We start from the raw sequence: 46,127 nt of genomic DNA on the forward strand, positions 1-46,127 counted from the left end.
CTCACGCTGGGCGCCGGGTTCGTGGTGTATTCCGTCCGCCGGGAACGGCTCGGTTTCTGACCGCAGTTGACGAGGGGCCCCGCCGGTCGGTGAGGCCCCTCCTGTCCTGCGCGCTGAGCCCTAGTGGAGCGGCCCGGTGACGCTCTCCACCGCGGCCAGCAGCCGTCCCTCGCGCACGAACGCGTCCGCCGCGGCCAGGTCGGGCGCCAGGAACCGGTCGGGCCCGGGACCCTGGACCCCCGCGGCGCGCAGGGCGTCGATGACCGCCCGCGACGCGGGCGCCGGGGTCAGCCCGTCGCGCAGTTCGATGGCGCGCGTGGCGGCGTACAGCTCGACGGCCAGGACCCGGGCGAGGTTGTCGACGGCCGTGCGCAGCTTGCGCGCCGCCGACCAGCCCATCGAGACGTGGTCCTCCTGCATGGCGGAGGACGGGATCGAGTCGGCGGACGCCGGTACGGCGAGCCGCTTCAGCTCGCTCACCAGCGCGGCCTGCGTGTACTGAGCGATCATCAGGCCCGAGTCCACACCGGCGTCGTCGGCGAGGAACGGCGGCAGGCCGTGGCTGCGGTTCTTGTCGAGCAGCCGGTCGGTGCGCCGCTCGGCGATGGAGCCGAGGTCGGCGGCGGCGATGGCGAGGAAGTCCAGGACGTAGGCGACGGGCGCCCCGTGGAAGTTGCCGTTGGACTCCACGCGCCCGTCGGGCAGCACGACCGGGTTGTCCACGGCGGAGGCCAGCTCGCGCTCGGCGACCAGCCGGGCGTGCGCCATGGTGTCGCGGCCGGCCCCGGCGACCTGCGGCGCGCAGCGCACCGAGTAGGCGTCCTGGACGCGCGGCGCGTCGTCCTGGTGATGCCCGGTCAGGCCCGAGCCCTTCAGCACGGCCAGCATGTTGGCGGCGCTGGCGGCCTGCCCCGGGTGCGGCCGGATGGCGTGCAGCTCGGGGGCGAGGACCTTGTCGGTGCCGAGCAGGGCCTCCAGGGACAGGGCGGCCGTGACGTCGGCGGAGCGGTAGAGCGTCTCCAGGTCGGCCAGGGCCATGACCAGCATGCCGAGCATGCCGTCGGTGCCGTTGAGGAGGGCGAGGCCCTCCTTCTCGCGCAGTTCGACCGGCTGGATGCCGTGCGCGGCGAGCAGTTCGGCGGCCGGGCGTACGGTGCCGTCGGGGCCCTCGGCGTCCCCCTCGCCCATGAGCGTGAGCGCGCAGTGGGACAGCGGCGCGAGGTCGCCGGAGCAGCCGAGGCTGCCGTACTCGTGCACGACCGGGGTGATGCCGGCGTTGAGGAGGTCCGCCATGGTCTGCGCGACCTCGGGCCGTACGCCGGTGTGCCCGGAGCAGACGGTCTTCAGCCGCAGGAACATCAGGGCGCGGACGACCTCCCGCTCGACCCGCGGGCCCATCCCGGCGGCGTGCGAGCGGACGATGTTGCGCTGCAGTTGCGCGCGCAGCTCCGGGCTGATGTGCCGGGTCGCCAGGGCGCCGAAGCCGGTGCTCACTCCGTACACGGGGTCCGGCTTGGCCGCCAGCGCGTCCACGATCTCGCGGGCCGCGGCGAGGGCGGCCAGCGCCTCCTCGGAGAGCTGGACGCGGGCGCCGCCGCGCGCCACGGCGAGCACGTCGGACGCGGTCACCCCGGACGTCCCCACCACCACAGTGTGCATATCCATATTCAGGAGCGTACGCAGTGAATTCGATGATGTCACCACTGGGGGCGGGGTTCACCCCTTACTGATACGTCACACCGCCCGGGCGGCCTCAGGGCGCGTGCCGGCCGCGGAACCGCCGCCGCTCGCCGTTGGCCTCCTGGGACGGCTCGTCCGCGAGCCGCACCACGGGATCGTCGGGCCCGGCCCGGCCGGCGACCACCGGCCGGTCCGCCCGCTCGGCCTTGGCCCGGTACTGGGCGGCATCGGCGAGCCGGAACAGCCGGCGGGCGGAGCGCACGGGCCCGATCGGATCCTCGGTGGACGCGACACCGCAGGCCACGCCGTCCCCGAGCTCCAACTCGGCGGCCCGGCGGCACAGTTCGCCTGCCGCCTTCACGACCTGGTCGGCGGGCGGCCCGACGGCGAGCAGACAGAACTCGTCCCCGCCGAGCCGGGCGGCCAGGGCCCCCGGCAGCATGGCCCCGCACAGCGACAGCACCGAGCCGAAACGCTCCAGGAGCCGGTCGCCGACGGCGTGCCCGTGGGTGTCGTTGACCCGCTTGAGCCCGTTGAGATCGCAGACGACCAGGCTGACGACGGCTCCGTCCCGGCGGTGCCGCTCGATCGCCTGCTCCAGGCGTACGTCCACAGCACGGCGGTTGGCGAGCCCGGTGAGCGCGTCGGTGTACGCGAGGCGGCGGGCCTCCTCCAGCCGCTCGGTCTGGGCGATGCCGGCGGCCACGACGGAGGCGAGGACGGTGGCGAAGTCGGCGTCGGCCCGCTCGAAGACGGGCTCACCGGCCGGCCTCGCCACGTACAGCTCGCCCCAGGCCCTGCCGTGCAGCACGATCGGCGCGACCACGCAGCAGCCCCGGCCCCGGCGGCGCAGGGCGGCGACGCGCTGGTGGCAGTAGCCGGGCTGCCCGGCGGCGGGCCCCTCGGCGGTCTCCACCCACGCGTCCGGCTCCCCGCCACCGGCCCACTGCTCGTGCAGGAACTCGGTGATCTCCGCGAACTGGTGCACCGGATAGGCCTCGTCCTCGGGGAACTCCTCCTCCCCCTCGGCCAGCTCGCCGACGTTCACGAGGACCTTCAGCCGCCCGAGCTCCCGCTCCCACACCGACAGCGCGGCGAAACTCCCGCCCAGCGCCCGGCACGCCCCGGCAGCCGCGGCCCGCCACGCCTCACGCGACCCGTGCGCCGCCGCCATCCCCTGAGCCAACGCGACGACGGCCGCGAGCCGTCTGTCCTCACCCATCACTCCAGGCTAGGGAGTTTCCAGCCAGACTGACCTGTTTACGACGCGAACGAGGACGACCAGATCCCACCCCGCTGCGGGCAATCGTGCCTCCCCCAAGCTCTTCGAGCAGGGGGGACCCCCAGGCGGCACGGGTGGGCGCAGCTGCACCCCGCTCCGCCGGGCTGCGGCCCCACCCGGCCCCAGCACCGACGCCGAGCACCTGACAACGAGCCCTCAGCTCACTCCCCCGGCCACTCCGGCCTCCGCTTCTCGTTGAACGCCGCAACCCCCTCCGCCCGGTCCCCCGAGAACGCCACCGCCCGCCACGCCGCGTCCTCCACCTCCAGCCCGGCCCGCAGATCCAACCCCTGCCCGAGCCGCAACGCCCGCTTCGCCGCCCGCAACCCCACCGGCGAGTTCCCGGCGATCCGCGCCGCCAGCGCCAACGCCTCCTCCCGGTCCCGCCCGGCCTCCACCACCTGGTCGACCAGCCCCAACTCGCCCGCCTCCACGGCCTCCACCCGCCGCGCCGAGAAGATCAGCTCAGCCGCCCGGGCCGCCCCGACGCGCCGCGGCAGCAACTGCGTACCGCCACCCCCGGGAATCACCCCCACCGACACCTCCGGCAGGCCCACCACCGCCGTACGGTCCGCCACGATCACGTCACAGGCCAGCGCCAGCTCGAACCCGCCGCCCAGCGCGAACCCGTGCACCGCCGCCACCGTCGGCACCGGCAGCTCCAGCACCCCGGTGTACGCCCCCCGCGTCACCGGCCGCTGCCTCAGCAGCTCCGCGTCGCTGAACGAGTTGCGCTCCTTCAGATCGGCCCCGACGCAGAACGCCCGCTCATGCGTCGAGGTCAGCACCACCACCCGTACGTCCCGGTCCTCCCCCAGCGCCGCGCACGCCCCGGCCACACACCGCGCCATCTCCGTCGACACGGCGTTCATGGCCTTGGGCCGGTCGAGGACGAGCTCCGCGACATGCCCCTGCTCATGCCGCCGCACCAGCACGAACTCCCCGAACCGTTCCTCACTCATGACACCCTCCGGTTAACGCGGGTTAACAACATCGCCGTTCCGATCATCGCAGCCGCGCCCCACCCGCGAAAGAGCGGACGCGTCCGGTTCCCGCACCCACCGCCCGCCCACCCGTTCGAGTGACATCCCCCCAACTCGGGCCCGACCGCCCATCGGAGCGCATACCGTGCGTCAGCCACGGCGCACTGGGGGCGCGTGCGCATCGGGAGGGACCGTGATGACGACGAACACGCCGGCGACGCCGCGACGGAACACCGGGGCCGCCACGGCACCCCGCCGACCGGAGCCGGCCAGGCCCGGCGAACCGGCCCCGGCGGAACCCGATTCCTTCGCCCCCCGCGTCCGCGGCCGCCACCGCAAGCCCCGTCCCCGCAAGGTCCTGCTCGCCGCCGGCGGCCTCGCCCTGGCCGCGGGCGCCCTGAGCCTCGTACGCCTGGTCTCCGGGCCGGGCACCGACAGCGTCGGCACCGTCGAGGCCGAGCCGCGCCCGGACCCGGTCCCCACCGGCACGGACGAGACCGCCGACACCGCGGCGAGCTTCCCCGCCGCCCCCGAGGCCGGCCCGTCGTCACCCGCCGCCCTGGGCGGCCTGACCCCGTCACCGGCCACCCGCGGACCGGCCGCCTCCCGCACCCCGGCCACCACGACCGACGCCCGCCGGACGGACGGGACACCCAGGGCCGCCGCGCCCAGCGCCACGCCCCTCCCCGACACCCCGAACGCCCCGGCGCCGGCCCCCACGGCGGACACCCCGCGCCCGACCCCGACCCCGGCGCCCAGCCGGACCGCACCCGCCCCGGCCCCCGAGCCCGACGGCCCGAAGCAGCCGCAGGACCCGGGCCTGTGCGTACCGGTCATCGGCCTGTGCGTGGACACACCGGGCGACCGCGACTGAGCGGGGCCCTACGACCGCACGTCCCGCCGCGTGAGCAGCCACGGCTCCACGACGCCGAGCCCACGCACGGGCCGCTGCCACATCGGCTGCAGCGCGAACCGGTACACCGGCGGCTCCTCGCCCTCCTTCTCCGCCGCCGCGGCCTCCTCGGCCGCCTCCGCCTCCGAGGCCGGAGCGTCCTGCGTGCGGATCAGCTCCTCGGCGAAGGCGGTGTCGACGAGGACGGCGTCCTTCGGAGCTATCGAGGTGAGCCGGGAGGCCAGGTTCACGGTCGTACCGAAGACATCACCCATACGGGTGGTCACCGTGCCGAACGCCATGCCGACGCGCAGCTCCGGCATCGTCTCGTCGTGCGCCATGGTCTCGATCAGCCGCAGGGCGATCTCGGCGGCCGTGCCGGCGTCGTCGGCCGCGTACAGCACCTCGTCGCCGAGGGTCTTGATCAGCCGTCCGCCGTTCGCGGCCACCAGGTCGGCGGCCGTGGTCTCGAAGGCCTCGACCAGCTCGCCGAGCTCCTCCTCCTCCATCCGCCGGGTCAGCCGCGTGAACCCGACCAGGTCGGCGAAGCCGACGGCCAGCCGCCGGTCGACCATCTCCTCGTCGTCGGCGGCCTGCACGACCCGTCCGGCCGAGGCGGCGAGCTGGCGGCGCCAGACGTAGACCAGGAACTCCTCCAGCTCGGGCAGGAGCAGCTCGACGATCGGGTACGTCACCTCGGTGCGTGTCATGCCCGGCTCGGGCGGCTCGGTCAGCCCCTCCAGGAAGGAGTCGATCTGCCACTCGGCGAGCCGCGCGGTGGTCTGCCCGGTGGACCGGGCCACCTGCACGGCCATCGCCTCGCTCAGCAGCCCGGCCTCGACGAGACCGGCCAGGCGCCGCAGGGCGAGGACGTCCGCCTCCGTGAGGGCCTTGGCCTGCCCGATGTCGGCGAAGCCCATCGCCCGCCAGAAGCGGGAGGCGAGTTCCATGGAGACGCCGGCGCTGCGGGCCGCCTGGAACGGGGTGTAGCGGCGCTCGGCGCCCAGGATGAGCTGTTCCAGCCGCAGGGCGAGCGGATCCTCGCCGGGGTCGGCGCCCTGCGCGTCCGTGCCGGAGCCCGAGTCGTCGACGGTCACGCGTGCTGCCCTTCCGATCTGTCACGGTCATGTATCGACCGGCCTCAACTCTACGGCAGGTGTGCGCCAGCTCACTCCGTTGGTTCTGCCGACGGGTGAGACACCCGGCCCGGGCTCACGCAGGCCGCAAGTGAACAATGTCCCCCGCCCCGACCGGCTCCTGCACGCCCTCCCCCGTGGCCAGCACCAACCGCCCGTCCCCGTCCACCGCGACGGCCTCCCCCACGACCGCCCGATCCCCCGGCAGCTCCGCCCGCACCACCCTCCCGAGCGTCGCGCACCCCGCCGCATACGCCTCCTGCAACCCGCTCACCCCCGGGTCACCCCCCGCCGCACGCCACTTCCCGTACCACTCCTCCAGAGAACGCAGCACACCCCGCAGCAACGGATCCCGGTCCGTGCTCACGGCCCCGGCCAGCCCCAGCGACCCGGCCGTCGGCACGGGCAGCTCGTCCGCCTTGAGCGAGACGTTGATGCCGACCCCGATCACGACCCCGTCGTCACCGGCCCGCTCGGCGAGGATCCCCCCGGCCTTGCGTTCCTCTCCCCCCACGGTGACCAGCAGGTCGTTCGGCCACTTCAGCGCCGTGTCGACACCCGCCGCACGCGCCAGCCCCGTCGCCACCGCGACGCCCGTGAGCAGCGGCAGCCACCCCCATCGCGCCACCGGCACCTCGCCCGGCGTGAGCAGTACGGAGAAGAAGAGGCCGGAGCGCGGCGGCGCGGTCCACTGCCGGTCGAGGCGTCCGCGCCCGGCCGTCTGCTCCTCGGCGACGAGCACCGCTCCCTCGACGGCCTTGCCCCCGGCCGCCCGGGCCACCAGATCGGAGTTGGTGGAGCCGGTGCGCTGGACCACCTCCACCTCCGACCACAGCCCTCCCTCCCGCACCAGTCCCCGGCGCAGGGCGGTGACGTTGAGGGGCGGCCGGTCCAGGTCGGACCAGCGGCTTCCGTTCGGCTCTGATGCATCTCGCGGCGTCATGCAAGACACCCTAGGTGTGGTAAACGCCGCACTGCCGATGTGGAGGGCCCCCACTACTCTACGGATGAGTAACCGTCCCCCCTTTTGAGCAGGCAGGGAGCCGCATCCCGATGTCCGAGCCGGAAGAGCAGCAGCAGCCTGACATTCACACGACCGCGGGCAAACTCGCGGATCTCAAGCGCCGCATCGATGAGGCGACGCACGCCGGCTCCGCACGCGCCGTCGAGAAGCAGCACGCCAAGGGCAAGCTGACGGCCCGTGAGCGGATCGAGCTCCTGCTCGACGAGGGCTCGTTCGTCGAGCTCGACGAGTTCGCCCGGCACCGCTCCACCAACTTCGGCCTCGACAAGAACCGGCCCTACGGCGACGGTGTCGTCACCGGGTACGGCACCGTCGACGGCCGCCCGGTCGCCGTGTTCTCGCAGGACTTCACCGTCTTCGGCGGCGCCCTCGGCGAGGTCTACGGGCAGAAGATCGTCAAGGTCATGGACTTCGCCCTGAAGACCGGCTGCCCGGTCATCGGCATCAACGACTCCGGCGGCGCCCGCATCCAGGAGGGCGTGGCCTCCCTCGGCGCCTACGGCGAGATCTTCCGCCGCAACACCCACGCCTCCGGCGTCATCCCGCAGATCAGCCTGGTCGTCGGCCCGTGCGCGGGCGGGGCCGTCTACTCCCCGGCCATCACCGACTTCACGGTCATGGTCGACCAGACCTCGCACATGTTCATCACCGGCCCGGACGTCATCAAGACCGTCACCGGCGAGGACGTCGGCTTCGAGGAGCTGGGCGGCGCCCGGACCCACAACGCGACCTCCGGCGTCGCCCACCACATGGCGGGTGACGAGAAGGACGCGATCGAGTACATCAAGCAGCTGCTGTCGTACCTGCCGTCCAACAACCTCTCCGAGCCGCCCGCCTTCCCCGAGGAGGCCGACCTGGAGATCACGGACGAGGACCGCGAGCTGGACACGATCGTCCCGGACAGCGCGAACCAGCCGTACGACATGCACGCGGTGATCGAGCACGTCCTGGACGACGCCGAGTTCTTCGAGACGCAGCCGCTGTACGCGCCGAACATCGTCACCGGCTTCGGCCGGGTCGAGGGCCGCCCCGTCGGCATCGTCGCCAACCAGCCGACGCAGCTCGCCGGCTGCCTGGACATCAAGGCCAGCGAGAAGGCGGCCCGCTTCGTACGGACCTGCGACGCCTTCAACGTCCCGGTCCTCACCTTCGTCGACGTCCCCGGCTTCCTGCCCGGCGTCGGCCAGGAGCACGACGGCATCATCCGCCGCGGCGCCAAGCTGATCTACGCCTACGCCGAGGCGACCGTCCCGCTCATCACGATCATCACCCGCAAGGCCTTCGGCGGCGCCTACGACGTCATGGGCTCCAAGCACCTGGGTGCCGATCTCAACCTCGCCTGGCCCACCGCCCAGATCGCCGTCATGGGCGCCCAGGGCGCGGTCAACATCCTGCACCGCCGCACCCTGGCCGAGGCGGAGGCCGCCGGGGAGGACCTGGAGGCGGTCCGGGCCCGGCTGATCCAGGAGTACGAGGACACCCTGCTCAACCCCTACGTCGCGGCCGAGCGCGGCTACGTCGACGCGGTGATCCTGCCGTCCGACACCCGCCGGCACGTCGTACGGGGCCTGCGTCAACTGCGCACGAAGCGGGAATCCCTGCCTCCGAAGAAGCACGGCAACATCCCCCTCTAGCCACCAGGAGCCCACATGACGATCAAGGTCGTACGGGGCAACCCGACCCCGGAGGAGCTGGCCGCCGCCCTGGCGGTGGTCAGGGCGCGCGCCGCGGCGGCAGCGGCGACGCCGCCCGGCGCGCCGACCCCTCGCGACTCCTGGTCCGACCCGTCCCGCATCGCAACCCACCGCCTGCCCCAGCCGGGCCCGACGGCCTGGGGCCGCACCTACTGGCCGGCCTAGAGTTCTCGTCCCGGGGGCGCGGGGAACCGCGCACTGCGGAACAACGCGGGGCGCCGATTTGAGTACCTCTACTCAGGCGCCCCGCCCTGCCAGGCCGCACGCTGGTGGCATGCTGTGGTCCGACCCCGAGAACGAACCGCCCGAAGAACTGCGTGACATGCAGGACATGCTGCGGCGGCTGAGCGTTCTCCTGGCCCTGGCCATGGTGCTGGCGATGCTCGTGATCGGCGTGAGGTGAGCCCGCGGCGGCTCCGCCGATACGCTGAACGCATGACAGATCAGCCGCGCCGCCGACTCGTCCTCGCCTCCCAGTCCCCCGCCCGGCTCGGCCTGCTCCGCCAGGCCGGTCTCGACCCCGAGGTGATCGTGAGCGGCGTCGACGAGGACGCCGTCACCGCCCCCACCCCCGCCGAGCTGGCGCTCGCCCTCGCCGAGGCGAAGGCCTCCGTCGTGGCGGCCCGGCCGGAGGTCAAGGGCGCGATCGTGATCGGCTGCGACTCGGTGCTCGACCTGGACGGCCAGGCCCTCGGCAAGCCCGCGGACGCCGAGGAGGCCACCGCCCGCTGGAAGGCGATGCGCGGCCGGGCCGGCACCCTCCAGACGGGCCACTGCGTCTACGACACGCTGCGGGGCCGCTACGTCTCCGCCACCGCGTCCACGATCGTCCACTTCGGTGAACCCACCGACGAGGAGATCGCCGCCTACGTCGCCTCCGGCGAACCCCTCTACGTCGCCGGTGCGTTCACCCTGGACGGCCGCTCGGCCCCGTTCATCGACGGCATCGACGGCGACCACGGCAACGTCATCGGCATCAGCCTGCCCCTCGTCCGCCGGCTCCTCGGCCAACTGGGCATCGGCATCACGGAGTTGTGGGCGCCGGCGGAGAAGTGACCGGGGGCCCGTCGCCGCCCCGCCCGCCCTCGGGCGCGGCGTCGGCGGGCTCGGCCGGACGGTCGTACGTCATCAGCAGCAGCACGATCAGGGCGAGCACCAGCACCATGAACAGGAACGCGGGCCAGCCGACGAGCCCCCAGGTGAAGGCGCCCAGGATGCCGTGCACGACCGCCGCGCTGATCAGCAGCACGCGCCCGAAGCCGGCCGGGGGCCGGTCCCGCAGCGCCACGAGCAGGGCGACCAGGCCGCACAGCGCGAAGTAGAGGCCGAAGGCGATCCCGCCGATCTTCGACGACACCGCCATCATGTGCGGGTCGAGCCCGGCCAGGGACATGTCCTGCCGGTCGACGACGACCCCCAGGAACCAGTTGAGCCCCGCGATGCCGAACGCCTCGGCGAACAGCACCACCGCCACGACCCACGCCACCGGCCTGCGCATCACCGCGCCCACCCTCTTCCCTCCGAAGACATCGCGAACGCTACTAACCGGTAAACCCGGGGACAAGGGTCCGGTGGCGGGCAAAGAATCATTGGGCCATTCGTAGGGACTCCACAAAGAAACAGAGTGGCCCGCAGCACGTGATGACAGAGACCTTCCCCACAGGGGAGGGCTAGGGTTTCCCGGAGGAGCACTGCGTATCGCGGTGCGACAAGGGATTTTGCGGGTCGAGCGAGCCTCGCATCACGCTCCGTGTGGGCAAGCTCACCACTGGGGACGGGTCGAAGTGCCGTGTCGGCAGTCCCTAAACTCGGCTTGTTTCAAGGAGGGAGCCTCAATCGTGCGCAAGGTGCTCATCGCCAACCGTGGCGAAATCGCTGTCCGCGTGGCCCGGGCCTGCCGGGACGCCGGGATCGCGAGCGTGGCCGTCTACGCCGACCCGGACCGGGACGCTCTGCATGTCCGCGCCGCGGATGAGGCGTTCGCCCTGGGCGGTGACACCCCGGGCACCAGCTACCTCGACATCGAGAAGGTGCTGAAGGCCGCGCGGGAGTCGGGCGCGGACGCGATCCACCCCGGCTACGGCTTCCTCTCCGAGAACGCCGACTTCGCCCAGGCGGTCCTGGACGCGGGCCTGATCTGGATCGGCCCGCCCCCGCAGGCGATCCGCGACCTCGGTGACAAGGTCGCCGCCCGGCACATCGCGCAGCGCGCGGGCGCCCCGCTGGTGGCGGGCACGCCCGACCCGGTCTCGGGTGCGGAGGAGGTCGTCGCCTTCGCCGAGGAGCACGGGCTGCCGATCGCCATCAAGGCCGCCTTCGGCGGCGGCGGCCGGGGTCTGAAGGTCGCGCGCACGCTGGAAGAGGTGCCGGAGCTGTACGACTCGGCGGTCCGTGAGGCCGTCGCCGCGTTCGGCCGGGGCGAGTGCTTCGTCGAGCGCTACCTGGACAAGCCGCGCCACGTGGAGACGCAGTGCCTGGCCGACACCCACGGCAACGTGGTCGTCGTCTCCACCCGTGACTGCTCGCTGCAGCGCCGCCACCAGAAGCTGGTCGAGGAGGCGCCCGCGCCGTTCCTGTCCGAGCAGCAGGTCGCCGAGCTGTACCGCGCGTCGAAGGCCATCCTGAAGGAGGCCGGCTACGTCGGCGCCGGCACGGTCGAGTTCCTCGTCGGCCTCGACGGCACGATCTCCTTCCTGGAGGTCAACACCCGTCTGCAGGTGGAGCACCCGGTCACCGAGGAAGTCGCCGGCATCGACCTGGTGCGCGAGATGTTCCGCATCGCCGACGGCGAGGAGCTGGGCTACGACGACCCGGTGCTGCGCGGCCACTCCTTCGAGTTCCGCATCAACGGCGAGGACCCGGGCCGCAACTTCCTCCCGGCGCCCGGCACGGTCACGACCTTCGACCCGCCCTCGGGCCCGGGCGTCCGCCTGGACGCGGGCGTGGAGTCCGGCTCGGTCATCGGCCCGGCGTGGGACTCGCTGCTGGCCAAGCTGATCGTCACCGGCCGCACGCGCAAGGAGGCCCTGGAGCGGGCCGCGCGTGCGCTGGAGGAGTTCCAGGTCGAGGGCATGGCGACGGCGATCCCGTTCCACCGCGCGGTGGTGAAGGACCCCGCCTTCGCGCCGGAACTCACCGGTTCGTCCGACCCGTTCACGGTCCACACCCGGTGGATCGAGACGGAGTTCGTCAACGAGATCAAGCCGTTCGCCGCGCCGGCCGACGCCGAGGCGGACGAGGAGCCGGGCCGCGAGACGGTCGTCGTCGAGGTCGGCGGCAAGCGGCTGGAGGTCTCCCTGCCGTCCTCGCTGGGCATGTCCCTGGCCCGTACGGGCCTCGCGGCGGGCGCCAAGCCGAAGCGCCGCGCGGCGAAGAAGTCGGGCCCCGTCGCCTCCGGCGACACCCTCGCCTCGCCGATGCAGGGCACGATCGTCAAGGTCGCGGTCGAGGAGGGCCAGGAGGTCAAGGAGGGCGACCTGGTCGTCGTCCTGGAGGCCATGAAGATGGAACAGCCCCTCAACGCCCACAAGTCCGGCACGATCAAGGCCCTGTCGGCGGAGATCGGCGCGTCGGTGACGTCGGGCGCGGTGATCTGCGAGATCAAGGACTGAGGCCAGCGGCCCGCAACGCCTACGGCGCGGCCCCGGGTCGGGGCCGCGCCGGGGGGTGTCCGTCCTCGGAACGGCGCGGTCGACTTGCGCACCGACTGACTGTCCGTTGACGCGCCAACCGCTGCGGGCGGACACCCCCCGACACGTCCCCTCGCGTCGTACGGCGGCTGCCGGTCCGCTTAGCTGCGGGCAATCGTGCCGCTAAGGGCGGCACGGGTGGGCGCAGCGGCACCCCGCGGCGCCGGGTTGCGCAACGCCCCGGCCGGGCGACAACGCCGAGCATCTGGCGACCCGCAGCGGCTCAACACCCCCCGCCGTCAACGCCGCCGCAGATCCGCCACCCGAGCCCGCTCCGCCCCCGGCCCCTGCTCCCCGAGCATCGAGGTGGACCGCAACCCGCCGCCCCCACCCCCCGGCACCTGCCGCCGAGGCCCGGGCAACGGCACATCCCGACGCTGCTGGCGCGCCGGGACGGCATCACCCCCGGGGCCCGAAGACCCCGCGGAACCCCCCTGCCCCCCGGCCACGGCGATCTGCACGCCCTGGTCGGCGAGTGCCTGGAGCTCCGTGGCCGCACGGTCGTCGTGCGCGGGCGGCTCGTCCGTCACGAGGCGCGTGATGAGGTCCGTCGGCACGGTCTGGAACATCGTGTCCGTCCCGAGCTTGGTGTGGTCCGCGAGGACCACCACCTCCGCGGCGGCCTGCACCAACGCCCGGTCGACGGACGCCGACAGCATGTTGGACGTGGACAGCCCCCGCTCGGCGGTCAGCCCGCTCCCGGACAGGAACGCCCGCGACACCCGCAGCCCGTGCAGGGACTGCTCGGCACCGCTGCCGACGAGGGCGTAGTTCGAACCGCGGAGCGTACCGCCGGTCATCACGACCTCGACCCGGTTGGCGTGGGCCAGCGCCTGCGCCACCAGCAGCGAGTTGGTGACGACGGTCAGGCCGGGCACCCGGGCGAGCCGGCGGGCCAGCTCCTGGGTCGTCGTACCCGCCCCGACCACGATCGCCTCTCCCTCTTCCACGAGATTCGCGGCGAGGTCGGCGATGGCGGTCTTCTCGGCGGTCGCGAGATGAGACTTCTGCGGAAAGCCGGACTCCCGCGTGAAACCGCCCGGCAGTACCGCACCGCCGTGCCGGCGGTCGAGGAGTCCTTCTGCCTCCAGTGCGCGCACGTCCCGCCGTACGGTCACTTCGGAGGTCTGGACGACGCGGGCGAGCTCACGGAGCGACACGGCCCCGTTCGCTCGCACCATTTCGAGGATCAATTGGCGACGTTCTGCAGCGAACACGAAACTGACAGTAACGCCAGCGACCGTCTGCTTTCAGCAGTTTGCGCTGAATAGCAGAAGATGTTCGCACCGAGCAGCGGGAAGTGGTATAGGGCCTAGTCCCGCCGCCTATGCCGTACGAATGGTCGAACACTCCCCGTGACCAGCGAGGAGACGGTTTCGGCCTCAGCCCTCGCCGTTCATCTTCCGCGTGTGCAACTGCCGTGCCACCTCCGCGATCGAGCCCGACAGGGAGGGGTAGACGGTGAAGGCGTTCGCGATCTGTTCGACTGTCAGATTGTTGTCGACCGCGATCGAGATGGGGTGGATCAGTTCCGAGGCGCGCGGCGCCACGACGACACCACCGACCACGATGCCCGTGCCCGGACGGCAGAAGATCTTGACGAAGCCGTCGCGGATGCCCTGCATCTTGGCGCGCGGGTTGCGCAGCAGCGGCAGCTTCACCACCCGGGCGTCGATCTTCCCGGCGTCGACGTCGGCCTGTGTGTAGCCGACGGTGGCGATCTCCGGGTCGGTGAAGACGTTCGACGAGACGGTCTTCAGGTTCAGCGGGGCCACGGCGTCGCCCAGGAAGTGGTACATGGCGATACGTCCCTGCATGGCGGCCACGGACGCGAGGGCGAACACCCCGGTCACGTCACCGGCCGCGTACACGCCCGGAGCGGTCGTGCGCGAGACCTTGTCGGTCCAGATGTGACCGGACTCGCGCAGCCGGACACCGGCCTCCTCCAGCCCCATGCCCGCGCTGTTGGGCACGGCGCCGACGGCCATGAGGCAGTGCGAGCCGGTGATGACCCGCCCGTCGGCCAGCGTGACCTCGACCCGGTCGCCGGCCCGCTTGGCGGACTGGGCCCGGGAACGCCCCATGACGTTCATGCCGCGCCGCCGGAAGACGTCCTCCAGTACGGCCGCCGCATCCGGGTCCTCACCGGGCAGCACGCGGTCGCGCGAGGACACCAGCGTCACCTTCGAGCCGAGTGCCTGGTAGGCACCGGCGAACTCGGCACCGGTCACACCGGACCCCACCACGATCAGCTCTTCCGGCAGCTCGTCGAGGTCGTAGACCTGCGTCCAGTTCAGGATCCGCTCGCCGTCCGGCTTGGCGTCCGGCAGCTCACGGGGGTGCCCGCCGGTGGCGATCAGCACCGCGTCCGCCGTGAGGGTCTCCTCGCTCCCGTCGGCGGCGCGCACCACGACCTTGCGCGACCCGTCGAGCGCCTGCATGCCCTCCAGCCGCCCGCGCCCGCGCAGGACACGCGCCCCGGCACGGGTCACGGAGGCGGTGATGTCATGCGACTGGGCCAGCGCGAGCCGCTTGACACGCCGGTTGACCTTGCCCAGGTCGACGCCCACCACCCGGGCGCTCTGCTCCATGGGCGGGGTGTCGTCGGCGACGATGATGCCCAGTTCCTCGTACGAGGAGTCGAAGGTGGTCATCACCTCGGCCGTGGCGATCAGGGTCTTCGACGGCACGCAGTCGGTGAGCACCGACGCCCCGCCCAGACCGTCGCAGTCGACGACGGTCACCTCCGCACCGAGTTGCGCGGCGACCAGCGCCGCTTCGTATCCGCCGGGTCCGCCACCGATGATCACGATCCGAGTCACGTCCTCCATTGTCCCGCACCCCTCGGGGCGGCACCGCCCCGGGGCGGCTCTGTTGCGGGAGTGACGCCGTTCGGCCTGCCGTACCCTCTCCCCATGTCGCTCTACGCCGCGTACGCCGGCAACCTCGACGCGCGGCTGATGTCCCGCCGCGCCCCGCACTCGCCGCTGCGCGCCACCGGCTGGCTGAACGGGTGGCGACTGACCTTCGGCGGCGAGCACATGGGCTGGGAGGGCGCCCTGCCGACGATCGTCGAGGACCCCCTCTCCCAGGTCTTCGTCGCGCTGTACGACATCGCCCCCATGGACGAGGAGTCGCTCGACCGCTGGGAGGGCGTGAGCCTCGACATCTACCGCCGCACGCGGGTACGGGTCCACACCCTGGAGGGTGACGAGCAGGCGTGGGCCTTCACCCTCAACGCCTACGAGGGCGGCCTGCCCTCCGCCCGCCACCTGGGCGAGATCGCCGACGCGGCCGAGTCGGCCGGCGCCCCCCACGACTACGTCATGGAACTCCGCAAGCGCCCCTGCTGACGACCGCCCGGGGCACCGCCTCGGCACCGCCGCTCGGGCACTCCTTCGTCGGAAACGACAAGACAACGATCGCCGCCCCGTGAGCTCTGCCATCTACGCGCGTAGGCATTCACCGGCTACCCTCATCGGCGTGAACGCATCTCTTCTTCCGGACGACATCCAGGGCGACCCCCACGCCGCCGCCGACGCCGCCGCGGCCCGCCTGCGCGAACTCACGGGCGCCGAGACCCACGACGTCGCCCTCGTGATGGGCTCCGGCTGGGCCCCGGCCGTCGACGCCCTGGGTGCCCCCGAGGCCGAGCTCCAGGTCACCGAGCTGCCCGGTTTCCCGCCGCCGGCGGTGGAGGGCCACGGAGGCAAGATCCGCTCGTACCGGATCGGCAACAAGCGCGCCCTGGTCTTCCTGGGCCGGACGCACTACTACGAGGGCCGCGGCGTGGCCGCCGTCGCCCACGGCGTCCGCACGGCCGTCTCGGCCGGCTGCAAGACGGTCGTCCTCACCAACGGCTGCGGCGGCCTGCGCGAGGGCATGCGCCCCGGCCAGCCGGTCCTGATCAGCGACCACATCAACCTCACCGCCACCTCCCCCATCATCGGCGCCAACTTCGTCGACCTCACCGACCTCTACTCCCCGCGCCTGCGGGCCCTGTGCAAGGAGGTCGACCCCACGCTGGAGGAGGGCGTCTACGCCCAGTTCCCCGGCCCGCACTACGAGACTCCGGCCGAGATCCGCATGGCCCGGGTCATCGGCGCGGACCTGGTGGGCATGTCGACGGTCCTGGAGGCGATCGCCGCGCGGGAGGCGGGCGCCGAGGTTCTGGGCATCTCCCTCGTCACGAACCTCGCCGCGGGCATGACGGGCGAACCCCTGAACCACGAAGAGGTTCTCCAGGCCGGGCGTGACTCCGCCACACGGATGGGTTCGCTGCTGGCCCAGGTCCTGGGACGCCTGTAAGCACCCCCGCGCCGGTGCCGGGGCCGGGTGGGTCCGCAACCCGGCGGAGCGGGGTGCCTCCCCTAGCGGCACGCCTGCCCGCAGCCAGGGCAGCTGGGCGGGAGCCACGACGCACCCGCACCCGCGCACGGCGGCGAGGGGACGTGTCGGGGGGTGTCCGCCCGCAGCGGTTGGCGCGTCAACGAACGGTTAGCCGGTACGCAACCCCATCGCGCCGTTCCGAGGACGGACACCCCCCGACACGTCCCCGACCCACCCCCCGGCGAGAAGGCGAAGACGCGCACCCCCACCGAAGCAGCCACAGGCGCCGCATGCACCTCCACCTGCACCACGACAAACGGAGAGGCTGACACCACACCGTGCACGACGAACTCATCGCACAGGCCCAGGCCTGGCTCACCGAGGACCCCGACCCGGACACCCGCACCGAGCTCGCCCGCCTCATCGACGCCGAGGACCACGCCGAACTCGCCGCCCGCTTCTCCGGCACCCTCCAGTTCGGCACCGCCGGCCTCCGCGGCGAACTCGGCGCCGGCCCCATGCGCATGAACCGCTCGGTCGTCATCCGCGCCGCCGCGGGCCTCGCCGCGTACCTCAGGAAGCAGGGCCACGACAACGGCCTCGTCGTCATCGGCTACGACGCCCGCCACAAGTCACGCGACTTCGCCCTCGACACGGCCGCCGTCATGACCGGCGCCGGCCTGCGCGCGGCGGTCCTCCCCCGCCCCCTCCCCACCCCCGTCCTCGCCTTCGCGATAAGGCACCTCGGCGCGGTCGCCGGCGTGGAGGTCACCGCCAGCCACAACCCGCCCCGTGACAACGGCTACAAGGTGTACCTCGGCGACGGCTCCCAGATCGTCCCCCCGGCGGACGCCGACATCGCCGCGGAGATCGCCGCCGTCCCGTCCCTCACCACCGTCCGCCGCCCCACCGAAGGCTGGGACACCCTCGACGACAGCGTCCTCGACGCGTACCTCGCCCGCACCGACGCCGTCCTGGCCAAGGACACCCCGCGCACGGCCCGCACGGTGTACACGGCGATGCACGGCGTCGGCAAGGACGTCCTCCTCGCCGCCTTCGCCCGCGCCGGCTTCCCGGAACCGGCCCTCGTCACGGAGCAGGCCGACCCCGACCCGGAGTTCCCGACCGTCGCGTTCCCCAACCCGGAGGAACCCGGCGCGATGGACCTGGCGTTCGCCAAGGCCCGCGAGACCGCCCCGGACCTGATCATCGCCAACGACCCGGACGCGGACCGCTGCGCCGTCGCCGTACAGGACGGCGCGGACTGGCGCATGCTCCGCGGCGACGAGGTCGGCGCGCTCCTCGCCGCCCACCTGGTCCGCCGCGGCGCGACGGGCACGTTCGCCGAGTCGATCGTCTCCTCCTCCCTCCTCGGGCGCATCGCCGAGAAGGCGGGCCTGCGCCACGTCGAGACGCTCACCGGCTTCAAGTGGATCGCCCGCGCGGAGGGCCTGCGCTACGGCTACGAGGAGGCCCTCGGCTACTGCGTGGACCCCGACGGCGTCCGCGACAAGGACGGCATCACGGCGGCGCTCCTGGTCACGGAACTGGCGTCGCAGCTGAAGGAGGAGGGCCGCACCCTCCTCGACCTCCTCGACGACCTGGCGGTGGAGCACGGCCTGCACGCGACGGACCAGCTGTCGGTCCGCGTGCAGGACCTCTCCCTCATCGCGGCGGCGATGACCCGCCTGCGCGAGCAGCCCCCGACCGAACTGGCCGGACTGCCCATCACCCGCACCGACGACCTCACCCAGGGCACGGCCGACCTCCCGCCCACGGACGGCCTGCGCTACACGCTCGACGGCGCCCGGGTCATCGTCCGCCCGAGCGGCACGGAGCCGAAGCTGAAGTGCTACCTGGAAGTGGTGATCCCGGTCGCGTCACACACCGACCTCCCCGAGGCCCGCGCGCAGGCGACGGCCCTCCTGGAGTCGATCAAGCGCGACCTGTCGACGGCAGCGGGAATCTGACCCAAGGGGCGCCCGGCCAACCACCGAGCGCCCCACCACCAGACGCCCCTGAACGCCCGACCGCCCACCGGCACGAACCCCACCCAGCCGCGTCACCAACGTCCCCGGACAGCACAACTAGGTCCTGTCGCCCCGCCCGCTCCACGGCCTTTACGGCCGCCCGGTCCCCCGGACCGCCCGGTCCCCGGCCCGTCAGGACCGTCAGCCCACCGCCACCAGGATCAGTACCAGCACCGCCCCGGCGAGAGCCGGGCCCATGATCTCGTAGGCCCACCGCACGGTCACCTCACCCTGCGCGGACTCCGCCTGGCGCCGGTCCTCGTGCAGGGCGCGCAGATCGTCCATGATCCGGTCGGTCTCGGCCCGCACGGGCCCGTCGGACACGGGGCTCGCGCCCGAGCCACCTCCGAGCCCCGCACGCATGCCGAGCGCGCTGCCGCGCTCCTCGCCCCGCCCCATCGCCCGCCGCGCCTGCGCGGACGCCCGCATCTCACGCCGCGCCGCCTTCTTCCGGGCCCGCAGCGAAACCGGCACGGCCCACAGCTGGTACTTCGTGCCGGACTCGGTGAGGACCTCGTTCGAGTAGGCGGACCGCAGGGACGCGACCTGTCCCCACGGCACCACGATCACCCGGAACGGGTTGCGGATCCGCAGCCGGTCATCCCCGGCGTACACGGCGGGCCGCAGCGTGAAGGCGACCACCAGCGGTACGACGAGCAGCAGCACGGCGAGCGCCAGCCACGGCGTGCGGCCCTCCCCGGCGACCACCGCGTCGACGCCGATCCACCCGGCGATGCCGAGCAGCATCGCGCCACCGGCGATGGCCGGAGCCGACCGGTACACCCGGTCCTTGGACTCGGGCTCCGAAGGCTGCGGCGCTGGCGACTGGGGTTCGGGGCTCGTCATGTCTCGATTCTGCCGGACCGGTTCCGCGCCCTGTCATCCGCGTCCTGTCATCCGCACCGTGCCATCCGCGCCCTGCCATCAGCCCGAGGACAGTCGGAGGGCTGTACAGCCGCTACGCGCGTAGATATGCTCGTCTGGTGACCATGCCCAGTTCTGCACTCACCGCAGCTCACCCCCTCAAGGACGTCACCGCGTCCGACAGCGCGCTGCGCCGCTTCCTCCACGGGCTTCCGGGCGTCGACGCGGTCGGGCTCGAGGGGCGTGCGGCCTCCCTCGGCACCCGTTCGATCAAGACGACCGCGAAGGCGTACGCCATCGACCTCGCCATCTCGATGGTCGACCTGACGACGCTGGAAGGCGCGGACACCCCGGGCAAGGTCCGGGCGCTCGGCGCGAAGGCGGTCAAGCCCGACCCGACCGACCGTACGACGCCCAGCACGGCCGCGGTCTGCGTCTACCCCGACATGGTGGCCGTGGCCAAGGAGGCCGTCGCCGGCTCCGGCGTGAAGGTCGCCTCGGTGGCCACGGCGTTCCCGGCCGGCCGTGCCTCGCTCAACGTCAAGCTGACCGACGTGCGCGAGGCCGTCGCCGCGGGCGCCGACGAGATCGACATGGTCATCGACCGCGGGGCGTTCCTCGCGGGCCGATACTTGAAGGTGTACGACGAGATCACCGCCGTGAAGGAGGCCTGCGGCACGTCCGCGCGCCTGAAGGTCATCTTCGAGACGGGCGAGCTCTCGACGTACGACAACATCCGCCGCGCGAGCTGGCTCGGCATGCTGGCGGGGGCGGACTTCATCAAGACGTCCACCGGAAAGGTCGCGGTCAACGCGACCCCGGCGAACACGCTGCTGATGCTGGAGGCGGTGCGTGACTTCAAGGCGCAGACCGGCATCCAGGTGGGCGTGAAGCCGGCCGGCGGCATCCGCACCTCCAAGGACGCCGTCAAGTTCCTCGTGCTGGTCAACGAGACGGCGGGCGAGGACTGGCTGGACAACCACTGGTTCCGCTTCGGCGCCTCCTCGCTGCTGAACGACCTGCTGATGCAGCGCCAGAGGCTGGCCACCGGCCGCTACTCCGGTCCCGACTACGTGACGGTGGACTGATCACCATGGCACCCGTATTCGCATACGCCCCGGCCCCCGAGTCCCGCGCGATCGTCGACATCGCGCCCTCGTACGGCCTGTTCATCGACGGCGAGTTCGTCGAGGCGGCGGACGGCAAGGTCTTCAAGACCGTCTCCCCGTCCACCGAGGAGGTCCTGTCGGAGATCGCGCAGGCCGGTTCCGAGGACGTCGACCGCGCGGTGAAGGCCGCGCGCAGGGCGTTCGAGAAGTGGTCGGCGCTGCCGGGCCCGGAGCGCGCCAAGTACCTGTTCCGCATCGCGCGGATCATCCAGGAGCGCTCCCGCGAGCTGGCCGTCCTCGAAACCCTCGACAACGGCAAGCCGATCAAGGAGACGCGCGACGCGGACCTCCCCCTGGTCGCCGCGCACTTCTTCTACTACGCGGGCTGGGCCGACAAGCTCGACCACGCCGGTTTCGGCGCGAACCCCCGGCCCCTCGGTGTCGCCGGCCAGGTCATCCCCTGGAACTTCCCCCTGCTGATGCTGGCGTGGAAGATCGCCCCGGCCCTGGCGACGGGCAACACGGTCGTCCTGAAGCCCGCCGAGACGACTCCCCTCTCCGCCCTGTTCTTCGCGGACATCTGCCGCCAGGCGGGCCTGCCCAAGGGCGTCGTCAACATCCTCCCGGGCTACGGCGACACGGGCGCGGCGCTGGTGGCCCACCCGGACGTGAACAAGGTGGCCTTCACCGGCTCCACGGCCGTCGGCAAGGAGATCGCCCGCACGGTCGCCGGCACCCGCAAGAAGCTCACCCTCGAACTGGGCGGCAAGGGCGCCAACATCGTCTTCGACGACGCCCCGATCGACCAGGCCGTCGAGGGCATCGTCAACGGCATCTTCTTCAACCAGGGCCAGGTCTGCTGCGCGGGCAGCCGTCTGCTGGTCCAGGAGTCGATCCAGGACGAGCTGCTGGACTCCCTGAAGCGCAGGCTCTCCACGCTCCGCCTCGGCGACCCGCTGGACAAGAACACGGACATCGGCGCGATCAACTCCGAGGAGCAGCTCACGCGCATCACCTCGCTCGTCGAGCAGGGCGAGGCGGAGGGCGCCGAGCGCTGGTCCCCGGCCTGCGATCTGCCGGAGAGCGGCTACTGGTTCGCGCCGACGCTGTTCACGAACGTCACCCAGGCGCACCGGATCGCCCGGGACGAGATCTTCGGCCCGGTGCTGTCGGTGCTGACGTTCCGCACGCCGGACGAGGCGGTCGCCAAGGCCAACAACACGCCGTACGGCCTGTCCGCCGGCATCTGGACGGAGAAGGGCTCGCGCATCCTGGCGGTCGCGAACAAGCTCCGCGCGGGCGTCGTCTGGTCCAACACGTTCAACAAGTTCGACCCGACCTCGCCGTTCGGCGGCTACAAGGAGTCGGGCTTCGGCCGCGAGGGCGGTCGCCACGGCCTGGAGGCGTACCTCGATGTCTGACACGCGACTCAGTGTCCTCAAGACCTACAAGCTGTACGTGGGCGGCAAGTTCCCGCGTTCCGAGAGCGGCCGGGTGTACGAGGTGACCGACGCAAAGGGCAACTGGCTGGCCAACGCGCCCCTCTCCTCCCGCAAGGACGCCCGGGACGCGGTCGTCGCGGCCCGCAAGGCGTTCGGCGGCTGGTCCGGGGCGACGGCGTACAACCGGGGCCAGGTGCTCTACCGCGTGGCCGAGATGCTGGAGGGCCGCCGGGACCAGTTCGTGCGCGAGGTGGCCGACGCGGAGAGCCTGTCGAAGTCCAAGGCGGCGGCGGTCGTGGACGCGACGATCGACCGCTGGGTCTGGTACGCGGGCTGGACCGACAAGATCGCCCAGGTGGTCGGCGGCGGCAACCCGGTCGCGGGCCCGTTCTTCAACCTGTCCTCCCCCGAGCCGACGGGCGTGGTCGCCGTCCTGGCGCCCCAGGAGTCGTCCTTCCTGGGCCTGGTGTCGGTGCTCGCCCCGGTGATCGCCACGGGCAACACGGCGGTCGTGGTGGCCAGCGAGAAGGCCCCGCTGCCCGCGCTGTCCCTGGCCGAGGTGCTGGCCACCTCGGACGTCCCCGGCGGCGTGGTCAACGTCCTGTCGGGCCGCACGGCGGAGATCGCCGCTCCGCTCGCCGCGCACCAGGACGTCAACGCGATCGACCTCGCGGGCGCCGACGAGGCGCTGGCGAAGGAGCTGGAGATCGCCGCGGCCGACAACCTCAAGCGCGTGCTCCGTCCACAGCCTGTGGATTACGCGGAGACCCCGGGCATCGACCGCATGACGGCGTTCCTGGAGACCAAGACGGTCTGGCACCCCACGGGTTCGCTGGGCGCGTCGGGTTCGTCGTACTAGGCGCCCCACAGCCGAAGCCCCGGCTCTCCTCCGTCCGGGAGGGCCGGGGCTTCTTTCGCGTGCGTGCCTACTGCTGCGACAGCAGCCCGGCCGCCTGCCCCACCACCGGGATGCTCGCGATCGACTGGGCCTGCGCCACCGGCCCCGTCAGTGCCTGGGACGTCATCGGCTTGAAGTCGGCGAGCTTGGTGCCGACGCCGTTGTCGAGCGGGTCGACTCCCGTGCCGGCGAGGGGGTTGGGCTTGAGGCCGGCCACGGGGCCGGTGACGTAGCCGAGGGTGCCGGTGGTGGCCTGGAGGCCGGACTGGGGGTCGATCCTGCCGAGGGAGGTGGGCCGGGTGTTGACCACGCCCAGGACCGACTCGGCGTCCGCCGCGGCCGTCGCCGTACCCGACCCCAGCGCCGCTCCCGCGGTCGCGAGGACGGCCAGGGCGCGCCGGGCGGCCGGCTTCTTGGGTGAGTCGTGTCGGGCCATCGCTGCCACCTTCTGATGCACTCGGTAACCGTAACGACACAAAGGGTAGTTGAGGTGTGACGCGCGCATCAAAGGCGACCCGCGGGGTCGTACGGCCCCCGATGGATGCCTCACACTGGTGTCCCGTGAGTTCCCCTCTGCCCATACCGACGCGAGTCGTGCTGCTCTGCGGCCCTTCAGGCTCCGGCAAGTCCCTCCTCGCGGCCCGCTCCGGCCTCCCGGTGCTCCGGCTCGACGACTTCTACAAGGAGGGCGACGACCCGACGCTGCCCCTGGTGGCGGGGAGTGCCGACATCGACTGGGACCATCCGGACTCGTGGGACGCGGAGGCGGCCGTCGCCGCGATCACCGACCTGTGCCGCACGGGCCGGGCGCGCGTCCCCCTCTACGACATCGCCCTCAGCGCCCGTACCGGCGAGGAGACGATCGAGATCGGGCGGACCCCGCTGTTCGTCGCGGAGGGCGTCTTCGCCGCCGACATCGTCCGGCGCTGCCAGGAACTGGGTGTGCTCGCCGACGCGCTGTGCCTGAGCCGTGGCCCGGTGAAGACCTTCCGCCGCCGTTTCCTGCGGGATCTGCGGGAGGGCCGCAAGTCGGTGCCGTTCCTGCTGCGCCGCGGCTGGCGCCTGATGCGGCAGGAACGCTCGATCGTCGCCCGCCAGACCGCGCTGGGCGCGCACGCCTGCGACCGCGACGAGGCGATGGGCCGGCTGGCGGCGGCCGCCGCGGGCCGCTGCGCGAGCCTGCGCACGGCGGCCTGAGCGGACGGTACGCACACGAAAGCGGGACTGGACGGACCCCCCGGCCCTCCAGTCCCGCTCTGGTGCTCCCCCGTGTCCCCCACTTCCCGCGGCGACGCCCCCCAGCGTCCCCGCAGGTCCCCCGTGGGCCCCCGTGTGGTGCTTCCCCCCCCGTACCTTCAGGCGACGAGCTCGCCGAAGGCGTCCTCCTCGTCACGGCCGAAGCTGAGGACCTCGTCCTCGCGCAGCCGGCGGAGCGACCGCCAGATGCTGGACTTCACCGTGCCGACACTGATGTCGAGGATCTCCGCGATCTCCGGGTCCGTGCGGCCCTCGTAGTAGCGCAGGACCAGCATGGTGCGCTGGAGCTCGGGCAGCCGGGCCAGCGCCTGCCACAGGACCGCGCGCAGTTCGGTGCCGCGCATCGCGTCCGTGTCGCCGGGCGTCTCCGGCAGTTCCTCGGTCGGGTACTCGTTGAGCTTGCGGCGCCGCCAGGCGCTGATGTGCAGGTTGGTCATGGTGCGGCGGAGGTATCCGCCGACCGCGGCCTTGTCACTGATCCGGTCCCACGCCCGGTAGGTCGAGAACAGCGCGCTCTGCAGCAGGTCCTCGGCCTCGAAGCGGTCGCCGGTGAGGTGGTAGGCGGTGGCGTACAGGGAGGCGCGGCGCTCCTGGACGTAGGCGGTGAACTCCGCCTCCGTCAGCGAACGACGCTCCCCCGAGTCCTCCCTGTACGCGGTTCCCCCGTGAACCGCCCCCGTCCCCTTGCTCTCCCCCGTGTGCGCGTCAACCACCGTCATGAACGCGGTGTGCTGACGCCCGGTGCCGCGAGCGCACCCCCGCCCGCTCACGGCACCGGACTTCTCGGAACCCCGGTGCACGTCGTGCAGACGCGTGATCACTGCGCTGGTGGTGGTGCCGTGCAGCGTGTTCATCTCGCGCCCCCCGTCGTGGACTTACCGGTGTGCGGCCCGCCGGTCGGGCGGGCTTCCTTGCCTGTGCCGAAAAGCTTGCCGCGGCACTTTCATCGCCGTGTCCGCCGACTGTCACAGACCTGTCACAGGGGTCGGCCACAGGCCTGCCACACGTCGCGCACAGGCGTCGGCGGTAGGCGCGGGCCCCATCTCGGCCCACAGGTCGAACCCCGCGCCCTCCATGGGCCAGAATGAGCCCGTGCCTTCCCTGTTGCTGATCGAGGACGACGACGCCATCCGGACGGCCCTGGAGCTCTCTCTGACGCGCCAGGGTCACCGCGTGGCGACCGCTGCCAGTGGTGAGGACGGTCTGAAGCTGCTGCGCGAGCAGCGGCCGGATCTGATCGTGCTGGACGTGATGCTGCCCGGCATCGACGGGTTCGAGGTGTGCCGGCGCATCCGGCGCACCGACCAGTTGCCGATCATCCTGCTGACCGCGCGCAGCGACGACATCGACGTCGTCGTCGGACTGGAGTCCGGCGCCGACGACTACGTCGTCAAACCGGTGCAGGGGCGGGTGCTGGACGCCCGGATCCGGGCCGTGCTGCGGCGCGGCGAGCGGGAGTCCAACGACGCGGCGACGTTCGGCAGCCTCGTCATCGACCGCTCGGCGATGACCGTGACGAAGAACGGCGAGGACCTCCAGCTCACGCCGACCGAGCTGCGGCTGCTGCTGGAGCTGAGCCGCCGGCCGGGGCAGGCGCTGTCCCGGCAGCAGCTGCTGCGGCTGGTGTGGGAGCACGACTACCTGGGCGACTCGCGGCTGGTGGACGCCTGTGTCCAGCGGCTGCGCGCCAAGGTCGAGGACGTGCCGTCGTCCCCGACGCTGATCCGTACCGTGCGGGGTGTCGGCTACCGGCTGGATCCGCCTCAGTGACACAGCGGCACCAAGGGGGGGACCGCGGCTGGACCGCGGCGCGCAAGGGAGTTTCGTCGCGGCTGCGCTTCACGAGCCTGCGGCTGAGGTTGGTCCTCGTCTTCGGCCTGGTGGCCCTGACGGCGGCCGTGTCCGCGTCCGGCATCGCGTACTGGCTCAACCGGGAGGCCGTGCTCACCCGCACCCAGGACGCCGTGCTGCGCGACTTCGAGCAGGAGATGCAGAACCGGGCGAGCGCGCTGCCCGAGCATCCGACGCAGGACGAGCTGCAGCACACCGCGGGCCAGATGGCGGGCAGCGACCAGCGCTTCAGCGTGCTGCTGGTCGCCACCAACGCCGACGGCAGGACCGTCTACGGCAGCTCCGGCGGGCTGAGCGGCTTCTCGCTGCGGGACGTGCCGGTCTCGCTGCGCACGGCGGTGAACAAGAAGCAGAAGATCGACGGGGCCAACAAGCACCCGTACCACCTGTACTGGCAGCGGGTCGTCGACGACGACACCCCGTACCTGGTGGCCGGCACGCGCGTGATCGGCGGCGGCCCGACCGGGTACATGCTCAAGTCGCTGGAGCCGGAGGCGAAGGACCTCAACTCGCTGGCCTGGTCGCTGGGGATCGCCACAGGTCTCGCGCTGATCGGCTCGGCGCTGCTCGCGCAGGCCGCCGCGACGACCGTGCTGAAGCCGGTGCAGCGCCTCGGCGCGGCCGCGCGGCGGCTCGGCGAGGGCAAGCTGGACACCCGGCTCAGGGTGTCCGGGACGGACGAACTGGCCGATCTGTCGCGGACGTTCAACAACGCGGCCGAGGCGCTGGAGAAACGGGTCGCCGACATGGCCGCGCGGGACGAGGCGTCCCGGCGGTTCGTGGCGGACATGAGCCATGAGCTGCGCACGCCGCTGACCGCCATCACCGCCGTCACGGAGGTGCTGGAGGAGGAGCTGGAGGCGGAGACCGGCAGCATGGACCCGATGATCGAGCCGGCCGTCCGGCTGGTGGTCAGCGAGACGCGGCGGCTGAACGACCTGGTCGAGAACCTGATGGAGGTCACCCGCTTCGACGCGGGCACCGCCCGGCTCGTCCTGGACGACGTCGACATCGCCGACCAGATCACCGCCTGCATCGACGCCCGCGCCTGGCTGGACGCGGTCGAGCTGGACGCCGAGCGCGGCATCCACGCCCGCATCGATCCGCGCCGCCTGGACGTCATCCTGGCCAACCTCATCGGCAACGCGCTCAAGCACGGAGGCTCCCCGGTGCGGGTGTCCGTACGGGAGGCGGACGACTCGATCGTCATCGAGGTGCAGGACCACGGGCCCGGCATCCCCGAGGACGTCCTGCCGCACGTCTTCGACCGCTTCTACAAGGCCAGCGCCTCCCGGCCGCGCTCCGAGGGCAGCGGCCTGGGCCTGTCCATCGCCCTGGAGAACGCCCACATCCACGGCGGCGAGATCACCGCGGCCAACTCGCCCGACTCCGGCGCGGTGTTCACGCTGCGGCTCCCGAGGGACGCGTCGGCGACGGCGGACCCGCCCGCCGAGGACGGGCAGGAGCCGGACCAGGACGCCGGCCGGCCCCAGGGCGAGGACTCGAAGGGGGACGCCTGATGCCCGTACGACGACGTCCGCGGGCCGCGGCCGACACACCCTTCGCGCCGGACACGCCTGTCGCGACAGACACGCCTGTCGCGCCAGACACGCGAGTCACGCCGGACACACCCGTCGCGGCGGGCACAGCGGTCGCGGCCGGCTCACCCGTCGGCCGGGACGGCCGGGCACCCCGCGCGCGGGCCGTGTCCCGTCTGGTCGCCCTTCCCGTGCTCGCCGTGCTGCTCGCCGGCTGCGGGATCCGGGCCACTGAGGTGCCGACGAACTTCGGGCCCGCGCCCTCGCGGGTGCGGTGCTCGCTGGCCGAGCCGGACGTGTCGACGCAGGCCGCGCGGGGGCTGCCGGTGCAGGTGTTCCTGCTGTGCGGGTCGTCGCTGGTGACCGTCGACCGGACCGTGCGGGTCCCGGACGGCGCGGCCGACTCCGAGCGGCGCATGCTGGTGGCGCAGGGCCTGCTGGACCAGCTCGCGCAGTCGCCGTCGCCCGCCGAGAAGGAGGCCGGCTACAGCACGGACGTACGCGGCGGCATCACCGTGGGCCGGCCCCGGCCCGGCGACCCGGAGGACACGCTGCGGCTGAGCATGGCGCCGGACGCCCTCACGTCGTACGCGCTCGCCCAGATCGTCTGCACCTTCTCCGACTCGGCCGCCGCCCAGGGCGACGGCTCCGTGGTCCTGGGCGGCCCCGGGGCCGAGTCCCCGCGCCGCTACCAGTGCACCGACGAGGTGCGGGCCCGCCCGGGCGGCACGGAACCGCCGTCGAAGGACGTGGCCGGGGAGTGAGCCGGGCGGGCTGTGGCGCATGCCTCACCGCCGGATCGGGGGGCATCCCGGAACCGATCCTGCCGGAGGCCGCGTCTAGGGGGGCGTGCAGCGTCAAGGCTCCATCGGCGGCAGCGCCGCGTTCCGCATCCGTGTGACAGGAGGTGTCCTCCTCGTCGCACACCTCGCGTTCGTCGCCTGGTTCACGCTGCGGCCGCTGGACGTTCCCTGGGTGATGCCCCCCAACCTGCGGCCGTTCGCCGGGGTCAGAGCCGATCTCGCCCTGGGCTGGCCGGAGGCGGCCCGCCACATCGGCGAGAAGCTGGCCCTGCTCGCCCCGCTGGGCGTGCTGCTGCCGATGGCCAGCGGCAGGCTGTTCGTCTCACCGCTGGCGTCCCTGCTGCGCACCGTCGCGGCCGGCGCCCTGCTGTCGCTGGGCATCGAACTGCTGCAGACCGGTGTCCCCGGCCAGGTCGTCGACGTCGACTCGCTGTTCCTGAACACCGCGGGCGTGGCCCTCGCACACCTCGCGCTGGTTCCCGCCGGCCGCTCCTGGCTGCGCCGCCGCACCACCGCGCGCCCGCCCCGCACACCCCTGGTCCCGGAGGAGCCGGCTCAGGGTCGGACCCCGACGATTCCCAGGGTCGGGATCGCCCCGTGGAGCGACGCTTTGCCCCCTTCGTCTCCGTAGCGTGGAGTGCAGATGGGGTACTCGGACGAGAGGCCTCACGCACCGACGTTGAAGGAGTCGCACATGTCCCGCCTCGCCCGCCCCACTCACGGCCGCATGATCGGCGGAGTGTGCGCCGCGCTGGCCCAGCGCTTCGGCACCTCCGCGACGACGATGCGGGTGATCTTCCTGGTCTCCTGCCTGCTGCCCGGACCGCAGTTCCTGCTGTACATCGCGCTGTGGATCCTGTTCCCCTCCGAGGACAAGGTGCGCAACAAGGCGCAGACGGCCTGGTAACGCCCGTACGCGAGCACGCCGATGGGGCGCACCCTGTGCCCAGGGATGCGCCCCATCGGCGTGTGTGTCCGCCTCGGCGGGAGGGTCAGCCGACCGGAACGCCGTTCACCGGCAGGCCGTGCGTGGGCAGGCCCTGCACCGGCAGCCCGCCGAGCAGCTTGGCGGCCGGGCCGGTCGGGCCCTCGGCGAGCAGCTGCTCGGCGACCGGCTGGGCGGCGGCGAGACCGGCGCTGGTCGCCGTCTGCCCCTGGCCCAGCGCCTCGCCCGAGCCCGGCAGCGTCTGGGAGAGCTGCTCCGCCGGGAGCGCCGCGGTGACGGTCTCCAGCGTCCGGGCGGTGTCCGGCAGGGCCGGGGCGGCGGCGTTGGCGGCGCCCGCACCGGCGGCGGCGAAGGCGGCACCGAGAGCGGCGACACCGAGGGACTTGGCAGCAGACTGCTTCATGAAATGCGTCCTCGTAATGGGATGACGGGGTGTGTGAGCGGTCCAGCGACCGTAGTCACGCGGCGCCGTCCGCCGCAAACATCGAAATGCGGACGGATTGTGAACGCCGCCCGCATTCCCTGTGCTCAGATACCCCTCGGATCAGCCCTCCGAATTCGCAGAACCGCTGGTAGAGGCCGTCTGCCGGAACAGCCATTCGGATTTCAGCTCGGCATAACCGGGCTTGATCACGTCATTGATCATGGCGAGTCGTTCATCGAAAGGAATGAACGCTGATTTCATCGCATTGACGGAGAACCACTGCATGTCGTCGAGCGTGTAACCGAACGCCTCGACAAGGTGCTCGAATTCCCGGCTCATACTGGTGTGGGACATCAGGCGGTTGTCCGTGTTGACCGTGGCGCGAAAATGCAGCCGGCGCAGCAGCCCGATGGGGTGCTCGGCGTAGGAGGAGGCGGCGCCGGTCTGGAGGTTGGAGCTCGGGCACAGCTCCAGCGGGATGCGCTTGTCCCGGACGTAGGAGGCGAGCCGTCCGAGTTCGACCCGGCCGTCCTCGTGGACCTGGATGTCGTCGATGATCCGCACGCCGTGTCCGAGCCGGTCGGCGCCGCACCACTGGAGGGCCTGCCAGATGGACGGCAGCCCGAACGCCTCGCCGGCGTGGATGGTGAAGTGGTTGTTCTCGCGCTTGAGGTACTCGAAGGCGTCCAGGTGCCGGGTGGGCGGGTAGCCGGCCTCGGCACCCGCGATGTCGAAGCCGACGACGCCCAGGTCCCGGTGGCGGTTGGCGAGTTCGGCGATCTCCAGGGCCCGGGCGGCGTGCCGCATGGCGGTGAGCAGGGCGCCCACGCGGATGCGCCGGCCGCTCTCCCGGGCGCGCCGCTCCCCTTCCCGGAAGCCCTCGTTGACGGCCTCGACGACCTCTTCGAGGCTCAGGCCGCCCTCCAGGTGCTGCTCGGGGGCGTAGCGCACCTCGGCGTAGACGACACCGTCCGCGGCGAGGTCCTCGGCGCACTCGGCGGCGACCCGGACCAGGGCGTCACGGGTCTGCATGACGCCGACGGTGTGCGAGAACGTCTCCAGGTACCGCTCCAGGGAACCGGAGTCGGCGGCCTCGCGGAACCAGACGCCGAGCTTCTCCGGGTCGGTGTCGGGGAGCTGGGAGTAGCCGCTGTCGCGGGCGAGTTCGACGATGGTGGCGGGGCGCAGTCCGCCGTCGAGATGATCGTGCAGCAGGACCTTGGGCGCCCGGTGGATCTGGTCCGGTGTCGGGGTGTTCGCGATGGTCTGGCTCGTCATTTCCGCACTCTAACTCCTACGCGCGTAGATCGCGCGTGCTCGGAAGGTTGACGTTTCCGTCGATACGTAACGGTGACCCCGAGGACGGGTGGAGTACACCCACGCTTCTGACACTGTTCTGTCATGGCACACCAAGCGACGCCGGTTCGCAGGGCCCGGCTGGGCAGGTCACTCGGTCCGGAGCCGACGGCGGTGAGCGGCGTGGTGCTGCTGCTGCCCGGCGGCGTCGAGGTCTCCGGCCGCAGACCGTCGCCCATGCTCGCGACCGCCTCCGTACGGGCCCTGGGACGCCGCCTGGCCCGGGCCGGCCGGGACGAGGGACTCGCCGTGCACGTGGTGCACTACCGCTGCCGCGGCTGGAACGGCAGCGAGGCGAATCTCGCGCGGGACGCGGCATGGGCGGCCGACGAGGTCGTACGGCGTTACGGAGACGTCCCCGTCTGCCTCTCCGGGCTCGGCATGGGCGGTCGCGCGGCGCTGCGCGCGGCCGGGCACGAGGCGGTCAACTCCGTGCTGGCGCTCGCCCCTTGGCTGCCGGAGGAGGACGTGGCGGCGCCGCCCGAGCCGGTGAAGCAGCTGGCCGGGCGGCAGGTGCTGATCGTGCACGGCACGAACGACGAACGGACGGATCCCGAGTTGTCGTTCCGGCTGGCGGCGCGGGCGAAGAAGGCGAACCGGGATGTGTGCCGGTTCGAAGTGCACGCCGACGGGCACGGGTTGAGTCAGTACCGGGACGAAGTGCTGGCGCTGGCCGAGGACTTCGTGATGGGGGCGGTGTTCGGGCGGGCCGTGTCGCGGCCGGTGCGGGACGCGCTGGCCGCGCCGCCGCCGTTGGGGTTGCGGATGCCGTTGGCTGCGGGGTTCTGTCCTTCGAGGCGGTAGCGCCATGGGGGGCCTGTTCGCCGGCCTGTGCGGGTTCGTTGTGGCTTGTCGCGCAGTTCCCCGCGCCCCTTCAGGCTGGCAGCAAACTGCCTCTTCTTGAGAGCAGGAACCTTTTGAACGCCGCCACCGGGGGTGTGTCCGGTCTGCCTTCCAGCCAGGCCACGCCGATTTCGCGGGCCGCTCGGGGGGACGTGACCGTCAGTTCCACCACCCCGGGGCGCGGGACTGCCGGTGGGGGCAGGAGGGCTACTCCGAGGCCCGCCGCCACCAGGCCGCGCAGGGTCTCCGCCTCCTCGCCCTCGAAGGCGATGCGGGGCTTGAAGCCGGCCTCCTTGCAGAGGTCGTCGGTGATGCGGCGGAGGCCGTAGCCGGGTTCCAGGGTGACGAAGGTTTCGTCGGCCGCCTCGGCGAGGCGGATGCGGCGGCGGCCGGCGAGGGAGTGGTCGGCGGGCACGACCAGGCGGAGTTTCTGCTCGTCCAGGCGGCGGGCGACCAGGTCGGGGGCGTCCGGGACCGGGGAGGTCAGGCAGAGGTCGAGTTCGCCCGCGCGGAGGCGTTCGAGCATGGCCTCGCCGTAGTTCTGGACGAGGCTGAAGCGCACGCGCGGGTGGTCGGCGCGGAAGGCCTGGAGGAGGCCGGGGACCGTCTCGGCGCCCATGGTGTGCAGGAAGCCGAAGGCCACCTTGCCGGTGGTGGGGTCGGCGTCGGCGCGCACCTCCTCGGCGGCGCGCTCGATCTCGGCCAGGGCGCGTTCGACGGAGGTGAGGAAGGTGCGGCCGGCCGGGGTGAGGGAGACCGTGCGGCCGTGGCGGGCGAAGAGGTCGACCCCCAGGTCCTGCTCCAGGCGGGCCATGGACCGGGAGAGGGTCGACTGGGGGACGTTCATCTCCTGCGCGGCGCGGGTGACGTGCTCGGTGCGGGCGACGCCGGCGAAGTACGCGAGGCGGGGCGCAAGCAACATCGTCATGTCTTCTGTGTCACTGCTTGGTGACAGGCGACGCCGTGAACTCTGCTGATGCTGCATGGGAACGATTATGACCGTTCCATGCATTGGACGGATCAGTGGCGGCGTACGTACTTTCGAGACATGTCTCCCGCCAGTACCGGGGCGTCCACCACCGTGGGCGCCGATGCCTCTGTCCCTGCCGTCGACTCACGTATGTCCCCGGGCGGGCCCGGCTACCGCCGGATGAGCCTCGCCCTGTTCCTCGCGGGTGTCGCGACCTTCGCGCTGCTGTACTCCACGCAGGCGCTGCTCCCGCTGATCTCCGGCGAGTTCGGGGTGGCGGCGAGCGACGCGAGCTGGACGGTGGCCGCCGCGACGGGCGGGCTTGCGCTGTTCGTCCTGCCGATGAGCGCCCTGTCGGAGCGCTTCGGCCGGCGGACGGTCATGACGGCCTCGCTGGCGGTGGCGGTGACCGTCGGACTGCTGGTGCCCTTCGCCCCCTCGCTGGGTGTCCTGGTCGTGCTGCGGGCGCTCCAGGGCGCGGCCCTGGCCGGACTGCCGGCGTCGGCGACCGCGTATCTCGCCGAGGAGGTCAGCCCCAAGGCGCTGGTCACCGCGATCGGGCTGTTCGTCGCGGGCAACAGCGTCGGCGGGATGAGCGGCCGGGTCATCACCGGCTGGGTCGCGCAGGAGTGGGGCTGGCGGGTCGCCGTCGGAGTGATCGGCGCGATCGCCGTCGCCTGCGCGGTGGCCTTCCGGGTGCTGCTTCCGGCGCCGCGGAACTTCAGGGCGGGCTCCCTGCGGCCGCGTGTGCTGGCCCGGACGGTCCGCGCCCACCTGTCCAACCCGCTGCTGTGCCGGCTGTACGCGATCGGCGCGCTGTTCATGACGGTGTTCGGCGGCGTGTACACGGTCATCGGCTACCGGTTGACCGAGGCCCCGTTCTCGCTGCCGCAGGGCATCATCGGCTCGATCTTCCTCGTGTACCTCGTCGGTACGGTGTCGGCGTCGACGGCCGGCCGCCTGGTGGGCCGGCTGGGCCGCCGGGGCGCGCTGTACGCGGCCGGCGGTACGACCGCCGCGGGCCTGCTGCTGTCCCTCGCGGGCTCCCTCCCGCTGGTCCTGCTGGGGCTGGTCCTCATCACCGGCGGCTTCTTCGCGGGCCACGCGGTGGCGTCCTCGGCGGTCAGCAAGACGGCCTCCCACGGCCGCGCCCAGGCCTCGGCGCTGTACCAGTCCGCGTACTACGTCGGCTCCAGCGCCGGCAGCACGGTCGGCGCCCTCGCCTTCCACGCGGGCGGCTGGCCGGGGACCGTCGGGGTCGGGCTGCTCGCCGTGCTCGGCGTCGTGACGATCACCGTGTTCGGGACGCGGGCGGCGCGGCTGCAGCGCAGGCTCGCCACGGCCGCCTGAGCCTCGACGCCGGACTGTTCCCCCTGGTCGGGGCCGGTTGTCAGTGGGTGCGGATAACGTCCGCCTCCGCTGACCACCGGATCCGACCAGGGGGATTTTTCATGGAGTTCCGCATCGACCGTGCGGCGTTCGCCGAGGCCGTGGGCCGGGCGGTACGGGCGCTGCCCGCCCGGACGCCGGTTCCGGTGCTGGGCGGGCTGCTGCTGGAGGCGGACGCGGGGCGGCTGGCCGTGACGGGGTTCGACTTCGAGGCGGCGGTACGGGTGGAGGCCGACGCGGAGGTCGCCGCGCCCGGGCGGGTGCTCGTGCCGGGACGGCGGCTGCTGGAGGTCTGCCGGGTGCTGCCCGAGGGGCCGGTGAGCTGTGCGCGGGAGGTGTCGCGGTTCACGGTGGAGGCGGACGGAACGCGCTTCGGGCTGTCGACGCTGCCGCTCGCCGAGTACCCGGCCCTGCCCGCGGCGCCCGCGCCGTGCGGCACGGTGGACGCCGGCGCGTTCGCGACCGCCGTCGCGCAGGTCGCGGTCGCGGCCGGGCGCGACGAGACGCTGCCGCTGCTGACGGGCGTCCAACTGCGCCTGGATGGCGGGGAGATGACACTGGCGGCCTCGGACCGCTACCGGTACGCCGTGCGGCGGCTGGAGTGGCGGCCGGGGGCGGCGGCCGACGGGGTGGTGGACGCGCTGCTGCCCGCGCGGCGGCTGCTGGACGTCGCACGGTCGCTCGGCCGCGGCGGGGACCTGCTGATCGGATGGGACCCGGCCGGCGGGGGCGGGCTGATCGGCTTCGAGGGCGGGCGGACGCGGACGGCGCTGCGGCTCCTGGACGGGCGGCTGCCGGCGTACCGGTCGCTGTTCGACATGGCGGGGGCCGCGGTCGCCGAGGTGGCGCGCGAGGGGCTCGCGGAGGCCGTGCGGCGGGTCGCGGTGGTGGCGGAGGCGAACAGTCCGGTACGGCTGGACTTCTCGGCCGACGGCGTCATGCTGCGCGCCGGCTACGGCGACGACGTGGCGGCCCAGCGCCTGCCGGCCACGCTGACCGGCGCCGACGAGATGCCCGTGGCCTTCAACCCGGCCTACCTGCTGGACGCGCTGACGTCCTTCGAGAGCCCGCGGGTCCGGCTGGAGCTGCTGGGGGCGGGGCAGCGGGCGCTGCTGCACGCCGTCGACGAGCAGGGGGCGGCCGCCGGGGCGCACCGGCATCTGCTGATGTCGGTGAAGCAGCTGGTGTGAAGAGCCGCTCCTGCCTGCGCTTTCGTGCGCTCGGGGGGCCGTTGTCAGTGGGCTGCGGTAGCTTCCGAAGTGCTGGGGCGCGAAGGCGCGTGAACAGAACTTCCACAGGGGTGGGTGGGATGGCGAACGGCACGGCGACACCGACGGATCTGGACACCAGGCTGGAGGCACACCGGACCGAGCTGACGGGGTACTGCTACCGGATGCTCGGCTCCTCCTTCGAGGCCGAGGACGCGGTGCAGGACACGATGGTCCGCGCCTGGCGCAGCTACGACAAGTTCGAGGGCCGCTCCAGCCTGCGCTCCTGGCTCTACCGCATCGCGACCAACGTGTGCCTGGACATGCTGACCGCGGGCAACAAGCGCGCCCGGCCCATGGACCTCACCGATTCCACCCCGCTCGCCCAGGCGGCCCTCTCCCCCCGACCGGACAACACCTGGCTGGAGCCCATGCCGGACGCCCGTGTGCTGCCCACGACCGAGGACCCGGCGGAGGCGGCGGTCGCCAAGGAGTCCGTCCGGCTCGCCTTCATGGCCGCGCTCCAGCAGCTGCCGGCCAAGCAGCGGGCCGTGCTGATCCTGCGCGAGGTCCTGGCCTGGAAGGCGAGCGAGGTCGCCGAGCTGCTGGACACGTCCGTGGCGTCGGTCAACAGCGCCCTCCAGCGGGCCCGGGCCACCCTCGCCGAGCGGCAGGAGCCGGGCGCCGACGCGGCCGTCTCCGACCCGCTGGACGAGGACCAGCAGAAGCTGCTGGACCGCTATGTCGCGGCCTTCGAGGGCTACGACATGACGGCGCTGACGGCCCTGCTGCACGAGGACGCGGTCATGACGATGCCGCCGTTCGACCTGTGGCTGACCGGCGTGCGGGACATCACCGGCTTCATGACCACCCTCGGCGCGCCCTGCGCGGGCTCCCGGCTGGTGCCGGTGCAGGTCAACGGCCTGCCCGGGTTCGCGCAGTACAAGCCGGACCCGGAGAAGGGCGGCTTCACGCCGTGGGCGGTCCAGGTGCTGGAGATCTCAGACGGCCGGATCACCGGGTTCCACTGCTTCCTCGACACCCAGCGCTGGTTCCCGCTCTTCGATCTGCCCCTCCACCTCGAAGCGGAGGCCGACCAGGTCGAGGAGCGCGCGTAGGGCCGGGTCGGGGTCGCGCAGCCTGATCCGGCCGCCGGCCCTGCGGGCGGCCAGCTGCAGTCGCGCCAGCAGGTCCACGGTGGCGAGGCCCGGCGGCCCCACGCCTCCGACATCGCACACCACGACCCGGGCGCCACTGCCGTGCAGCAGGGCCCGCACGTCGTCGCTCAGCCCTCTCACCTCGTCCCGGGTGACGGAGCCGGGCAGTACGAGCACGGGCGGTGTCATGGCGTCCACGATCGGTAGACCGGGCGGGCGGTGGTAACTCATCGCGGCTGTCCGTCCTCTCGGCGCCGAGGATCACATTGACCCGGGTACGGCCTTCCCCGGAGGGTTGGCTGTATGCCCCACGCATCCGCTCCTCCCCCGCTGTCCGCTGCCCTCTTCGCCGGGGAGGAGCCGGTGTGCAGGGGGTGCTGAGCGGGTTCGCGGTCATCGCCGTCGTCATCGGGGTCGGCTATCTGATCGGCCGCCGGGGGTATCTGGGGGACGGCGGGCGCGAGGTCCTGACGAAGCTGGCGTTCCACGTGGCGTCCCCGGCCCTGCTCTTCACGACGCTGGCGCGGGCCGACCTGTCGGTGATCTTCTCCGACCGGCTGCTGGTGACGGCGATGAGCACGGCGGTGGCGGCGGGGGTCTTCGTGGCGGTCGGTGCCGTACGCGGGTGGGGCGTGGGCCGGACTACGATCGGCGCGCTGTGCTCCAGCTACGTCAACTCCGGGAACCTCGGCATCCCGATCGCCGTGTACGTGCTCGGTGACGCGTCGCTGGTGGCGCCGGTGCTGCTGTTCCAGCTGGTCGGTGTCACGCCGGTGGCGCTCACGATCCTGGACCTGGCGCGGGGCGGTGAGAAGCGGCCCGTTTGGCAACGCCTGCTCACCCCGCTGCGCAACCCGATAGCCCTGGGCTCCCTGGCCGGTGTGGCGGCCTCCGCGTCGGGCGTCGAGCTGCCCGGCCCGCTGATGGACCCCCTGACCCTCATCGGCAACATGTCGGTCCCGGCCGTGCTCCTCGCCTTCGGCATCTCGCTGCGGGGCAGCACGCTGCCGCTGCGCGGGGCGGAACGGGCTCCCGTCCTGCTCGCCGTCGCCCTCAAGTCCTTCCTCCAGCCCCTGGCCGCCTGGGCCCTGGCCGCGGGCGCCTTCGGCCTCCACGGAGCGCCCCTGCTCGACGTGGTGGTGACGTCCGCCCTGCCGGCCGCGCAGAACCTGTTCACGTACGCGAGCAGCTACCGGGTGGGCGAGGTCCTGGCGAGGGAGGCGATCTTGTTGTCGACGGTGGTGGCGGTGCCGGTGTTGGTGGTGGTGGCGGCGGTGCTGGGGTGACGGTCGGTCAGTCGACCGGGAACTCACCGGTGTCGATCGTCACGTCGAACGGGTCCGGCAGCTTGATGGGGTCACCGAACTTCACCGCACTCAGGACACGGTAGACATCGCCCTTCGGCTCCCCGTAGAGCGTCGCGGTGGGGCCTCCGGGGGCCCAGCGGTCGACGAGCAGGTAGAGCGGGATACCGGCGGTGGCGTAGGCAGCGGGCTTGCTGACGCGGTCGTGGCGGGCGTTGGACTTGGAGGTCACCTCGACGACCAGTTCGGCGAGAGCCGCCGGAATGTGGGAGTCCGCCTCTGCACATTCCTGCACGGGCGCCACGAGCAGGTCCGGGATGAGCATGCCCAGACGCGACGGTACGGCGATGGCCTGAGTCTGGAAGATCCCCAAGTCCTCGGGGATCACGGAGTAGAGGCGGCGCTGAATGCGTTCCGCGATCACGTTGTGGCGGGACGCGGGAGCAGGTGACACGGTGATGATCCCCTCGATGATCTCCACCTTGCTGCCCTCAGGCCATTCCATGTCCTCCCAGAACCGGACGAGGTCGTCCCAGTTCTGGTCGGGGTCCTGGCTCACGGTGAGTGCGCTCATGGCGGTCTCCTATCGGTGCGTCACCGATCCCAGCATGCCGAACGGGACCGGCGGGGGTCCACCGGTCCCGTTCACCCGGAAGGGGAAAGCGCAGCTCAGGCGATACGTTCCAGCACCACCGGCGTCGCCGTGAAGGCCGTGCCCGGGGCTGAGACGTCGTAGGAGCCGTCCAGCGCCTGGAGTGCGTAGTCGAAGCGTTCCGGCGTGTCCGTGTGCAGGGTCAGCAGGGGCTGGCCCTCGGTGATCCGGTCGCCGGGCTTGGCGTGCAGTTCGACGCCCGCGCCCGCCTGGACCGGGTCCTCCTTGCGGGCCCGGCCCGCGCCCAGGCGCCAGGCCGCGACGCCGATGTCGTAGGCGTCGAGGCGGGTCAGGACGCCGGAGGCCGGGGCCTTGATCACGTGCTGTTCGCGGGCCACCGGCAGCTCCGCGTCCGGGGCGCCGCCCTGGGCCGCGATCATGCGGCGCCAGACGTCCATCGCCGAGCCGTCGGCCAGGGCCTTCGCCGGGTCGGCGTCCTTGATGCCCGCCGCCTCGAGCATCTCGCGGGCCAGCGCGATCGTCAGCTCGACCACGTCGGCCGGGCCGCCGCCCGCCAGGACCTCCACCGACTCGCGGACCTCCAGGGCGTTGCCCGCCGTCAGGCCGAGCGGGGTGGACATGTCCGTCAGGAGCGCGACCGTCTTCACGCCGTGGTCCGTGCCCAGGCCGACCATCGTGGAGGCCAGTTCCCGGGCGTCCTCGATCGTCTTCATGAAGGCGCCCGTGCCCACCTTCACGTCCAGGACCAGCGAGCCCGTGCCCTCGGCGATCTTCTTCGACATGATCGAGGAGGCGATCAGCGGGATCGCCTCGACCGTGCCCGTGACGTCGCGGAGCGCGTAGAGCTTCTTGTCGGCGGGGGCCAGGCCGTCGCCCGCCGCGCAGATCACCGCGCCGGTGGTGTCCAGGACGTGCAGCATCTCCTCGTTGGAGAGCAGGGCCCGCCAGCCGGGGATCGACTCCAGCTTGTCCAGCGTGCCGCCGGTGTGGCCGAGGCCGCGGCCCGAGAGCTGCGGGACGGCCGCGCCGCAGGCGGCCACCAGGGGCGCCAGCGGCAGGGTGATCTTGTCGCCGACGCCGCCCGTGGAGTGCTTGTCCGCCGTCGGGCGGGACAGGGACGAGAAGTCCATGCGCTCGCCGGAGGCGATCATCGCGGCGGTCCAGCGGGCGATCTCACGGCGGTTCATGCCGTTGAGGAGGATGGCCATCGCGAGGGCCGACATCTGCTCGTCGGCCACCTCCCCGCGGGTGTACGCGTCGATGACCCAGTCGATCTGCTCGTCGCCGAGTTCGCCGCGGTCCCGCTTGGTGCGGATGACGGAGATGGCGTCCATGGCCATTGCTTGGGCTTCCTTCCGAAGGATCCAGAAGCCGTACGGCCCCTCCGATCCGGTCGCTGAGCGACTCGGAGGGGCCGTACGGGGGTTACGTGCTGAGGTGGCCCGGCCCGAAGGCCTGGGGCAGCATCTCCGACAGCGGCAGGATGCCCGCCGGGGTCTCCAGCAGGAGGTCCGGGCCGCCGAACTCGTACAGCAGCTGGCGGCAGCGGCCGCACGGCACGAGCGTGTCGCCGTTGCGGTCGACGCAGGTGAAGTGCGTCAGGCGGCCACCGCCGGTGTTGTGCAGCTCCGACACCAGGCCGCACTCGGCGCACAGGCCGAGCCCGTACGAGGCGTTCTCGACGTTGCAGCCGGAGATGATCCGGCCGTCGTCCACCTGGGCCGCCACGCCGACCGGGTACCGGGAGTAGGGGGCGTACGCCCGGGACATGGCGTCCCGGGCCACCGCACGCAGCTTCTCCCAGTCGACGGACCGGTCGGCAGCCCGGTCGGCGGCCCCGCCGGCGTCGGTCACTTGCCCTGTCCCTTCCGGTACGGCAGCCCGTCCGCCTTCGGCATCCGCAGCCGCTGGGCGGACAGCGCGAGGACCACCAGGGTGATGACGTACGGCGTGGCGGAGACGACCTGGTTCGGGACCTCGTCGGTGGTCGCGTACCAGGCGAACACCAGGGCACCACAGACCAGGGTGATCACGGCCGGGACGTACTTCTTGCGGACCACCAGCCAGATCGCGCCGATGACCAGCAGCAGCGCGCCGAGCAGCAGCAGGGCGTGGACGTTGGCGGAGCCGCCGCGCAGGTTGAGGCTGTCGGTGTAGCCGAACAGGCCCGCGCCGAGGGCGAGGCCGCCCGGCATCCAGTTGCCGAAGATCATGGCCGCGAGGCCGATGAAGCCGCGGCCGCTGACCTGGCCCTCCAGGTAGAAGGGGTTGGCCACGATGGACAGGAAGACACCGCCGAGACCGGCCAGACCGCCGGAGATGACGACGGCGATGTACTTGTACTTGTAGACGTTGACGCCGAGGGACTCGGCGGCCACCGGGTTCTCTCCGCAGGAGCGCAGCCGCAGGCCGAACGCCGTGCGCCACAGGATCCACCAGGTGGCGGGGATCAGCGCGACGGCGACCAGGGTCAGCCAGGAGACGTTGGTGACCAGGCCGCCGAGCAGGCCCGCGATGTCGGAGATCAGGAACCAGCCCTTGTCGTTGAGGTCCCGGAGCGCGTCGGAGAGTCCCGGCACGGTGAAGTTGCCGAGGGACTCGACCGCCGGGGACTGCTTGGCGGAGCCGCCCGCGTGGCCCTCGAAGGCCAGCGGCGCGAGGTAGCGGGTGGCACCGAGGGCGAGGATGTTGATCGCCACACCGGAGACGATGTGGTTGACGTTGAAGGTGACGGTGACCAAGGCATGCAGCAGGCCGCCGAGGCAGCCGCCGATGATGCCCACCAGGACACCGGTCCACGGGCCCCACTGGAAGCCGGCCCAGGCGCCGAACCAGGTGCCGAGGATCATCATGCCCTCGAGGCCGATGTTGACCACGCCCGCGCGCTCGGCCCACAGGCCGCCGAGGCCGGCGAGGCCGATCGGCACGGCGAGCTGGAGCGCGGTGGACATCTGGCTGACGTTGGTGATGCCGTCGGCGCCGGTGATGATGCGGACGATCGAGGTGAGCGCCAGTCCGCCGGCGATGATCAGCAGCAGGACGGGCAGCGTCAGGCGGCGGCCGGTCGGCGCCGCGGGCTGCAGCGTGGGCTGGTTGAGGTCGGTCGCGGTGGTCATCGGCCAGCCACCTCCTTCGTGGTGTTGTTGGTGCCGAGGACGTGACCGGCGGCCAGTTCGGCGCCGACCCGGCGCTGCTGGCGGCGCAGGCCCCACTCGCGGACGGCCTCGTAGGAGACGACGACCGAGAGCACGATCAGGCCCTGCATGATGACGGCGATCTCCTTGTCGTAGCCGTGGAAGTCCAACTCGGGCGAGGCCTTGTCGAGCCAGGCCCACAGCAGGGCGGCGAAGGCGATGCCGACGGGGCTGTTGCGGCCGAGCAGGGCGATGCCGATGCCGAGGAAGCCGATGCCGGTGGGGAAGTTCAGGCTGTAGGTGTGGGTGTCGCCGAGCAGGATCGGCAGACCGGCGAGGCCCGCGATGCCGCCGGAGAGCAGCATGGCGGTGAGCACCATGCGCCTCGGGTCGACGCCGCTGGCCGCGGCGGCGGTCTCGGAGGCGCCGGAGGCGCGCAGGTCGAAGCCGAAGCGGGTGCGGTTGAGGACGACCCAGTAGCCGATGCCGAGCAGGACGGCGAGCAGCACCAGGCCGTAGATCTCGCCGGCCGCGCCCATGTCGATGCCGGGGATCCAGCCGGACTCGTGCATCTCGCCGGTGGTGTTGTTGTTGCCGACCTTGACGCCGAAGACGTTCGGCAGCCACAGGTAGGCGATCACGGAGGTGGCGATCGCGTTGAGCATGATCGTCGCGACGACCTCGCTGACGCCGCGGGTGACCTTGAGGACACCGGCGATGCCGGACCAGAAGGCGCCGGTGAGGACGGCGGTCAGGAGCAGCAGCGGGACCTGGATCACGGCCGGCAGGTTCATGTGGGCGCCGACGATGGCGGCCATCATGGCGGCGAGCTGGTACTGGCCGTCGACGCCGATGTTGAACAGGTTCATCCGGAAGCCGATGGCCACCGCGAGCGCCGCGATGTAGTACATCGAGGCCTGGTTGATGATCAGGACCTGGATGTCGGAGAACGACGCCTGCTCGAACATGAGGGCGAACGGCTCGACCGGGTTCTTGCCGGAGGCGACCAGCACGATCGCGCTCAGCACGAAGGCCACGGCGAGCGCGATGACCGGTCCGGCCACCGCGAGGAGCACGCGCTCCTTGTCGAACTTCTTCATCAGCGGGCCTCGTCTTCCGGAGACTCGGGGGACTCGGGCGCCTCGGGGGCCTTTGCCGGGGTCTCGGGGGTCTCTGCGGCGGTCTCTTCGTGCTCGAGGTGCCCGGTCACGGCACCGGTCATGGCCGAGCCGAGTTCCTCGGGGGTGATGGTGGCCGGGTCGGCGTCCGCGACCAGCTTGCCGTTGTAGATCACGCGGAGCGTGTCGGACAGGCCGATCAGCTCGTCCAGGTCGGCGGAGATCAGCAGCACGGCCAGGCCCTCGCGGCGGGCCTCGCGGATGTGGTCCCAGATGGCGGCCTGGGCGCCGACGTCCACGCCCCGGGTGGGGTGGGCGGCGATGAGGAACCGCGGCTTGTGGCTCATCTCGCGGCCGACGATCAGCTTCTGCTGGTTGCCGCCGGACAGGGAGGCGGCGGTGACGTCGATGCCGGGGGTGCGCACGTCGTAGGCCTCGACGATGCGGCGGGTGTCCTCCTGGGCCGCCTTCGGGTCCAGCCAGACGCCCTTGGCCAGGGGCTTCTCGGTGACGTGGCCGAGGATACGGTTCTCCCAGAGGGGGGCCTCCAGGAGCAGGCCGTGGCGGTGCCGGTCCTCGGGGATGTAGCCGATGCCCTGTTCGCGGCGCTTGCGGGTGGCCCAGCCGGTGATCTCCTCGTCGCCGAGCCGGATGGTGCCGGAGTCGGCGGCCTTGAGGCCGATGAGCGCGTCGACGAGTTCGGTCTGGCCGTTGCCCTCGACGCCGGCGATGCCGAGGACCTCGCCCGCGTGGATGGTGAAGCTGATGTCGTCCAGGAGGGCCTTGCCGCCGGGGGCGGTCAGGCGCAGCTTGTCGACGCTGATGACCGGGCGGTCGGTGACCGTGGACTCGGCCGTCTCGGGCGTGGGCAGTTCGCTGCCGACCATCATCTCGGCGAGCTGGCGCGGGGTGGTCTCGGCGGGGACGGCGGTGCCGACGGTGGTGCCGCGGCGGATCACGGTGATCTCGTCGGCGACGGAGAGCACTTCGCCGAGCTTGTGCGAGATGAAGATGACCGACAGGCCCTCGGAGCGCAGTTCGCGCAGGTTGGCGAAGAGGGCGTCGACCTCCTGCGGCACGAGCACGGCGGTCGGCTCGTCCAGGATGAGGATGCGGGCGCCGCGGTAGAGGACCTTGAGGATCTCCACGCGCTGGCGGGCGGCGACGCCGAGTTCCTCGACGAGGAGGTCCGGCTTGACGCCGAGGCCGTAGCGCTCGGAGAGTTCCTTGATCTTGCGGCGGGCCTTGGCGCCGATGCCGTGGAGCTTCTCGCTGCCGAGGACGACGTTCTCGAGGACCGTGAGGTTGTCGGCGAGCATGAAGTGCTGGTGGACCATGCCGATGCCGCGGACGATGGCGTCGGCCGGCGACGAGAAGCTGACCTGTTCGCCGTCGACGGCGATGGTGCCCTCGTCCGGCTTCTGCATGCCGTAGAGGATCTTCATCAGCGTGGACTTGCCGGCGCCGTTCTCACCGACGAGGGCGTGGACGGTGCCCTTGCGGACGCTGAGGTGGATGTCGTGGTTGGCCACGACGCCCGGGAAACGCTTGGTGATCCCGGCGAGTTCGACAGCGGTCACCGATTCGTTGACCGCCGCTCCGGCCGGAGGGCTGCTGGACGCGTTGATGGCGCACTCTCCTGGGGACGGGGGTCGTCTACGCGCGTAGCGCCCCTACGGCATACAAAGGGGCCGACGCACCGCGACAACGGGGTACGAGGAGCAGCCTCCCCGTACCCCGTTGAGCGGACGTAACCCCGGGGTTACTGCCTGCTCGACTTACGACTCGTCAGCTGCTCTTGACCTTGATCTCGCCGCTGATGATCTTCTCCTTGGCCGTCTTGATGGCTTCCTGGAGCTTGGCGTCGTCCGCGAACTTCGGGTTGGAGTTCGACAGGCTCACCTCGCCGGTCTTCAGATCGCCACGAACGATACCGGTCTCGGGCTTGCCGTCCTCGACCGACTTCGCCAGGTTGTACACCGCCTTGGCGACGTCCTTCATCGCCGAGGTCAGGATGGAGTCCTTGTACTTGGCGAGGGCTTCCTGCCGGTACTGGTCGGAGTCGACACCGATGGCCCACACCTTGTTGGCGGCGGCGGCCTCGATCACGCCCTGGCCGGACAGGCCGGCGGCCGCGTAGACCACGTCGGCCTTCTTCTCGATCTGGCCCTCGGCGGCCGTCTTGCCCTTGTCGGGGCTGGAGAAGCCGCCCTCCTCGGCCGTCTGGGTGAGGTACTGGGAGAGGACCTTGACCTTCGGGTTGGTGTCCTTGACGCCCTGTTCGAAGCCCGCCTGGAACTTGTGGATGAGCGGGATGTCCACGCCGCCGACGAAGCCGACGACGTTCGACTTGGTGCTCTTGGCGGCGGCGACACCGGCCAGGTAGGAGGCCTGCTCCTCGCTGAAGACCAGGTCGGCGACGTTCTTGGCGTTGATGGTGGCGTCGTCGACGATGCCGAAGGTGGTGTCCGGGAACTTCTCGGAGGCACCCTTGATGGCCGCGGCGTACGCGTAGCCGACGCCGATGACCGGGTTGTAGCCCTGCTTCGCGAGCGAGACCAGGCGCTGCTCCTTGTCGGCGTCCGTCTCGCCCTCGGTGGGCTCCAGGTCGGCCGTCTGGTACCCGAACTCCTTCTTCGCCTGCTCCAGGCCCGCGTAGGCCGCGTCGTTGAAGGACTGGTCGCCCTTGCCGCCGACGTCGTACGCGATGGCGAGACCCTTGTCGCCCTTCGAGTCCGACGACCCGGCGGAGGTCGAGGTGCCGCCGCAGGCGGAGAGCGCGAGGGCCAGGGAGGCGGTCGCTGCGCCTGCGACCGTGATCCGGGAAATCCGGCGCATGTGTGGGTGCTCCTGTCGTACAAGCGCCGGACGGTACAGCTCGGGACTGCCTCACAGCTACGGCGCTGGGTTCCGCCGCAGATTAACGCGCGTAGACCTGCCTGAAAACCCCTTCTGTCCACCTTGTTATGCGCCCGTGGCCAAGCCATCACCCGGACTTGGCCGGGGCGTTGCCGACCGCAAACGCGGGGTGGCGCTGGGTGATCCGGGCGGGCGGGTCCGGGAACGGCGGAGCGGGGGGGGGCCCCCCCGGGGCCCCCCCCCCCCCCCAAAAAAAAAAAAAAAACAACACAAAAACAAAAAAAAAAAAATTAAAAGAGCAAATA

At 72.0% G+C, this 46,127-nt stretch carries 46 protein-coding genes (1 of these 46 cut by a window edge); 24 read left to right on the top strand and 22 right to left on the bottom strand.

Annotated elements, in window-relative coordinates; all coding sequences use genetic code 11:
- Positions 1-60: the 3' portion of a hypothetical protein gene (locus tag ABZ386_RS38935; RefSeq protein WP_351347212.1), read on the top strand. It extends 255 nt beyond the left edge of the window; 60 of the gene's 315 nt are visible here — the last part of the coding sequence; its start codon lies off the left edge, out of view; its stop codon occupies positions 58-60.
- Positions 61-120: 60 nt separating this feature from the next.
- On the opposite strand, the gene hutH is transcribed toward ABZ386_RS38935, so the two are convergent.
- The 3 genes from hutH to ABZ386_RS38950 all read right to left on the bottom strand — a co-directional run bounded on the left by hutH (position 121) and on the right by ABZ386_RS38950 (position 3,924).
- Entirely contained in the window at positions 121-1,659 is a 1,539-nt protein-coding gene (gene hutH, locus ABZ386_RS38940; protein WP_355718875.1) for a histidine ammonia-lyase, read from the bottom strand.
- 94 nt (positions 1,660-1,753) lie between these two features.
- Complete coding sequence (locus tag ABZ386_RS38945) at positions 1,754-2,902, bottom strand: sensor domain-containing diguanylate cyclase (RefSeq protein WP_351347214.1); 1,149 nt, start codon at positions 2,900-2,902, stop codon at positions 1,754-1,756.
- A 221-nt stretch (positions 2,903-3,123) separates the two neighbouring features.
- Positions 3,124-3,924 (bottom strand): enoyl-CoA hydratase-related protein, encoded by an 801-nt coding sequence (locus ABZ386_RS38950; protein WP_114254957.1) that lies wholly within the window; start codon positions 3,922-3,924, stop codon positions 3,124-3,126.
- Positions 3,925-4,141: 217 nt separating this feature from the next.
- Here ABZ386_RS38950 and ABZ386_RS38955 point away from each other — a divergent pair, with 217 nt between their 5' ends.
- Positions 4,142-4,819, top strand: coding sequence for a hypothetical protein (locus ABZ386_RS38955; RefSeq protein WP_358968273.1), 678 nt, complete (start codon positions 4,142-4,144; stop codon positions 4,817-4,819).
- Positions 4,820-4,827: 8 nt separating this feature from the next.
- On the opposite strand, the gene ABZ386_RS38960 is transcribed toward ABZ386_RS38955, so the two are convergent.
- Both ABZ386_RS38960 and ABZ386_RS38965 read right to left on the bottom strand, forming a co-directional pair.
- Complete coding sequence (locus ABZ386_RS38960) at positions 4,828-5,934, bottom strand: adenylate/guanylate cyclase domain-containing protein (RefSeq protein ID WP_351347218.1); 1,107 nt, start codon at positions 5,932-5,934, stop codon at positions 4,828-4,830.
- Positions 5,935-6,049: 115 nt separating this feature from the next.
- Complete coding sequence (locus ABZ386_RS38965; protein WP_351347220.1) at positions 6,050-6,916, bottom strand: biotin--[acetyl-CoA-carboxylase] ligase; 867 nt, start codon at positions 6,914-6,916, stop codon at positions 6,050-6,052.
- 110 nt (positions 6,917-7,026) lie between these two features.
- Here ABZ386_RS38965 and ABZ386_RS38970 point away from each other — a divergent pair, with 110 nt between their 5' ends.
- The 4 genes from ABZ386_RS38970 to ABZ386_RS38985 all read left to right on the top strand — a co-directional run bounded on the left by ABZ386_RS38970 (position 7,027) and on the right by ABZ386_RS38985 (position 9,747).
- On the top strand, positions 7,027-8,631 hold the full coding sequence (locus ABZ386_RS38970; RefSeq protein ID WP_351347222.1) for an acyl-CoA carboxylase subunit beta: 1,605 nt from the start codon (positions 7,027-7,029) through the stop codon (positions 8,629-8,631).
- A gap of 15 nt (positions 8,632-8,646) precedes the next feature.
- Positions 8,647-8,856 (top strand): acyl-CoA carboxylase epsilon subunit, encoded by a 210-nt coding sequence (locus ABZ386_RS38975; protein ID WP_114254953.1) that lies wholly within the window; start codon positions 8,647-8,649, stop codon positions 8,854-8,856.
- A 109-nt stretch (positions 8,857-8,965) separates the two neighbouring features.
- Positions 8,966-9,094: a hypothetical protein gene (locus ABZ386_RS38980; RefSeq protein WP_351347224.1), complete on the top strand. Its 129-nt coding sequence runs from the start codon at positions 8,966-8,968 to the stop codon at positions 9,092-9,094.
- 32 nt (positions 9,095-9,126) lie between these two features.
- Complete coding sequence (locus ABZ386_RS38985) at positions 9,127-9,747, top strand: nucleoside triphosphate pyrophosphatase (protein ID WP_351347226.1); 621 nt, start codon at positions 9,127-9,129, stop codon at positions 9,745-9,747.
- Here ABZ386_RS38985 and ABZ386_RS38990 read toward each other — a convergent pair.
- Positions 9,716-10,189 (bottom strand): hypothetical protein, encoded by a 474-nt coding sequence (locus tag ABZ386_RS38990; RefSeq protein WP_351347228.1) that lies wholly within the window; start codon positions 10,187-10,189, stop codon positions 9,716-9,718. The genes ABZ386_RS38985 and ABZ386_RS38990 overlap by 32 nt on opposite strands.
- Before the next feature lie 340 nt (positions 10,190-10,529).
- Between ABZ386_RS38990 and ABZ386_RS38995 the strand changes: the two genes are divergently transcribed.
- Entirely contained in the window at positions 10,530-12,302 is a 1,773-nt protein-coding gene (locus ABZ386_RS38995; protein ID WP_355716399.1) for a biotin carboxylase N-terminal domain-containing protein, read from the top strand.
- A gap of 317 nt (positions 12,303-12,619) precedes the next feature.
- Here ABZ386_RS38995 and ABZ386_RS39000 read toward each other — a convergent pair whose 3' ends face one another.
- Complete coding sequence (locus tag ABZ386_RS39000; protein WP_351347232.1) at positions 12,620-13,597, bottom strand: DeoR/GlpR family DNA-binding transcription regulator; 978 nt, start codon at positions 13,595-13,597, stop codon at positions 12,620-12,622.
- Positions 13,598-13,762: 165 nt separating this feature from the next.
- Positions 13,763-15,211 (bottom strand): NAD(P)H-quinone dehydrogenase, encoded by a 1,449-nt coding sequence (locus ABZ386_RS39005; RefSeq protein ID WP_351347234.1) that lies wholly within the window; start codon positions 15,209-15,211, stop codon positions 13,763-13,765.
- Positions 15,212-15,295: 84 nt separating this feature from the next.
- Between ABZ386_RS39005 and ABZ386_RS39010 the strand changes: the two genes are divergently transcribed.
- The 3 genes from ABZ386_RS39010 (at position 15,296) to ABZ386_RS39020 (ending at position 18,679) form a co-directional block, all read left to right on the top strand.
- A complete protein-coding gene (locus ABZ386_RS39010; RefSeq protein WP_355716404.1) occupies positions 15,296-15,733 on the top strand; it encodes a gamma-glutamylcyclotransferase in 438 nt (145 codons plus the stop codon).
- A gap of 130 nt (positions 15,734-15,863) precedes the next feature.
- The gene (locus tag ABZ386_RS39015; RefSeq protein WP_031119797.1) at positions 15,864-16,688 is read left to right on the top strand and encodes a purine-nucleoside phosphorylase; all 825 of its coding nucleotides are present in this window, start codon (positions 15,864-15,866) and stop codon (positions 16,686-16,688) included.
- A gap of 359 nt (positions 16,689-17,047) precedes the next feature.
- Complete coding sequence (locus ABZ386_RS39020; RefSeq protein WP_358968276.1) at positions 17,048-18,679, top strand: phospho-sugar mutase; 1,632 nt, start codon at positions 17,048-17,050, stop codon at positions 18,677-18,679.
- A gap of 201 nt (positions 18,680-18,880) precedes the next feature.
- Here the strand turns inward: ABZ386_RS39020 and ABZ386_RS39025 are convergent, their stop codons facing one another.
- The gene (locus ABZ386_RS39025; RefSeq protein WP_358968279.1) at positions 18,881-19,585 is read right to left on the bottom strand and encodes a PH domain-containing protein; all 705 of its coding nucleotides are present in this window, start codon (positions 19,583-19,585) and stop codon (positions 18,881-18,883) included.
- A 143-nt stretch (positions 19,586-19,728) separates the two neighbouring features.
- Here ABZ386_RS39025 and deoC point away from each other — a divergent pair, with 143 nt between their 5' ends.
- The 3 genes from deoC to ABZ386_RS39040 are packed head-to-tail and all read left to right on the top strand — an operon-like array spanning position 19,729 to position 23,013.
- A complete protein-coding gene (deoC, locus tag ABZ386_RS39030) occupies positions 19,729-20,691 on the top strand; it encodes a deoxyribose-phosphate aldolase (protein WP_358968282.1) in 963 nt (320 codons plus the stop codon).
- Between the two features lie 5 nt (positions 20,692-20,696).
- Complete coding sequence (locus tag ABZ386_RS39035) at positions 20,697-22,133, top strand: aldehyde dehydrogenase family protein (RefSeq protein WP_351347244.1); 1,437 nt, start codon at positions 20,697-20,699, stop codon at positions 22,131-22,133.
- On the top strand, positions 22,126-23,013 hold the full coding sequence (locus ABZ386_RS39040) for an aldehyde dehydrogenase family protein (protein ID WP_358968284.1): 888 nt from the start codon (positions 22,126-22,128) through the stop codon (positions 23,011-23,013). Before ABZ386_RS39035 ends, ABZ386_RS39040 begins: the two co-directional genes overlap by 8 nt.
- Positions 23,014-23,080: 67 nt before the next feature.
- On the opposite strand, the gene ABZ386_RS39045 is transcribed toward ABZ386_RS39040, so the two are convergent.
- Positions 23,081-23,488 (bottom strand): hypothetical protein, encoded by a 408-nt coding sequence (locus ABZ386_RS39045; protein ID WP_351347248.1) that lies wholly within the window; start codon positions 23,486-23,488, stop codon positions 23,081-23,083.
- A gap of 101 nt (positions 23,489-23,589) precedes the next feature.
- On the opposite strand from ABZ386_RS39045, the gene ABZ386_RS39050 reads away from it, so the two are divergent.
- A complete protein-coding gene (locus ABZ386_RS39050; RefSeq protein WP_351347292.1) occupies positions 23,590-24,249 on the top strand; it encodes a uridine kinase in 660 nt (219 codons plus the stop codon).
- 158 nt (positions 24,250-24,407) lie between these two features.
- Here the strand turns inward: ABZ386_RS39050 and ABZ386_RS39055 are convergent, their stop codons facing one another.
- Positions 24,408-25,163, bottom strand: coding sequence for a SigE family RNA polymerase sigma factor (locus ABZ386_RS39055; protein ID WP_351347250.1), 756 nt, complete (start codon positions 25,161-25,163; stop codon positions 24,408-24,410).
- Positions 25,164-25,401: 238 nt separating this feature from the next.
- Here ABZ386_RS39055 and afsQ1 point away from each other — a divergent pair, with 238 nt between their 5' ends.
- The 5 genes from afsQ1 to ABZ386_RS39080 all read left to right on the top strand — a co-directional run bounded on the left by afsQ1 (position 25,402) and on the right by ABZ386_RS39080 (position 29,408).
- Complete coding sequence (gene afsQ1, locus ABZ386_RS39060) at positions 25,402-26,079, top strand: two-component system response regulator AfsQ1 (RefSeq protein ID WP_010048893.1); 678 nt, start codon at positions 25,402-25,404, stop codon at positions 26,077-26,079.
- Complete coding sequence (locus tag ABZ386_RS39065; protein ID WP_358968286.1) at positions 26,076-27,680, top strand: HAMP domain-containing sensor histidine kinase; 1,605 nt, start codon at positions 26,076-26,078, stop codon at positions 27,678-27,680. The genes afsQ1 and ABZ386_RS39065 overlap by 4 nt, the downstream gene beginning before the upstream one ends.
- A gap of 185 nt (positions 27,681-27,865) precedes the next feature.
- Complete coding sequence (locus ABZ386_RS39070) at positions 27,866-28,462, top strand: hypothetical protein (RefSeq protein WP_356501532.1); 597 nt, start codon at positions 27,866-27,868, stop codon at positions 28,460-28,462.
- 85 nt (positions 28,463-28,547) lie between these two features.
- A complete protein-coding gene (locus ABZ386_RS39075) occupies positions 28,548-29,132 on the top strand; it encodes a VanZ family protein (RefSeq protein WP_351347255.1) in 585 nt (194 codons plus the stop codon).
- A 63-nt stretch (positions 29,133-29,195) separates the two neighbouring features.
- Complete coding sequence (locus tag ABZ386_RS39080) at positions 29,196-29,408, top strand: PspC domain-containing protein (protein ID WP_351347257.1); 213 nt, start codon at positions 29,196-29,198, stop codon at positions 29,406-29,408.
- 85 nt (positions 29,409-29,493) lie between these two features.
- Here ABZ386_RS39080 and ABZ386_RS39085 read toward each other — a convergent pair whose 3' ends face one another.
- The gene (locus tag ABZ386_RS39085; protein WP_351347259.1) at positions 29,494-29,850 is read right to left on the bottom strand and encodes an ATP-binding protein; all 357 of its coding nucleotides are present in this window, start codon (positions 29,848-29,850) and stop codon (positions 29,494-29,496) included.
- Between the two features lie 141 nt (positions 29,851-29,991).
- A complete protein-coding gene (locus ABZ386_RS39090; protein WP_351347261.1) occupies positions 29,992-31,149 on the bottom strand; it encodes an adenosine deaminase in 1,158 nt (385 codons plus the stop codon).
- Between the two features lie 123 nt (positions 31,150-31,272).
- Between ABZ386_RS39090 and ABZ386_RS39095 the strand changes: the two genes are divergently transcribed.
- The gene (locus ABZ386_RS39095; protein WP_355716440.1) at positions 31,273-32,031 is read left to right on the top strand and encodes an alpha/beta hydrolase; all 759 of its coding nucleotides are present in this window, start codon (positions 31,273-31,275) and stop codon (positions 32,029-32,031) included.
- A 70-nt stretch (positions 32,032-32,101) separates the two neighbouring features.
- On the opposite strand, the gene ABZ386_RS39100 is transcribed toward ABZ386_RS39095, so the two are convergent.
- Positions 32,102-33,055: a LysR family transcriptional regulator gene (locus ABZ386_RS39100; protein WP_351347265.1), complete on the bottom strand. Its 954-nt coding sequence runs from the start codon at positions 33,053-33,055 to the stop codon at positions 32,102-32,104.
- Between the two features lie 63 nt (positions 33,056-33,118).
- Here ABZ386_RS39100 and ABZ386_RS39105 point away from each other — a divergent pair, with 63 nt between their 5' ends.
- From ABZ386_RS39105 to ABZ386_RS39115, 3 genes are all read left to right on the top strand, one after another.
- The gene (locus tag ABZ386_RS39105; protein ID WP_356501530.1) at positions 33,119-34,390 is read left to right on the top strand and encodes an MFS transporter; all 1,272 of its coding nucleotides are present in this window, start codon (positions 33,119-33,121) and stop codon (positions 34,388-34,390) included.
- A 101-nt stretch (positions 34,391-34,491) separates the two neighbouring features.
- Positions 34,492-35,619 carry a DNA polymerase III subunit beta gene (gene dnaN / locus ABZ386_RS39110; protein ID WP_356501528.1) on the top strand — a complete coding sequence of 376 codons (1,128 nt, stop codon included), beginning with the start codon at positions 34,492-34,494 and terminating at the stop codon, positions 35,617-35,619.
- Between the two features lie 119 nt (positions 35,620-35,738).
- Complete coding sequence (locus ABZ386_RS39115; RefSeq protein WP_351347271.1) at positions 35,739-36,755, top strand: sigma-70 family RNA polymerase sigma factor; 1,017 nt, start codon at positions 35,739-35,741, stop codon at positions 36,753-36,755.
- Here the strand turns inward: ABZ386_RS39115 and ABZ386_RS39120 are convergent.
- Positions 36,639-37,025, bottom strand: coding sequence for an STAS domain-containing protein (locus ABZ386_RS39120; protein WP_351347273.1), 387 nt, complete (start codon positions 37,023-37,025; stop codon positions 36,639-36,641). The genes ABZ386_RS39115 and ABZ386_RS39120 overlap by 117 nt on opposite strands.
- Before the next feature lie 134 nt (positions 37,026-37,159).
- Between ABZ386_RS39120 and ABZ386_RS39125 the strand changes: the two genes are divergently transcribed.
- Positions 37,160-38,080: an AEC family transporter gene (locus ABZ386_RS39125; protein ID WP_351347275.1), complete on the top strand. Its 921-nt coding sequence runs from the start codon at positions 37,160-37,162 to the stop codon at positions 38,078-38,080.
- A gap of 7 nt (positions 38,081-38,087) precedes the next feature.
- Here ABZ386_RS39125 and ABZ386_RS39130 read toward each other — a convergent pair whose 3' ends face one another.
- From ABZ386_RS39130 to ABZ386_RS39160, 7 genes are all read right to left on the bottom strand, one after another.
- Complete coding sequence (locus ABZ386_RS39130; RefSeq protein WP_351347277.1) at positions 38,088-38,672, bottom strand: Uma2 family endonuclease; 585 nt, start codon at positions 38,670-38,672, stop codon at positions 38,088-38,090.
- Positions 38,673-38,767: 95 nt separating this feature from the next.
- Positions 38,768-40,045: a thymidine phosphorylase gene (locus ABZ386_RS39135; RefSeq protein ID WP_358968292.1), complete on the bottom strand. Its 1,278-nt coding sequence runs from the start codon at positions 40,043-40,045 to the stop codon at positions 38,768-38,770.
- 91 nt (positions 40,046-40,136) lie between these two features.
- Entirely contained in the window at positions 40,137-40,481 is a 345-nt protein-coding gene (locus ABZ386_RS39140; RefSeq protein ID WP_351347296.1) for a cytidine deaminase, read from the bottom strand.
- 80 nt (positions 40,482-40,561) lie between these two features.
- Entirely contained in the window at positions 40,562-41,827 is a 1,266-nt protein-coding gene (locus tag ABZ386_RS39145) for an ABC transporter permease (RefSeq protein ID WP_351347280.1), read from the bottom strand.
- Complete coding sequence (locus ABZ386_RS39150; protein WP_114254926.1) at positions 41,824-42,945, bottom strand: ABC transporter permease; 1,122 nt, start codon at positions 42,943-42,945, stop codon at positions 41,824-41,826. The genes ABZ386_RS39145 and ABZ386_RS39150 overlap by 4 nt, the downstream gene beginning before the upstream one ends.
- Positions 42,945-44,543 carry an ABC transporter ATP-binding protein gene (locus ABZ386_RS39155; protein WP_351347283.1) on the bottom strand — a complete coding sequence of 533 codons (1,599 nt, stop codon included), beginning with the start codon at positions 44,541-44,543 and terminating at the stop codon, positions 42,945-42,947. The genes ABZ386_RS39150 and ABZ386_RS39155 overlap by 1 nt, the downstream gene beginning before the upstream one ends.
- Before the next feature lie 208 nt (positions 44,544-44,751).
- Positions 44,752-45,801, bottom strand: a complete 1,050-nt coding sequence (locus ABZ386_RS39160) for a BMP family ABC transporter substrate-binding protein (RefSeq protein WP_351347285.1) — start codon at positions 45,799-45,801, stop codon at positions 44,752-44,754.
- Positions 45,802-46,127 lie beyond the last annotated feature (326 nt).

This window comes from Streptomyces sp. NPDC006140, from assembly GCF_040628815.1.
Classification (GTDB): domain Bacteria; phylum Actinomycetota; class Actinomycetes; order Streptomycetales; family Streptomycetaceae; genus Streptomyces.

What these genes read in the sequence shown, in the direction of transcription:
- hutH (WP_355718875.1), bottom strand. Translation starts at nt 1,659, where the DNA reads ATGCACACTGTGGTGGTGGGGACGTCCGGGGTGACCGCGTCCGACGTG.
- ABZ386_RS38945 (WP_351347214.1), bottom strand. Translation starts at nt 2,902, where the DNA reads ATGGGTGAGGACAGACGGCTCGCGGCCGTCGTCGCGTTGGCTCAGGGG.
- ABZ386_RS38950 (WP_114254957.1), bottom strand. Translation starts at nt 3,924, where the DNA reads ATGAGTGAGGAACGGTTCGGGGAGTTCGTGCTGGTGCGGCGGCATGAG.
- ABZ386_RS38955 (WP_358968273.1), top strand. Translation starts at nt 4,142, where the DNA reads ATGACGACGAACACGCCGGCGACGCCGCGACGGAACACCGGGGCCGCC.
- ABZ386_RS38965 (WP_351347220.1), bottom strand. Translation starts at nt 6,916, where the DNA reads ATGACGCCGCGAGATGCATCAGAGCCGAACGGAAGCCGCTGGTCCGAC.
- ABZ386_RS38970 (WP_351347222.1), top strand. Translation starts at nt 7,027, where the DNA reads ATGTCCGAGCCGGAAGAGCAGCAGCAGCCTGACATTCACACGACCGCG.
- ABZ386_RS38975 (WP_114254953.1), top strand. Translation starts at nt 8,647, where the DNA reads ATGACGATCAAGGTCGTACGGGGCAACCCGACCCCGGAGGAGCTGGCC.
- ABZ386_RS38980 (WP_351347224.1), top strand. Translation starts at nt 8,966, where the DNA reads ATGCTGTGGTCCGACCCCGAGAACGAACCGCCCGAAGAACTGCGTGAC.
- ABZ386_RS38985 (WP_351347226.1), top strand. Translation starts at nt 9,127, where the DNA reads ATGACAGATCAGCCGCGCCGCCGACTCGTCCTCGCCTCCCAGTCCCCC.
- ABZ386_RS38990 (WP_351347228.1), bottom strand. Translation starts at nt 10,189, where the DNA reads ATGCGCAGGCCGGTGGCGTGGGTCGTGGCGGTGGTGCTGTTCGCCGAG.
- ABZ386_RS39005 (WP_351347234.1), bottom strand. Translation starts at nt 15,211, where the DNA reads ATGGAGGACGTGACTCGGATCGTGATCATCGGTGGCGGACCCGGCGGA.
- ABZ386_RS39010 (WP_355716404.1), top strand. Translation starts at nt 15,296, where the DNA reads ATGTCGCTCTACGCCGCGTACGCCGGCAACCTCGACGCGCGGCTGATG.
- ABZ386_RS39025 (WP_358968279.1), bottom strand. Translation starts at nt 19,585, where the DNA reads ATGACGAGCCCCGAACCCCAGTCGCCAGCGCCGCAGCCTTCGGAGCCC.
- deoC (WP_358968282.1), top strand. Translation starts at nt 19,729, where the DNA reads ATGCCCAGTTCTGCACTCACCGCAGCTCACCCCCTCAAGGACGTCACC.
- ABZ386_RS39035 (WP_351347244.1), top strand. Translation starts at nt 20,697, where the DNA reads ATGGCACCCGTATTCGCATACGCCCCGGCCCCCGAGTCCCGCGCGATC.
- ABZ386_RS39040 (WP_358968284.1), top strand. Translation starts at nt 22,126, where the DNA reads ATGTCTGACACGCGACTCAGTGTCCTCAAGACCTACAAGCTGTACGTG.
- ABZ386_RS39045 (WP_351347248.1), bottom strand. Translation starts at nt 23,488, where the DNA reads ATGGCCCGACACGACTCACCCAAGAAGCCGGCCGCCCGGCGCGCCCTG.
- ABZ386_RS39050 (WP_351347292.1), top strand. Translation starts at nt 23,590, where the DNA reads ATGGATGCCTCACACTGGTGTCCCGTGAGTTCCCCTCTGCCCATACCG.
- ABZ386_RS39055 (WP_351347250.1), bottom strand. Translation starts at nt 25,163, where the DNA reads ATGAACACGCTGCACGGCACCACCACCAGCGCAGTGATCACGCGTCTG.
- ABZ386_RS39080 (WP_351347257.1), top strand. Translation starts at nt 29,196, where the DNA reads ATGTCCCGCCTCGCCCGCCCCACTCACGGCCGCATGATCGGCGGAGTG.
- ABZ386_RS39085 (WP_351347259.1), bottom strand. Translation starts at nt 29,850, where the DNA reads ATGAAGCAGTCTGCTGCCAAGTCCCTCGGTGTCGCCGCTCTCGGTGCC.
- ABZ386_RS39090 (WP_351347261.1), bottom strand. Translation starts at nt 31,149, where the DNA reads ATGACGAGCCAGACCATCGCGAACACCCCGACACCGGACCAGATCCAC.
- ABZ386_RS39095 (WP_355716440.1), top strand. Translation starts at nt 31,273, where the DNA reads ATGGCACACCAAGCGACGCCGGTTCGCAGGGCCCGGCTGGGCAGGTCA.
- ABZ386_RS39100 (WP_351347265.1), bottom strand. Translation starts at nt 33,055, where the DNA reads ATGCAGCATCAGCAGAGTTCACGGCGTCGCCTGTCACCAAGCAGTGAC.
- ABZ386_RS39105 (WP_356501530.1), top strand. Translation starts at nt 33,119, where the DNA reads ATGTCTCCCGCCAGTACCGGGGCGTCCACCACCGTGGGCGCCGATGCC.
- dnaN (WP_356501528.1), top strand. Translation starts at nt 34,492, where the DNA reads ATGGAGTTCCGCATCGACCGTGCGGCGTTCGCCGAGGCCGTGGGCCGG.
- ABZ386_RS39115 (WP_351347271.1), top strand. Translation starts at nt 35,739, where the DNA reads ATGGCGAACGGCACGGCGACACCGACGGATCTGGACACCAGGCTGGAG.
- ABZ386_RS39120 (WP_351347273.1), bottom strand. Translation starts at nt 37,025, where the DNA reads ATGAGTTACCACCGCCCGCCCGGTCTACCGATCGTGGACGCCATGACA.
- ABZ386_RS39130 (WP_351347277.1), bottom strand. Translation starts at nt 38,672, where the DNA reads ATGAGCGCACTCACCGTGAGCCAGGACCCCGACCAGAACTGGGACGAC.
- ABZ386_RS39135 (WP_358968292.1), bottom strand. Translation starts at nt 40,045, where the DNA reads ATGGACGCCATCTCCGTCATCCGCACCAAGCGGGACCGCGGCGAACTC.
- ABZ386_RS39140 (WP_351347296.1), bottom strand. Translation starts at nt 40,481, where the DNA reads ATGTCCCGGGCGTACGCCCCCTACTCCCGGTACCCGGTCGGCGTGGCG.
- ABZ386_RS39145 (WP_351347280.1), bottom strand. Translation starts at nt 41,827, where the DNA reads ATGACCACCGCGACCGACCTCAACCAGCCCACGCTGCAGCCCGCGGCG.
- ABZ386_RS39150 (WP_114254926.1), bottom strand. Translation starts at nt 42,945, where the DNA reads ATGAAGAAGTTCGACAAGGAGCGCGTGCTCCTCGCGGTGGCCGGACCG.
- ABZ386_RS39160 (WP_351347285.1), bottom strand. Translation starts at nt 45,801, where the DNA reads ATGCGCCGGATTTCCCGGATCACGGTCGCAGGCGCAGCGACCGCCTCC.